Here is a 40,955-nt window from a genome sequence, read left to right as displayed (position 1 = left end):
ACCGAGGTGGCGCGGCGCCCGCACGGACACCGCACCACCGTGATCGCCCACGTGGACGTCGAGCAGAAGAGCGCCTCGTTGCATCTGGGTCCGGTGCTGACCGACGCCGATCGCCAATTCCTGCTGTGTGACGCCACGTTCGAGGTGTGGTTGGAGCGTCACGGGCAGGTCATCGGCTCCGGGCGCGATACCCGTCAGATCAGCCGCCGGTTGCGTCGGGCGCTCGAACACCGGGACCGCTGCTGCGTGGTGCCGGGGTGTGGGGCCACCCGCGGATTGCATGCCCACACGTGCGGCACTGGGAGGACGGCGGCGCCACCGAACTCGACAACCTCGTCCTGGTCTGCCCGTACCACCACCGGATGCATCACCGAGGCGGCATCACCATCACCGGACCCGCCGACCGCCTGATCGTCACCGACAGGGATGGACGCCAATTGAGTTCGGCGTCACTGGCCCGACCCCCGACAAAACCCCGACCCGATGTACCACCCTGTCCCGGGCCCACCGGCGAACGGGCCGACTGGTGGTGGTACGAGCCGTTTCAACCGCAGCCACCACCGGACAATTAGCGGCTACTTCGGCTGCGGGTGACCAGATTACGTGTAGCGGCCCAGCGCCCAGGCCCGGACTCCCGGCGGCTCGAGCACGTCAACCGGCTCCCCGTCCTTGAATATCTCCGTCTGCGAGACGGCGCCCGCCTCGATGGCTTCTCGCCACGCCTGATGCGGGCCCTTGCCCCAGGAATGCCATGGCGTCAGGTCGTCCATGATCACCGCGGTGTCAGGTGAGCACAGGGCGCGCATGTTGTCGATGTCGGCCTTGGCCGCCTCGTACTCGTGGCCGCCGTCGATGAATGCCACATCGAGGCGGACGTCCGGATTCTCCGCTGCGAAACTGGGGACCGTTTCGCTTGAGTCGCCACAGATCAGTGTGTGCCGGCCGGGGAACTTCCGGTCCATCAGCCGCTTCGCGGCGCGCGATACCGCGTGCTCGCAGAGATCGAACGACACCACGTTCGCCTGTGGACACGACGCGAGTACCGCATAACTGGAGAACCCGGCGTTGAACCCGATCTCGCCGACGAGCCGCGCGTTCGTGCGCCGCACCGTCTGCACGAGATAGAGCAACTCGGAAGCGGAGCTGGATCCCTCGAGCGGAAGTCCGCCGCTGCGCAGGAGTTCCCATCTCGCCCGCCGCTTCAACCGCGTCATCTCCCGCACCGTTTGCGTCATGGCGGTGCAGAGTAACCCCACTCATGCCAACTCGGAAGCCTGCCTCGACCCGGTGGCGCGTCAGCGAGTGGACGAAAGATGTGCTGTCGGAGAGGTCGGCGAAGAACGATCGTGATCGCCCGTGCTCGAGCGCTGATCTGACGGATGCGGTTGGGTTACCGGAGCAACTGCCGCAGGTCATTGCGTCGAACGCCGACAGCCAGATCCGTCACACTGACCAAATCCACCAAAAGCCGCTACTTCGGTGCGGCCTGCAACTCCGGCGCAGCCGCAGCCAGCAGCGCGGTACGGTCACCATCGAGCGGTGGGTAGATCCGTTCGCCGTTGATCACCCGCTTGGTGGCTTTCGCCTCGGCGCCGCGCTTGACGACCCGCCGGTCCCAGCCCTCGGTGTACACCGCCCCGGCCGGTCCGAGATCGAGAACGGTGACATACCAAGGGATCCGCAACGTCAGCATCGGGGCGCCCAGCAGATCGCCGACCACGTTGTAACCGGCATATCGGCCCATCGGCCGACCATGCTGACACGACATCACCGACAGGTGCTCGTCGTCCATCCGCGCCGCCGCCACATCGCCCGCGGCGAACACTCCGCTCACACCCTGCACCCTCAGGAAGTCGTCGACGGGCAGCCGGCCCAGCCGGTCGCACGGCACGCCAAACTGCGCGGTCAATGGATTGGCCCGCATCCCGGCACACCACACCACGGTCGCGGCGTGCACCTCCTCACCCGACGACAGCGTCACGCTCCGCTCGCCGACACCGGTCACCCGAACGCCGGTGACCGTGTCCACGCCGTTCCCGGCCAGCGCCTCCTCGATGACGGGGCGCGCCGAATCGCCCATGTCCGAACCGACGTGCGGATTGTGGTCGACGAGGACCACCCGCGGCGTGACGCCGAGCGCGCCGGCGAGCATCTGCGGTAGCTCGCAGGCGATTTCGATGCCGGTGAGACCCGCGCCGACGACCACCGCGGTCGCAGACACCGGATCGCCCGGGTTCAGCGAACGGACATGGGCCTGCAGCCGCATCGCCCCGTCATACGTGTCGACGTCGAACCTGAACTCCGCGAGTCCGGGAAGATCCGGCCGCACCAGCCGGCTGCCCACCGCGAGCACCAGGCGGTCGTAGCCCAGCGTGGCGCCATCCGTGGTGCGGACGGTTCGCGCCGACGGGTCGACCTCGGCCACGTCGGCGGCGACATGCCGGATATCGACCGGATCGAGCAACTGCGGCAACGAGATTCGGCACGGTGTGAGGTCCGCCTCGTAATTGCGGACGCGGATGTCGTGATACGGCTGGGAACTGACCACCGTCACGTCGACCGCGTCGCGGGGCACGCCGAGTTCGTCGAGCCGCCGGGCGGCGCCCAGCGCCGCCCACAGCCCGGCGAACCCCGACCCGAGAACGAGGATGCGTGCGGTGTCCGGCATCGCCATATCGTCCACGTCCCCGCGACCCGGGCACAAGGGCACGCAACTAGGGGAGCGACCGCGGCAGGCCGAACGACGGGAGTACGGAGTTGTCGAACCGCGTCATCGCGCTGATGTGATCGGCGGCGAGGGTGAGCACGTACACGCCGGTGCCGTGCCGGACGCCGCCGGGTGCGCGCAGGTAGGCGCCGAACGCCGGCTGCCCGTTGGCCCGCGTCGGCACCAGATCGAAGCGTCGTCCGGCGCCGAAGATGTCGGCACAGAATCCGGCCACGAGGTCACGCCCGACGTACTCGAACGGCATCGGCGGCATCGACACGAAGACGTCGTCGGTCAGCAGGGTCACCAGTGCGCCGACGTCCGCGGACTCCCACGCGTCGACGAACCGGGCCACCACCGCGCCGGTCGAGGCGGACGGCGGACCGGCGTTCACCGGCCGGCGCTGTTCGACGCCGGCCCGCGCCCGCTTGAGTGCGCTCTTCACCGAGTCGACGGTCGAGTCGAGCATGCCGGCAACCTCGTCGGCGCGGAACCCGAGCACGTCGCGCAGCACGAGCACCGCGACCTGGCGGGGCGGCAGGAGCTGGAGCGCCGTGACGAACGCCAGCGAGATGGCCTCGGTCTGCGCGTAGCGGACCTCGGGCCCGGGCTGCGCGTCGACGACACCCTCGAGCAGGGCGTCGGGGAACGGCTGGAGCCAGACCACCTCAGTGAGCCGGCTCGGTTCCCGCGGTTCGACGCCGGGCACATTCCACTCCGAGGCCGGGCGCCGACCGGCCGCCCGCCGCGCGTTGAGGCACCGGTTGGTGGCGATCCGGTAGAGCCAGGTGCGCAGCGAGGCCCGCCCCTCGAAGGACGCGAATCCCCGCCAGGCCGCCAGCAGCGTCTCCTGCAGGGTGTCCTCCGCGTCCTGGAACGACCCGAGCATCCGGTAGCAGTGCACCAGCAGTTCGCGCTGATACGGCTCCGTCAGCTGGCGGAACGCGTCACCGTCCCCGGTCCGCGCCCGCGCCGCCAGGTCGTCGGCCATCACTTGCGTCTCTTCCTCCCACACCTCTGTACGGACACCGGCCGCGGGGCAGAGGGGGCGCCCGGCCGGACGCCCCCTTCGCCGACGTCGAGGTGTCAGTACACGGGACAGCCAACACCGATCGAGGAGCATTCATGGGACGAATCGTCGTCAGCGAGAACATCACGCTCGACGGAGTCGTCGAGGACCCCACCGGCGAGGAGGGCTCCGAGCGCGGCGGCTGGATCTCGGCGGCCGGTGACGAGGACCGCGCCGCGTGGGCGACGCTCATGCTCGACGAGGCGCGCGCGGCGCAGGTCCTGCTGCTCGGCCGGCGAAGCGACGAGTGGTTCGCGGCGCGCTGGCCTGCCCGCAGCGGCGAGTGGGCGGACAGATTGAACAGCATGCCGAAATACGTGGTCTCCGCCGGCCACCGGCAGCCGAGGTGGAACAACGCGACGGTCCTCGACGGCGACGTCGCGACCGCGGTGGCCGAGCTCAAGCGGACGGTCGACGGCGACATCGTCGTCTACGGCAGCGCCCGACTGGTGCACGCACTGATCGACAGCGAGCTCGTCGACGAACTGAGGCTCACGGTCTACCCCGTCGTGCTCGGCGCGGGCCGGCGCCTGTTCGGCGCGACGGCCGGTACGACACCCCTGGGACTGGTCGAGAGCCGCACGCTCGGTCGCAACCTCGTGTTCCTGCGGTACGTCCGGTGACGTGGTTGACAGGTGTTCATCGCGCGAGTCGTGATAGACCACCGGCATGGCCGAACGCGTCACCTTCTCCAGTTCCACCGGGCCGACACTCGCGGGCATCATCGAGCGGCCCGCGGGAGAGCCGCGCGGCTGGGGCGTCTTCTCGCACGGGTTCACGCTCGGCAAGGACTCGCCGGCGGCGGCGCGCATCTGCAAGCAGCTGGCGAAGGACGGCATCGGCATGCTGCGGTTCGACGCGCTCGGCCTCGGCGACTCCGAGGGGGACTGGGGTGACGGGTCGTTCACCCACAAGGTCGCCGACATCGTGCGCGCCTGCGAATTCATGGCCGACAGCGGCACTCCGGCCGATATCTTGATCGGACACTCCTTCGGCGGGGCGGCCGTGATCGCCGCGGCCAGGCAGTGCCCCGGCGTGCGGGCCGTCGTCACCGTCTGCGCACCGTTCGACCCCGCACACGCCGAGAAGCAGTACGACGCCGTGGTGGAGCGGGTGCTGGCCGAGGGCAGCGCCGAGTGGATGGCCGGGCGCCGGTCGCTGACGCTCAAGCGGGCGTTCGTCGAGGACGTCCGGGCGGCCGACCTGCGCGACAAGATCCGGGAGCTGCGGATGCCGCTGCTGATCCTGCACTCGCCGACCGACAACACCGTCGGCATCGCGAACGCCAGCGAGATCTTCCGCACCGCGCGACACCCGCGCAGCTTCGTCTCACTCGAGGGCGCCGAGCATCTGCTCACCGGCCCCGGGCAGGCCCACCGTGCCGGCCGCATCATCGGCGCGTGGGCCGACCCCTACCTCGGGGACTGACGGACGCCTCAGTAGTCCGGGATGGGCAGCGGCGAGTTGTTCGAGTCGATGCCGCCGTCGACGTGGAACGTCGCGTTCGTGGCGTAGCAGTCCTTGGTGCACAGGTAGACGGTCAGCCTGCCGAGGTCGGCGACATCGCCCAGCCGGTGCAGCGGAGTGAGCGCCTGCATCCGCTCCAGTGAGCCGGGCATCATGTCCAGGCTGCCCTGCAACCCCGCGGTGGCGAACGATCCCAGAGCGATGGCGTTCACCCGGATCTTCGGGGCGAGCTCCTGCGCCATCGCGCGCGTCAGTGCTTCGAGGCCGCCCTTGGCCACGCAGTAGGCGGCCAGCGCGCGGATCCCGAAACGCGCTGAGCCCGAGGAGATGTTGACGATGGAGCCGTGGCCGGCCTCGAGCATGTGCGGGGCCACCAACTGACTCATGATGAATGCCGAGGTGACACACCAGTCGAAGGTGTGCCGGAAGTCCTCGTCGGTGATGTCGAGGAATCGCCCGTAGGTGGAGCCGCCGACGTTGTTGACCAGGATGTCCACCCGGCCGAACGTCTCCATCGCGGTGCCGACGACACGTTCGCCGTCCTCCCGGCTGATCGCATCGGCCACCAGGGCCAGGCCGGTTCCGCCTTCGGCTTCGATCTCACCGATCGTGCCGACGATCTCGGACTCCGTGCGCGCCGTGCCCACCACCGTGCACCCGGCCTCGGCGAGCACCTTCGCGATTCCCGCGCCGACGCCGCGTCCGGCGCCGGTGACGATCGCCACCTGACCATCCAGATTGAACTGCTCGAGTGCCATGTTCGCTGCTCCTGGGACGTCCGACGGGAATGTGGACCACCCTATAGTCGGTGACTCAAGTCAGTCAGCAGAATGCCGGATCCGGCTCCGAAGGGTGACGCCGAGATGTGCACGGCTGACACGCCGGTCCACATGCCTCGCAGCCGCCCGGAGTCGGAGCGCGGAGACGCTAGTGTCGAAGGTTCACAGCAGGTGCGAACCCGGCTGACCAGGTCGGAACACGGCAGAACGGTAGGGCGGTGGCGAACGGTCTATCCGCGCGCGAAGCGAAGCGGTTGCAGACGAGGGAACGACTGATGGGTGCTGCCATCGCCGAGTTCAAGAGGTCGGGCATGGCCGACGCCGACGTCGGCGCGATCGTGGCCGCCGCAGGCGTCGCCCACGGCACCTTCTTCTTTCACTTCCCGACCAAGGAACACGTTCTCCTCGAACTCGAACGGCGAGAAGAGGACCGCATCGCCAAACAGCTCGGCCAGTTCCTCAAGTCGAAGTCCGATCTGCCCTCGGCGTTGGACGAAGCGGCCCGGCTGATCATCGGACTGGAGCGGCGCCTGGGCGGGTCGCTGTTCAAAGACTTCTTGGCGCTGCACTTCTCGCAGACCCGTCCGCCCGCCGAGGACGGCGACGACCACCCCATCATCGTGCTCGTCGCCGAGCAGATCGAGAAGGCCCGCGAGCGGGGCGACATCGATTCCGACGTGAACTCGATGAACAGTGCGGTGTTCTTCCTCCTCGGCCTGTATGCGCTGCTGGTCACCACCAACGACTGGCCGACACGCCGGGCGCTGCTCGACGACTACATGACCCGCACCCTGCGCAGCCTGCGGGTGGCACCTCCGCGCTGATCGCTCAGCTCTGACCGTCCCCCAAGGGACGCGAGCCTTTCGCCGTCCGCACTTCGATGACTATAGTCAGCCAGGAGTTCGACGGCCGGTGCCTGTTCGCCGGGTGCGAGGAGCCCGTCGGCGATCGTTAGGAGGGGTCGTGAATCTGCCAACGGTGAAGCTGCGGGGCGGCGGGCGCAGGGGTAAGTCTTCTGAGATCCCGGCGACGCCGAACGGCGGGCTGACGTTCGAGGACCACCACGAACGGTCGCAGCAGGCGCAGCGCCAGGCCGACAAGTGGCTGATCTCGGGTTCTCTGCTGATCGGCACCGCGGCCCTCGGCGTCTTCGGTCTGCCGCTGTTCCTGCGCGGGGTCTGGCTGCTGCGCAAGGCTGCGCGCGACGGACTCTCGGTGCGCCCGATGATCGTCACCCTGATCGGCTACCTGGTGATCATCGACGCCGCGATCAACACGGTCGGCTGGGCGCTCGACCTGGTGGCGAACCACACGCTGCTGGCACGCGTGCTGCTCAACGGCTGGGGCAACATGTTCGACGCCGGCTACTTCTGGCACTACAACGAACTGTTGCTCGGCGGCGCGGCAGGGCCGGGGGAGAAGGCGATGGAAGTGGGGATGATCCTCACCGTCTTCACGATGCGGATCGCCGCCGCGATCGGGTTCCTGCAGATGAAGCGCTGGGGTCACCAGTGGATGATCATCACCTGCTGGATGGGCGTGGTCATCTGGACCGTCTATGTCTTCAACATGACGATGTTCGCCGACGTCCGGTACGCCGGCGTGGTGTTCCCGGTGATCGGCTGGTGGCTCTACGACATCTTCTACATCACCCCGTTCCTCGCGATCCCGTACCTGCACACCGTGAACCGCGAGATCTTCTCCGACTGACGCACGCAGCCGCGGGGCCGGACGCCGGTCCGGCTCGCCGAAACAAGTCAGTGACCGGTATCGGCGAACTGACCCGCTATTTCGACGCAGTGCAGGTGAGACCTCCGTCTGGCACGCGCTTCTGACAAGTTCGGGGGCATGAAATGTCGGCAAGTCATTGACTTGAATCAGTAACAGCGATAGAACTGAGCTCACCATGACGCCACACCTCAAGCCGACCACGCGCGAGACGCGCAGGCGGCAGACGCGGGAGCGGATCCTGGGTGCGGCGGTCGCCGAGTTCAAGCGGTCGGGCATGGCCGGCGCCGAGGTGTCCACCATCGTGGCCGCGGCGGGTGTCGCACACGGGACGTTCTACTTCCACTTCCCGACCAAGGAACACGTGCTGCTCGAACTGGAACGCCGCGAGGAGTCGCGTGTCGCGGCCGAACTCACCCGGTTCCTGACCACCCCCCACGATCTGTCGGCCACGCTGACCGAGGTCGCCCGGCTGGTCACTGGTCTTCAGCAACGGCTCGGTGAGAGCCTCTTCAAAGACATTCTGGCGTCCCACTTCTCGCCGTCTCGACCGCTTGCGGACGGCTGGACTGACCATCCCGTCATCGTGCTGCTGGTCCGGGAGATCGAACGGGTGCGGGGCGAGGGTGCGCTGCACCCGCAGGTCGACGCCTTCTACAGTGCCGTGTTCTACCTGCTCGGGATCTACGGGGTGCTCACCGCGACCGACGACCGCGCGAACAGGGACGCCGTGTTGACCGGGCTGGTCGCCTCCGCGGTGCGTGGTCTGGAGGTCCGGTGACACCTTCCCGCCCCTGCGATCCGCCATCGACCTCTGAACCCACAACGAGGGAGCCGCACAATGGGTTACATCTGGGAGATTCTCCGCTACGTCGCCGCGTGGGGCGGAACGGGTCTCATCATCTGGTTCTGGTATTGGATGTTCTCCAACATCGGCACCTTCTGACCGCGTCCCGCCCGGCGCCGGCCGTCGGAGGTGGCCGGCGGTGACCGAACTCGCCGACATGGCGGCCATGGAGATGGAGCGGAGCTGCTCGCTCACGGCGGTGGCACTGAGCGACGAGCGCCGCGAAGGCGCGCGACTCGTGACGGGCACGCACCGCGCCTTCAGCCTGAGCGCGGGCCGGACCTTCGTGCACGTCCCGTATCCGCCGACGGTGCGGAACTGGTCGCGGCGCACCCTGACCTGCGGTGTCGCGCTGCAGTGTGCGCCGTCGAAGGATCGGCTGGCGGCCTACCGGCTCAACGAGCTGTCCGCACGGGAACTGCACGCGCTGACGCTCGTCGAGGCGGGAGTCGCACTCGGCTGGGTCACTTCCCGGTGGCCTGGCCTGATTCCGGAGTTCCGCCGTGTCGTGCCCGCGCTGGACGCGGGTGACGTCGACATGGACGCCCGCTCCATGATCGAGCGGGCCGTCGAGATGGCGCAGCGGCGCACCGAGCTCATCGACGATCCGCTGCTGGGGCGGCTGCCGTCGGCGTACACGGTGCCCGACGGACTGATCGACAAGTTCCGCAGGCAGTTCGGCAGACTGCCGTGGACCACCACGCAGAAGCGGATGCCGCAGCCGCACTCGGTGCCGGTGGGAGGCGACGGCGGTGTCCGCAATCCGAACCTGCCACCGCCGAGCCGGCCCGACGAGAGCGACCTCGACGTCACCCCGGAACACCGCCCGGGGATCCCGTATCCCGAGTGGAACGCCTGGACCAAGAGCTTCCTGCCGGATCATGTCGCCGTACTGGAGCGGGCGCGCGACGCACACGTCGGTGAGTCGAGAATCGAGTCGGCCGACCTGCGGAAGTGGTTCGAGGAGCACACCCACCGCGCCATGACCGGTCGCCTGGAGGACGGTTCGGACCTCGACGTCGACCAGTACGTCCGGCACTACATGGACCGCAGGACAGGCGAAGCGGGAGAACCGCGGGTGTTCCGCGAACTGCTGCCGCGTCACCGCGACGTCAGCACCGCGCTGCTGCTGGACGGCAGTTCGTCGCTGGGTGTGCACGGTGGCCGCATCTTCCGGCTGGAACTGGCCTGCGCCGACGCGCTGTCGCGAGCCATGACCAACGCCCGCGAGCGGCACGGCATCTTCGTCTTCACCGGCAACACCCGGCACCGGGTCGAGGTGCGCTGCCTCAAGGAATTCGAGGAGGCCCGCTTCGTCCCGCCGGGCAGCCTCGGGCTGACCACCGGCGGATACACCCGGCTCGGCGCCCCGTTGCGCCACCTCACCAACCGCCTGCTGGCGCAGCCGTCCGAACGGAGACTGCTGATCGTCATCGGCGACGGGCTCATCTCCGACGAGGGCTACGAGGGCCGTTACGCCTGGGCCGATGCCGCGCACGCGGTCGAGGAGGCCAACGACGCGGGCGTCTCGGTGTACTACGTCGGGGTCGGGCCCACCCGGGTCGATCCGCTACCCGAGGTCTTCGGACCGCGCCGCTCGCAACGTATCCGGCGCGTCGAGGAGTTGCCGAGGGTGCTGGCACACGTCCACCGCGAACTGGTCAGCGCATGACCGCCGACGATCCGAGGGAGAGATGACGCCAGTCACGTACTACGCGAACGGCAACGAGGTCCAGCTGTTCGAACAGGCCTACACGCGCAGGATCCCGGTCATGCTCACCGGACCGACCGGGTGCGGGAAGACCCGGTTCGTCGAACACATGGGGTCGCTGCTCAACCGGCCCGTGGTCACCATCAGTTGCCACGACGACCTGACGAGCTCCGATCTCGTCGGACGGTTCATGGTGACCGGCGGCGACGTCGTCTGGACCGACGGGCCCCTGACCCGGGCGGTGAAGACCGGCGCCATCTGCTACCTCGACGAGGTGGTGGAGGCCCGCCACGACTCGCTGGCGATCCTGCACTCGCTGACCGATCACCGCCGCGCGCTGTACCTCGACCGGGCCGGTGAGGTGGTGCACGCCCCCGAGGAGTTCATGCTGGTCTGTTCGTACAACCCGGCCTACCGCAGCTCGCTCAAGGAGCTAAAACCCTCGTTCCGGCAGCGGTTCGTCACCCTGCCGATGACCTATCTGCCCGCGGAACGCGAAGCCGAGGTGATCGTCGCGGAGACCGGAATCGACTCCGCGGTGGCGCGGCGACTGGTGCACTGCGCGACCGCTATCCGCACCGCCGATCAGGCCTTCCACTTCGAGCCGCCGTCCACCCGGGTGCTGGTCACCGCCGGGCAGCTGATCGCCGCGGGCGCAGGCGAACTCGAAGCGGCCGAAGCCAGCATCCTGGCACCACTGAGCACCGACGGCGCGATCAACGACGGCCTGCGGGAGGTCGCGGCCGCCAGCCTGATGAGCGATACCTCCAGCGCGCAACCACTCTAGAAGGGAATTCCGATGGTCGACCAGAGAGAGAAGAAGCGGAAGCGGGCACTCATCGTCTTCCAGATCGCCATCTACGGCTACCTGTTGGTGATGTTCCTGATCCAGCTGTACATGTCGTTCAGCCGCGGGTGGTGGGACCTGTGAACCTGCCGCTGCTCGGCCGGCGTTCGGCGGCTGGGGCGGCGGTGGCGGGCGCGCCGCCGGGCGGGTCGGTGTCGTTCGATGAGCACCACGACGAATCGCGCCTCGCGCAACGGCGGGCCGACAAGTGGATGATCGTCGGCGCCGCACTGATGGGAATGTGGGCGCCCGGCCTGATCGGATTCCCGATCTTCATGCGCGGAGTATGGCTGCAGCGCCAGGCGTTACGGGCCGGGCTGTCCGTGCGCCCGATGATCGTCACCCTGATCGGCTACCTGGTCCTCATCGACGGAATGCTCAACAGCCTGGGTTGGGCACTGGATCTCGTCGCCAATCACACCCTGATCAACCGGGTGCTGATGGTCGGGTGGGGCCACATGTTCGACGCCGGATACTTCTGGCACTACAACGAACTGTGGGTCGGCGGTGCCGCGGGCCCCGGCGAGAAGGCGATGGTGATGGGCATGATCATCACCGTCTTCGCGATGCGGTGCGCTGCGGCGATCGGATTCCTGCAGATGAAGCGGTGGGGCCACCAGTGGATGATCATCACCTGCTGGATGGGCGTGGTCATCTGGACCGTCTATGTCTTCAACATGACGATGTTCGCCGACGTCCGGTACGCCGGCGTGGTGTTCCCGGTGATCGGCTGGTGGCTCTACGACATCTTCTACATCACCCCGTTCCTCGCGATCCCGTACCTGCACACCGTGAACCGCGAGATCTTCTCCGACTGAGCGCAAGGAGCAACGACTGTGACCACACCGTCACCCACCGAGGAACAGACCACGGCCGAGGACCTGCCGCCCGGCACCACGCCCTACTACGCACGCATGCACAAATGGATCAAACGTGCGGTGCTGGTGTGCCTCGTCGCGCTGGTGATCGAGGGCGCCTTCACCCTGCCGTTCATGGCCGTCTACTACGGCTACCCCACCTTGAGCCTCACCCAGATCTGCAGTGAGCTGCTCAAGGTCCGCTACTCCGACGACACCCTCGAGTGCAAGTACCCCTATCCGCCACTGGGCCCGCCGGAAGGCGCAGAGGGCAAGGACACCGCGAAGGACGAGTGGGGGATCCAACCGATCCCGAAATACGACAGGCTCGGCTTCCGCGAGCTCGTCGACCGCTACGAGGCACGCCAGGCCCGCGAGGCCGCCGGACAGACTCCCGGACAACAACCGTGACGAAGAAGCTGCGGGTGATCCAGTGGGCCACCGGCAACGTCGGCAGCCACGCCGTCGCGGCGGTACACGAACACCCCGATCTGGAACTGGTCGGCGCCCGAGTCTACAACGCGGACAAGGCAGGCCGCGACGTCGGCGACATCTGCGGCATCGGCCCGATCGGCGTCACGGCCACCGACGACGCCGACGAGATCATCGCCCTGGACGCCGACTGCGTGCTGTACATGGCCGAGGGGGAGTGGAACCCGCCGGTCGCCCTCGACGACGTCTGCCGGCTGCTGGCCTCGGGCAAGAACGTGGTCTCGACGGCGGTGACCGCCTGGATCTACCCGCACAGCGTCGGTGACGAGGTGGTCGCACGGCTGCAGGCCGCATGCGATGAAGGGGGAACGTCGTTCCACGGCACCGGTATCCAGCCCGGCTGGGCCGCCGAGGTGCTGCCGCTGACCATGTCCGGACTGTTCCGCCGGGTCGACTCGCTGCTGGTGCAGGAACTCATGGACTACAGCACCTACGGCGTTCCGTTCGTGCTGTTCGACGTCATGGGCTTCGGCAAGCCGCCCGACGAGAAGGTGCCGATGGACGAGGAGGCCGTCGGCGGCTTGTCGTTCAAGGCCCCGCTGATGTTGCTGGCCGACGGTCTCGGCGCGACCATCGACGATTACGTCTGGGAACGGCACGTCGCCGTCACCGACAAGCCGATCGAGGTCAAGGCCGGCCGGATCGAGGCGGGAACCGTTGCCGCGCAGCGCTTCAGTTATACCGCGATCATCGAGGGGCGCCGGGCGCTCACCGTCGAGCACATCACCCGCCTCGGCGCCGAGCAGGCGCCGGACTGGCCGAACGGCCGGGGCTGGAAGGTCACCGTCGAGGGTCTGCCGTCGATGGTGCTCGAATCCCGGATCGCCACCCACGGTGAGGACGACACCGACCAGGGTTGCCTGGGCACCGCCATGCACGCCGTGCACGCGATCGCTCCCGTCTGCGCGGCGGAACCGGGAATCCGCACATTCCTCGATCTGCCGACGATCGTGGGCCGCGGCGTGCTGTCGAGGAAGCCCGCCGGCGGGTGACCCACCGCGTCGTCCAGTGGACCACCGGCAACGTCGGCACGAAGTCCGTGCAGGCGATCGCGGCGAACCCGCTGCTGGAACTGGTGGGCTGCTACGCCTGGTCGGCGGACAAGGTCGGCCGCGACGCCGGTGAGCTCGCCGGTATCCCCGCCCTGGGGATACCGGCCACCGACGACGTCGACGCCCTGCTCGCACTGCGGCCGGACTGCGTCGTCTACAACCCGATGTTCGCCGACGTCGAGGAACTCATCCGAATCCTCGAATCTGGGGTCAACGTGGTGACGACCTCGGAGTTCATCACCGGCCACGGACTGGGCGCGGACAGGGAGCGCATCGTCGAGGCGTGTCTGCGCGGAGACGCGACGATCTTCGGCAGTGGCATCAACCCCGGATTCATGCAGATGCTGTCGATCGTCACGGCCGGGCTGTCGGACCGGGTGGACCGCATCTCGATCCTGGAGTCCTTCGACACCACCATCTACAACTCGCCTGCGACCGAAAAGCCAATGGGTTTCGGGTATCCCATCGATCAGCCGGATCTCCCCGCGATCACCGAGAAGGGGTCGTGGATCTTCCGGGAGGCCGTGCTCCTGGTCGCCGACGCCCTCGGCGCCCGCCTCGACGAGGTGCGGTGCGGCGTCGACTACGCCCAGACCACAGAGGATCTCGAACTCCCCGGCGGCTGGACCATCGGCAAGGGCTGCGTCGCGGGGGTCGATGTGCGCTGGCAGGGCGTCATCGGCGGACGCGAGGTGATCGAGGTGCGCGGCCGGTGGCGCAAGGGCCAGTCGCTGCAACCGGACTGGCCGATGGACTTCGGCTACACCGTCGAAGTCGAGGGCCGGCCGACGATCAGGACCACCCTGAGTTTCGAGCCGCCGCCGGACTTCCGGGCCGAGACACTCGACGACTTCGTGATGCTCGGCCTGACCATCACGGCCATGCCGGCGATCACCGCCATCCCCGCCGTGGTCGCGGCGCCGCCCGGCATCGCCACCTACACCAGTCTCCCGCTCATGCTGCCCCGCGGCGTTCTGGCCGCCCGGTGAAAGGTCGAAGCTCGATGTCTGACAACCCTTCGAGGACATATCGGGTCATCCAGTGGATGACGGGAGACGTCGGGCAGGTCGGGGTCCGGCACTTCACCGGCAACCCGACCTTCGAACTGGTCGGTGTGCTGGTGCACACGCCCGAGAAGGTCGGCAAGGACGCCGGAGAGATCGCCGGGACCGCACCGAACGGCGTCCTGGCGACCGACGACATCGACGCGATCGTCGCACTGGACGCCGACTGCGTCTTCTACACACCGGTCATCATGGACGTCGACACCGTCTGCCGCCTGCTGCGATCGGGGAAGAACGTCGTCACCACGAGTGGCTTCTTCTATCCGAGCGCCGATTTCGCCGAGTACGGCGACCAGATCCGCGCCGCGTGCGCCGAGGGGGGTGTGTCGTTCCACGGCGGCGGGATACACCCGGGCTACGCCGGCGACATCCTGCCCCTCACCCTCGCCCGGGTGATCGACAGGATCGAGCGCATCGAGGTCTACGAAGTGGTGAACGTGCTCACCGACGCACCCGTCGACCACATCGACTGGCTCGGCTTCGGCAAGCCGAAGGAGGAGTTCCTCTCCACGCCGACCATTCTCGGTCTCGGGGTGCCCTTCTTCGCGCAGTCGATGCACATGATCGCCGACGGACTCGGTGTCGACATCAGCGAGGTGACCGCGGACCTGCGGGCCGCCACCGCCACGCGCGACATCCCGCACGACGAGGGCACCATCGCGCGCGGGACGGTCGCCGCCCAGCACCACGAGTGGACGGCGTGGGTCGACGGCCGGCCCCTGATCGTGTTCCACGCGATCTACCTGACCACCGGACCGGACGGACTCGACCCCGCATGGGACTGGGGAAAAACGCGGTACCGCATCGTGATCGACGGTGACCCACCGACTGAGCTGACGCTGCAGGGCGTCGAGCAGCCGGACGGCGCCTTCTCCCACCCCGGTTACGCGTGGACCGCGATGGGCGCGATCAACGCGATCCCCGACGTGTGCGACGCCGCGCCCGGCTGGATCACCCATCTGGACCTCGGTCTCGTCCGGCCGCGCGGGCTGGTGCGGCCGTGACCGAGGGACCGGCGGCGACCCAGCTGCACCACGTCGTGTTCGCCGTCGCGCCCGAACGCCACGCCGAGGCGGCGCGGATGTTCACCGAGATCGGGTTCGCACTGCAGGACCTGCAGCTGACCGAGCTCGGCCTGCAGGTCCACCTCGACTGGGAACGGGGGATCGAACTGATCAGTCCGCTCACCGGATCCACGGCCACGGTCGCCGCGTCGGTTCGGGACTTTCTCGCCGGGCACGGCGACGGGGTGTACACGGTCGTCATCCGGGTCCCCGGGGCCGAGGCAGCCGAATCCGTCGCCGGGCGTTACGGCGGGACGACGCGCTTCCGGCAGCACTTCGACGGGGACGGAACCTATCTCGACGAGGTCGACCTCTCGGTGCTCGGCCTGCCGCTGACCTTCCTCGCGACCAATGTGCCGTGACGGTCACCGGCGACACCGACAGGGCGGATGACATGGCCACGCCCGACGAGCGGACCGCACTGCCGCACATCCTGTACGACGGTCTGCCCATGGCAGGCGACCGCGGCGCCGGGTGGGCGGCGTTGCGCGACCTCGGACCCGTGGTGACCGGAGACGGGTGGTACTACCTCACCCGGCGCGAGGATGTGCTCGCTGCACTGCGCGACTCCGAGGCCTTCTCGTCATCGAGGGCGTTCGACACCATGGTCAGCCCCGTGCCGCTCATTCCACTCGCCTGCGATCCCCCGGATCACACCCGCTACCGCCGGCAGCTGCACTCGTTCTTCAGTCCCCAGACGCTCGGACGCATGCTCCCGTCGATGCAGGCGCAGGCCGCCGAGATCATCGAACGGATCGCGGCCGGCGGTGACGGGTGTGAGGTGATGGCCGATCTCGCCACCCCGTATCCCTCGCAGGTGTTCCTCACCCTGCTCGGTCTGCCGCTCACCGACCGGCAGCGGCTGATCGCCTGGAAGGACGGCGTCATCGGCATCAGCCTCGACAGTGACCCCGACCCCGCCGCTCTGGTGCCCGCCGTCGAGCTGTTCCAGTACCTCAGCGAGGCGGTCACCTCCCATCGTGACGACCCTGGCGACGACATCCTGTCGCGACTCCTCACCGGGGACGACGCACTCACCGATCAGGAGGCGCTCGGACTCGCCTTCGTCCTCGTCCTCGCCGGATTGGACACCGTCACCTCGGCGATCGGCGCGGCGATGCTCGAGTTGGCCAGGCGTCCCGGCCTGCGTCGCGAGCTGTGCGACAACACCGCTGCGATACCAGGATTCGTCGAGGAGATCCTCCGACTCGAACCTCCGGCCCCGGTCGTCGGACGGGTGACGACGCGGCCGGTGACCGTGTCGGGCCACACGATCCCCGCCGGAGCGCAGGTCCGACTCTGCCTGGGTGCGATCAACCGCGACGGCAGCGATCCGACCTCCGGTGACGACATCGTCCTCGACGGCAAGCTGCACAGACACTGGGGTTTCGGCGGCGGTGCGCACCGCTGCCTGGGCTCGCACCTGGCACGCATGGAGCTGAATCTCGTGATCGCCGAATGGCTCCGCCGCATCCCCGATTTCGAGCTCGTCTCCGACTACACACCGGAGATCGCCTGGCCCGCCGCCACCTGCACCCTGCCGCGACTGCCCGTCAGATTCCTCGCCGCCAAGGAGGCACCATGAACGTCGAAACCGCGGCGCCGAGCGTGTTCGAATCGGATCTCCCGGTGTTGCACTACGAGGCCACGGAGACGCCGCGCGAGGTGCTGCCGAGAATCCGGGAAGCCCAGGCGCAGGCGCCGGTCGCCATCGGCCCGCTCGGTCCGGAAGTGCTGTCCTACGAACTCTCCCGGACGATCCTGCGTGACAGCCGGTTCGTGATTCCGCCCGGCATACATCTGACGGCGCAGGGCGTGACCTCGGGGCCGCTCTGGGACCGGGTGGTCGGCAGCATCATGTGCGCAGAAGGCGCCCATCACCATCGGCTGCGCAGCCTGGTGTCGAAGGCGTTCACGCCGCGCGCGACCGCCCGCCTGCACGGCACTATCGTCGCCGTGGTCAACGAGCTGGCCGACGCTGTCGCCGAGACGAAGCGATGCGATGTCGTCACCGACATCGCCCGGCACTACCCGATCCCGGTCATCTGCGCCCTGGTCGGCGCGCCACGTGAGGACTGGCAGATGTTCTCGCGCTGGGCGGAGGAGATCTTCAAGATGGTCAGCTTCGACGTCGATCTCATCGCCGAGATCCCCGCCGTCTTGGGCGCATGGGCCGAACTCGACGCCTACGTCGACACGATGATCGCGCAGCGGCGCCGCGATCTCACCGACGATCTCCTCTCCGAACTCATCCGCGCCGAGGACGACGGCGACCGGCTGAGCGCCGACGAACTGCGCATGACGGTCGCCAGCCTGTTGGTGGCCGGGACCGACACCACCCGGAACCAGTTGTCCGCCTCTGTTCAGGTGTTGTGCGACCACCCCGACCAGTGGGCGATGCTGCGGACCGAGCCCGGCCTGGCGATGCGCGCGGTCGAGGAGAGCATGCGTCACTCGCCCGCGGTGTGCAGCACCCTGCGGACCGTGAACGCCGACGTCACCGTCGGCGGCTACATGTTTCCCGCCGGCACGTTCGTCCTCGTGAATACGTTCGCCGCCAACTGCGATCCGGCCGTCTACCGCGATCCGGATCGATTCGACATCACCCGCGAGGACCCGCCGGCGATCCTCACGTTCGGTGGCGGGGTGCACTACTGTCTCGGGGCGAACCTGGCGAGGCTCGAGCTCGCCGAAGCGCTGCGGATACTGGCGGGACGGCTGCCGAATCTGCGCCGGGCCGGTTCGGCCCCGTGGAAGCCGATGCTCGGCATGAGCGGCCCGACCAGCCTGCCGGTGGAATTCGACACACCGGTGGCCGTAGGGAGCTGAATCGGCGGCCGCCGCCAGGGTTCCGGTCGCGGGTACCCCGTGGCACGATCTGACCCGATGAGCAGAGGACTTCCCGCCGCCGACACCCATGACGTCATCCGTGTGCACGGGGCACGCGAGAACAACCTCAAGGGCATCGACATCGAACTGCCCAAACGCAGGCTCACCGTGTTCACCGGTGTCTCCGGCTCCGGCAAGAGTTCGCTGGTGTTCGGCACCATCGCCGCCGAGTCGCAACGGCTGATCAACGAGACCTACAGCGCCTTCGTCCAGGGCTTCATGCCGACACTGGGCCGGCCCGAGGTGGATGTGCTCGAGGGCCTGACCACCGCGATCATCGTCGACCAGCAGCGGATGGGCAGCGATCCGCGGTCCACCGTCGGCACGGCCACCGACACGGGCGCGATGCTGCGCATCCTGTTCAGCCGCCTGGGCGAACCGCACATCGGATCGCCGCAGGCGTTCTCGTTCAACGTCGCCTCGATCAGCGGAGCCGGTGCGGTCACCATCGAGCGCGGCGGACGAACGGTCAAGGAGCGCCGCGACTTCGCCATCGTCGGCGGAATGTGCCCGCGGTGCGAAGGCCGCGGTGCGGTCAACGACATCGACCTGACCGCACTGTACGACGACAGCAAGTCGCTCAACGGCGGTGCGCTCACCATCCCCGGGTTCAGCATGGAGGGCTGGTACGGCCGGATCTTCAACGGCTGCGGCTTCTTCGACCCGGACAAGCCGATCCGGGACTTCACGGCCAAGGAACTCGACGCCCTGCTGTACAAGGAGGCCACCAAGCTCAAGATCGACGGCGTCAACCTGACCTACCTGGGACTGATCCCGCAGATCCAGAAGTCCTACCTGGCCAAGGACGTCGAGGCGATGCAACCGCACATCCGTGCCTTCGTCGAGCGCGCCGTCACGTTCACCACGTGTCCCGACTGCGACGGGACGCGGCTGTCCGAGACCGCCCGGTCGTCGAAGATCAACGGCCGCAACATCGCCGAGCTGTGCGCGATGCAGATCAGCGACCTCGCCGAGTGGGTGCGCGACCTGGGTGACGCCGCAGCGAAGGTGGGTCCGCTGGTCGCGGCGCTGCGCCAGGGTCTGGACGCGTTCGTCGAGATCGGGCTGGGCTACCTCTCACTGGACCGGTCGTCGGGCACGTTGTCGGGTGGTGAGGCGCAGCGCGTCAAGATGATCCGGCACCTCGGCTCGGCCCTCACCGACGTCACCTACGTGTTCGACGAGCCGACGGTCGGGCTGCATCCCCACGACATCGCCCGGATGAATGCGCTGTTGCTGCGGCTGCGCGACAAGGGCAACACCGTGCTCGTCGTCGAGCACAAGCCCGAGGTGATCGCCATCGCCGACCACGTGGTCGACCTCGGCCCCGGCGCGGGCGCCGCGGGCGGCGAGATCGTCTTCGAAGGGACGGTGGCCGGGCTGCGCGGAAGTGACACGCTGACCGGTCGCCACCTCGACGACCGGGCCTCGCTCAAAGGCGCGGTGCGCGAGCGTTCCGGTGTCCTGGAGGTCCGCGGCGCCGACACCCACAACCTGGCCGCCGTCGACGTCGACATCCCCCTCGGTGTGCTGGTGGTGATCACCGGCGTCGCGGGCTCGGGGAAGAGTTCGCTCATCCACGGTTCGGTGGCGCGCCGCGACGGCGTCGTCGTCGTCGACCAGACCCCGATCCGTGGCTCTCGGCGCAGCAACCCGGCGACCTACACCGGGCTGCTCGAACCGATCCGCAAGGCCTTCGCCAAGGCCAACGGCGTCAAGCCCGCGCTGTTCAGCGCCAACTCCGAAGGCGCATGCCCGAACTGCAACGGCGCGGGTGTGGTGTACACCGATCTGGGAATGATGGCCGGTGTGGCCGCCACGTGCGAGGTCTGCGAGGGCAGGCGTTTCGACGCGTCGGTGCTCGAGTACACGTTCGGCGGCAAGGACATCAGTGAGGTGCTCGGCCTTCCGGTGTCCGACGCGCTGGCGTTCTTCACCGACGGCGACGCCAAACTGCCTGCAGCCCAGCGCATCCTGACCAACCTCGAGGCGGTGGGACTGGGCTACCTCACCGTCGGCCAGCCGCTGACCACATTGTCCGGCGGCGAGCGGCAACGGCTCAAGCTGGCCACCCGGATGAGTGACAAGGCCGCGGAGAGCGGAGAGGTCTACGTCCTCGACGAACCCACCTCCGGCCTGCACCTCGCCGATGTGGAGCAGCTGCTGGCCCTGCTCGACCGGCTCGTGGAGTCCGGCAAGTCGGTGATCGTCATCGAGCACCACCAGGCAGTCATGGCGCACGCCGACTGGATCATCGACCTCGGCCCGGGAGCCGGACACGACGGCGGACGGATCGTCTTCGAGGGGACGCCGGCCGACCTGGTCGCGGGCCGCGCCACCCTGACCGGCGAGCACCTCGCCGCCTACGTCGGCGGCTGAGGATCGCCTAGCCGACCTTCTCGCGCAGCAGGTCGGTGAAGAACCGGCCCGCGGACGCCGGACGGAACGCCCGCGCCGCCGCGGTGAGCGCATCGCGGGACTCCAGGCTCAGCTCGATGTCGGCGGCGGCGACGTTGAACTCCAGTTGCTCGACGCTCGACGCGCCGGGAATCGCCACCACGCCGGGCAGGCTGATCAGCCATGCCAATGCCACCTGCGCGGGCTTGGCGCCGACCTCGGCCCCGACGTCGCGCAGGGTGTTCAGGAGCGGCTGGATGCGACGCAGGTTCTCGGTGCCGAACAACGGATTCATCGCGCGCACACCGCCGGGCCGGTTGTCCGGCCCGTACTTGCCGCCCAGCAGGCCCTGCGCCAGCGGGCTGTACGCCATCACCATGCGATTCTCGCGTTCGGCGAACGGCACCAGGTCGTCGAGCGCCTGCGGATGGGCGAGCGAGAAGTGCACCTGGTTGCTGACCACCGGCCGGCCCAGGGCGGCGTCGGCCTTGCGCCACCGCTCGAGCGAGTAGTTCGACACCCCGGCGGCACCGATCTCGCCGCGATCCAGCAGATCCCGCATCCCGGGCATGATCACTGAATCGGGCACCAGCGGATTGGACTGGTGGATCTGGTACAGCGGGATGCGGTCCACCCCGAGCCGCTGGGCACTGGCCCGCGCGCGCTGCCTGACCACGGCGGGAAACGGCGCGATCGGCATGATCTTGCTGGCCACCACCACATCGGCGCGCTCGTCGCCGAGTGCTTCACCGAGGATCCGTTCGCTCTTGCCGAAACCGTAGATCTCGGCGGTGTCGAACAGGGTCACCCCCAGCGCACGGGCGCGCTGCACGATGTCGCGAGCCGGGCCCGATGCGTACTGGTCGCCGTACCCCCATTCCCGCGAACCGAACTGCCACGTGCCGAGGCCGATGCGGCTCACCGGACCGATTCCTTCGACGTCGAGATGCTTCATCGTTCCGACGGTACCGACGCCTGCGATGAGTCCCGGGTCGCTGTCGAGTCTGATAGTCATAAGAGGATTCCGACTGCTCGGAAGGGAGCCTGTGATGACAGGGAACCAGACCACCACAACGGCCGCGAAGCCGCCGGTGGCCGACCACGACACGTGGCGCGCCGCACTCGACGACCTGCGGCGAAGGGAGAAGGCGGCGACCCGCGAGCTCGACGCGATCGCCGCGCAGCGCAGGCGGCTGCCGATGGTCGAACTGCCCGAGTACACGCTGATCGGCGCCGAGGGCCCGGTCCGGCTGGCCGACGTCTTCGGCGGCCGCTCGCAGCTGATCACCTATCACCACATGTGGAACGACGGCGCGGAGTGGCAGTGCGGCGGCTGCACCGGTTACACCAGCCAGTTCACCCGGCTGGAGTTCCTGGACAGCTACGACGCCCGATTCGTCGTCGTCACCAACGGCCCGATCGAGGAGGCGCTGGCCTACAGGGACAAGGTGGGCAACAGGATGGACTGGTACTCGTCGTCGGAGAGCTCGTTCGGCGCCGACGTCGACGCACCGCCAGGAGGCGGCTTCGCCGTCAACGTCTTCCTGCGCGACGGCGACACCGTCTACCGCACCTGGCACACCAACGGCCGTGGCACCGAGCAGCTCAGCCACAGCTTCCCGTTGATCGACATCCTCCCGTACGGCCGTCAGGAGGAGTGGCTCGATTCGCCGGAGGGCTGGCCGAGCAGACCGACCTATTCGGGCTGGCTGGACTCGCCGGACATCGCCCGGTTCTACGGGGAGGCCGGCAGGTGAGCGCGGAACGATTCGTCGCCACCCGGAAGATCGCGGCGCCGCCGTCGGCGGTGTTCGCCGTCCTCGCCGACCCCGCGCGGCACAAGGACACCGAGCCGGGGGACTGGGTGCGCGACGCGGTGGACCCGACGCCGATCAGCGGCACCGGACAGATCTTCACGGTGAACATGTACCTGGAGGCCGCGGGCGGACACTATGTGATGGACAACCTGGTCACCGACTTCGAGCCGGACCGGGTGATCGCCTGGCTACCAGGACAACGCGACGAGTCCGGCGCCCACGTTCCCGGTGGCTGGTCCTGGCGTTACGACCTCGCCCCCGACGGTGACGGAACGGCGGTCACGCTGACCTACGACTGGACGGCGACGCCGCAGAGCTTCCGCGATGAGATCGGCGGCATGCCACCGTTTTCCGAGGACTTCATCGCCGAATCACTCGGGGCGCTGGAGCGCTGTTTCCTGCGACCATCGACCAGTACCGGCGTTCGCGCTCGGTGAGGTCGTTGCCGGTGATCGCGCCGAATTCCGCGGCGTCCTGCGCGAAAACGGTTGCCGCGTCGGGCAGCGCGTCGGGACCCTCGAGCCGGAAACAGCTCGGTGCCAGTGGACCGAACAGCAATGCCCGGCGGAGTTCGGGCCATCGCGACAGTTCCGGTTCGACACCGGCGGCCCGCGCGAAAGTCAGTGCCGCCAGATTCATCGGGTCTTCTGCGACACACCGCGACGTGACCGGTATGCCGCGACCGACGCGCGCTGCTCTGCTTCGGTCACCGCAGGCAGGATGCCGCTCCACAGGTAGGCGATCCACCTCGCCTGCAGTTCCAGCGGCACGAAGTACCCGCCGGACTGGTCCCACATCCCCACGAAGGCCAAGCCGGGGAGGTCGGGATGGAACGTGTGACGGTCGGCGTCGAGGTGTGCCCCGTCGATGTCGAGTGTCGCGTGGACATCGCGGCCGAGAAACGGCAGGCTCAGCTCGAATCCGGTGCCGAACAGGATGGCATCGAATGTCTCGGCATGCCCGTCGGCGAACGTGACGGTGTCCCCTGCGACCGAATCGACCCACGGACGCACCGTGATCCGGCCCTCCGCCACGAGGGGAAGGTAGCTCTGGCCGAGGGTGACACCGGCGGCGAACAGTGACGGATCGGGTGCCGGTGCGCCGTACTGGTCCGGGCTGCCGCCGGCCTCGGTGACGATCTCCCGCAGCTGGCGGTCGATCTCGGCCGCGGGCAGGACCTCGTTCGACAGCGTGCCGTATCGGGTGAAGATCCGATGGTCCGACGGCACACCGGCGGCGAACTTGGGCAGCACATAACGCTGCCGCCGCTGTGTGACGACGACGCGGGACGCGCCGAGCTGGGCCAGTTCGGCCGCGATCTCGAGCGCACTGATGGCGCCGCCGGCGACGAGCACCCGTTTCCCCAGATACCGGTCGTGGTCGCGGAAGTCATACGTGGAACTGACGCCGGGGTCGCCGGCGAACGACTCGAGCCCCGGAACGGCCGGGATCACCGGTGAATGAAATCGCCCGGATGCCACCACCACCCGGTCGAAGATCTCGGTGCCGTGGGTGTGCCCGACCAGCCAGCGGGTGTCTTCCCGGTTCACCGAGTCGACCGCCGTGCCGAATCTGATGCGGGCGGTCAATCCGAATGATTCGGCGTAGCGGTGCAGGTACCGCAGCACGGCGGCGTACGGCGGGTGCACGAGGTGACCGCCGAAGGGGAGGTCGCTGAAGGCGGTCAGGATGCGGCTGGTGTTGGTGTGCATCGACGGCCACACGCCGCTGCGGCCCGGCAGTCCGGACCACTGTCCGCCGAGAACCGGATTCCGTTCGAAGATCGTCGGTTCGAAGCCGCACGATGACAGCCAGCGCGCGGCGACCAGGCCTCCCGGGCCTGCCCCGATGACGGCGACGCGTTCCGCCACGGGATTTTCAGCCCCCGGGCATGTCGATGTCGAGCAGTGCCATGGCGTCCCGGATGCTGGCGTCCGCCCGGTCGAGTGTCGCTTCGAGGCGGTCGATCTCGGCGCCGCTGCTGTTCGGCGTCAGGGTGACGCAGATGCCGGCGAACGACCGGTATTCGTCCACCGCGTTCTGCAACGCCTGGTTGACGTCTTCGTCCTCGCTGGGCAGTTGATCCTCGAGCAGGTCCGTGGCTTCCTCGAGATCGCGGCAGCCGCTGCGGACGGTCGAGTACTCGCTGTTGATCATCGCTTCTCCCGCGGTGCCCAGCGCCCTGCCGATGGCGGCGACCGCCGAGGTGACATCCCGCTTCCAGGCTTCGGTCACGGGGACGGGAGCGGTCAGTTCGGCGCCGGCGACAGGACGGCCCTGGATCGCGGTGCTGCACCCGGTGAGCAGTCCGGCGAGCAACACGATCGCGAGTAACGGCCTCATGCGGGCCGAGTCTATGGGACTGCGGAAGACCCGGACGGCTTCAGCGAAGGGATTCGGCGGGGGCTCAGCCGGTGGCGGCGGTCGCGATGGAGTGGCTCGCGGGCTGCACGGTCACCGCATCCATCGGCGGCCCGTTCAGGCCGGTGACGCGACGGTCGGCGACGGTGGTCGCGACGGGGGTGCCGTTCTGGACGATCGCGACGATCGCCACCTCGTCGTCGACGTCGAAGGTGGTCGCGGGACTCACGGTGTGGTTGCCCTGCTCGGTGAGCGCCGTGGTCTCGGGGGTGATGCGGTAGGTCTGCGTGACACCGTCTGCGCTGCGCGCGGTCACCGAATCCGGGGTGACGGCGATCAGGCGGCCCTCGTAGTTGAGCGCGGGCGCATCGGCGGTCACGGGCGCCGTGGACGCCGCAGGCGGGGCGGGGGACTCGGCGGGCGCCAGCAACTGGACGGCCGCGGCGGCCACCACTCCGGCACCGGCCACTGAGGCGGAGATGGCGCCGATCACCACGTTGGACCGAGAAGAGGTCCGCGTGACATTACGACCGGTCGCCGCAGGTATTCGGACCGGTGCTTCTTGCATTCGATGTCGACCCGTCATGGGGTTGAGGTTCCCCCGTGTACGGCGGAGGTAAACCGCTCCGGCGAACTCGTCACGAACGTGATCCGCCAGGCCGCCTCTCACCTGGGCATACGGCGACGTACCGTGATGCCGATGGCCCCCGCGATCCTGACCAGCGAGGAAGCGCGGCGTGCCGTGGCCGCCGAACTGGCCGGTGCGGTCGCACGCCCCGCCCGGCGGGTGCTGGCGGGTGTGACCGGGCCGCCGGGCGCCGGGAAGTCGACCTTCGCCCTCGCCGTCGTCGAAGAGCTCAACGAGCGGTGGTCGACGCCGTCGGCGTACCTGCCGATGGACGGCTTCCACCTCGCCAAGGCCCAGCTCGACCGTCTGGGTCTGCGCCGGCGCAGGGGAGCTCCGGACACCTTCGACGTCGGCGGTTACCGCGCCACCCTCACCCGCCTCGCGGACAGTCACGGCGTCGCCGATGTCTTCGTCCCCGACTTCGACCGGGCGCTCGACGATCCGGTCGCCGCGGCACGCGTGGTGCCCGCGCAGGCGTGCGTCGTGGTCACCGAGGGCAATTATCTGGCGCTGGCCTCCGACGGCTGGGCTGCGGTACGTCCACTGCTCGAGCGGCTGTACTACATCGACGCCGATGCGGAGGTGCGGCGTCGGCGGCTGATCGACCGGCATGTGACAGCCGGCCTCGGCGCGATCGACGCGCAGCACTGGGTCGACACCGTCGACGAACCGAACGCCCGGCTGATCGCCGCGACACGCGCGGCGTGCGACCGGGTGCTGCTGATCGAGGACGGGTAGTGGTCAGTGGTCGGCGTCGGACAGGATCAGCGCCAGCATCGTGTCGAGCCTGTCGGCCATCCGGTGACAACTGACGGACCGGGACCGCACCTGCAGCAGCGCGCCCCAGAACACGGTCTCGAGGGTGGCCTGCACCTCGGGCCATGCTCCGGCGCCGAGTGCCGCGGCGATGCGCCGCTGCACTTCTGCGCCGATCCGCGTGCGGACATCGGCCACCACGTCGTCGTCGTTGCGGAGCAGGGCGCGGCTGCACGCCTCGGACAGTCGCGGTTCGTCGGCCAGCACCATCGTGATGGCCCGGAGTTGGGCGCTCACCCGGGCCGCGGCGCCGAGCCCGGGATCGACGTTCAGCGGTAGGGCACAGATCCGGTGCAGATAGAGCTCGGCGAACATCGCGTCGAGGGAATCGAAGTGTGCGCGCAGCGCGGTCGGGGCGACCCGCGCCCGCGCGGCCAGTGCCGGCAGCGAGACATCGACGATCCCGGGTGCGTCGCTCGACTCGTCGAGCAGTTGGGCTGCCGCGGTGAAGACCCGTTGGCAGGTACGCCTGCGCCGGTGATGTGAGTCGCGCAGAGAAGTGACGTGCACCACATCTGCACTGGACATGTGTCCAGGTTAGTCGGTCCGACTGTGCATCGCAATCAACGTCGGATGATTCGCGCAGATGGCTGTTTTCGCGCGAGCTGTGAGCAATGCGGGACGTCGGCGGAGGTGGCTTCGTTTCATGAACCGATCAGATCGGACATGTGTCCAGTCCGATGCGACTCAGGACCGGGTCAGCCGCGCGTATCGCTTCAGGTGGTGGTCGGTCGACCCGAACTCGTACTGGACGGCCGTGAGCCGCTTGAAGTAGTGGCCGATCGCGAGTTCCTCGGTCATGCCCATTCCGCCGTGCAACTGGACGGCGTTCTGCCCCACGAACCGCGCTGCGCGCCCGACCGTGACTTTGGCCGCCGATAGCGCGCGGGCCCGCTCCGCCGGTTCGGCGCCCAGCTTGAGCACCGCGAGATACGTGGCGGCGACCGACTGCTCGAGCTCCATGTGCATGTCCACCATGCGGTGTTGCAGCGCCTGGAAGGAGCCGATGGGTTGTCCGAACTGCTGGCGTTGCCTGCAGTACTCGACGGTGTCGGCCACCACCTTGCGCATGCCGCCCACCGCCTCCGAGCAGACGGCGGCCGCACCCTCGTCGCGTGCCTGGGCCAGTGACGGCCCGGCCCCTCCCGCCGCGCCGAGCAGTGCGTCCGCGGACACCTGCACGCCGTCGAAGACCAGGTCCGCCGCGCGACGATCGTCGATCGTGCGGTAGCCGTGCGCGCGCAGGCCCGGCCGGTCTGGCTCGAGCAGGAACAGCGACACGCCCTCGTCCGGGGTGCGCGCGGTGACGAGCAGATGGGTGGCCAGCGGCGCGTTCATGACGACGATCTTCTCGCCGTGCAGCACCCATCCGGGCCCGTCGCGTCGGGCCTCGGTCGTCACCCCCTGCCAGTCATCGCCCGATTCCGCCTCGGTGGCGGCGAGCGCGACGATCGCCGAGCCGTCGGCGATCTTCTCCAGCAGCGCCGTGGCAGCTGGTCCGCCCGCCCGGAGAAGCAGTCCGGCGGCCACCACCGCGGTGTCGATGTAGGGCTCGATCACCAGGGCATGGCCGAGCGCCTCGGCGATCACCATCGTCTCGACAGGCCCACCGCCGATGCCGCCGACGTCCTCGGGCAGGCCCGCGCCGAGGATGCCGAGCTCCTCGGCGAACCCGCGCCAGATCTCGGGTTGCCAGCCGGCACCGGTCTTGGCCGCCGATCGGCTCTTCTCCAGGTCGTAGCGTGTCGAGAGGTACTTCGACAGCCCGTCGCGCAGGAGTTCCTGTTCGTTGGTGAGTGTGAAGTCCATCTAGAGCCCCAATGCGGCTTTGGCCAGGATGTTGCGCTGGATTTCGTTGCTGCCGGCGTAGATCGAGCCGGCCCGGTCGTTGAAGTAGCGCAGTGGCGCCACGGCCTGCCATGGTTCGCCGCTGACGTAGCCATCCGGAGGCGGCTCGTATTCGGCGATCGGTCCGCCGGGTTTGGTGGCATGCGGCTGGTAGACCCGCGCCCGCGGCCCCGCGGCCTCCATCGAGAGTTCGGTGAGCGTCTGGCTCAGCTCGGTGCCGAGCACCTTGAGCATCGACGACGCCGATCCGGGGTTCCTGCCCGCTGCGACGGCCGCCAGCACCCGGTACTCCAGGATCTCGAGCACCTCGGTCCGGATCCTCGCGTCGGCGAGCCGCAGGGCGAAGGCGGCGTCGTCGATCAGGAGACCGCCGTCCGGACCGGGCCGGCCCGCCGCGACGGTGGCGATCTCCTCGGCGAGCACCTGGAGCGCGGGCGACGAAGCCCCGCCGCCGCGTTCGAATTCCAGCAGGTACTTCGCCACCGTCCAGCCGTCGTCGATCCGGCCGATCACGTTGGACTTGGGCACCCGGACGTCGTCGAAGAACACCTGGTTCTGGACCTCCTCACCGGAGGTCATCACCAGTGGGCGGATCTCGATCCCGGGGCTGGTCATGTCGATCAGCACGAACGTGATGCCCTGCTGCTTCTTCGCCGCTCGGGTGGTCCGCACCAGGGCGAACATCCAGTTCGCCTCCTGTGCGTGGGTGGTCCAGATCTTGCTTCCGGTGCACACCAGGTGTTCGCCGTCGTCGACGGCCGCCATCGACAGCGCGGCGAGGTCGGAGCCGGCCTCGGGTTCGGAGTAGCCCTGACAGAAGAACACCTCGCCGGTGAGGATCCGCGGCAGGTAGTACTCCTTCTGCGCGTCGGTGCCGAACTTCACGATCGCGTGGGCGACCATCCGGATGCCCATCGGCGACAGTGACGGGGCGCCGGCCAGGGTGGCCTCGCGGCTGAAGATGTAGTGCTGCGTCAAAGTCCAGTCACAGCCGCCGTATTGGACAGGCCATGCGGGCGCCGCCCAGCCCCGCTCGTGCAGGATGCGTTGCCACTCCATGCTGGCGTCGTGGTCGGCGTACACGCTCGTCATCAGCCGCCCGGCCTGCCGCAGTTCGGGAGTGAGCCGGTCGTCGAGGAAGGCGCGCACCTCGTCACGGAAAGCCAGGTCCTCCGGTGACCAGTCCAGGTCCATCGGACCTCCCGTCTGTCGATGTGGTTACGCACAGAGTAAACCTAGTTAGTCAGGTGGAGGTGAAGGGCCCAGTGGCGGGCGGTCGGCGCAAGTTGGTCAAACGCCCGCCGCGGCGGGCCCGATCGGTGATGATGACGGCCGACTAGGCTTTGCTGCGCCAGGCGCAGCGTCGGGCCGGGAGGCATCCCGAACCGACACCACACGAGGACGGGACCCGCAACGTGGATCGGCGACGTAGTAGTCAGGCCAATCGGTCACCCATGGCGCTGCTCGAGCAGATGCCGGCGCTGGTGCTGCTCGAGCGGTTCCCGGTGCCTGTGCTCGCAGTTGCCGAGGGCGGCGCCATCCTGTTCGCCAACGGTGCGTTCGCCGCGATGCTCGGGCGCAACGCCGAGGACATCCAGCGGATGCAGTTCGCAGACATCTGCACAACGGTTCCCACCGACGGACCGGTGTTGTCGGTCGTGCACGAGCACGCCGACATGATCGTCGAGCTCGTGGACCGCGAGGGGTCGACAGTCCGTGCGCAGATGAGTCGTTCGGCGTTGTTACGCGGCGACGACCCGGTCGCGTTGGCCACGTTCCAGGACCTCACCGAGCGGCTGTGGGTCGAGGAACTCTGAAGACCGGCCGGTTCAGCCGTCGGACGGCGCTCGCAGTGCCTCGCGGGCGAGGAACTCTCGGAAGTACCCGAGTGACTCGTCGGCGACGACGGCAGGCAACAGCACCTGCCACATCCGGGTCAACCGGTTGCGGAGATCGTCGTCGACACCCGACAGCAGTTCGGCGCCGAGCATCGCGCCGACGATGATCTCGGCCACTGCGCGCGGTTCCAGCCCGGCCCGCAGATCCCCTTCGGCGGCGGCGCGCCGGACCTCGTCCGCCATCTCGTCGAGCCAGCCCGCATAGACCAGTCGCGACACTTCGCTGAATCCGCCGAACACCCGCAGCAGTTGCGCGGCCGTGCGGGTGAGCGGGTCGGTGGCGACCCGGTCGACCACCATGAACAACCCGTGAATGATGTTCTCCAGAGCCGGCGACGTGGATGCGCTGATGCTGCGGAACGTCGCCAGCAGGTTGGCCCCGCCCTCGGCGATGATGGCGATCGCCAGTGACTCCTTGGAGTCGAAGTGGTAGTAGAGCGCGCCCTTGGTCAGCGCGGCGCGCTCGATGATGTCTCCCAGACCGACTGCCGGATAACCGATCTCGCCGATGAGATCGACCGCTGCGTCGACGATCCGGCGCCGCGTCGCCTCAGAGCGGGCCTGCCGCGGCATACGCGATCACCTCCGGCGATGGCCTCGAGTTCTCCGGACTGCAGCCCGGAGGGCGATCATAAGTCATCGGTGGGCAGCGGGGTGGCCCGCTTGAGTGCCTGCGCTCCGCGCCGCCGGGCGAACTGGGTGAGATAGCTCAACCGTTCGGGCCGTGCGATGCCCGGCAGTACGACGTCCCAGGCGTCGACGAGCCGCGTCAGGAACGCGTGCGGCTCGTCGAGGTCGCTCGTCTGCCGGATACCCACGTACATCGCGACCAGTAACCCGGCGACGTCATCGGCGCCGCGACCCTCGAGAAGGTCGCCCTCGTCGATGGCGCGCTGCGCGATGCCTGCGAAGCCGGTGACCCACGAGCCGTGCACGCGGATGGCCAGTCCATCTGTGCGCCCGATGGATTCGAGAAGGTTCAGCCCGGCCCTGGCGAGGTGGTCGCCGATGTCCTCAACGGCGATCACGAACATCACGTCGATGAGTGTCTCCGTGGCGGGCAGTCGCCGGGCCAGCACCTCGGCAACCACGGCGCGGCTCTGTTCGGCCCGGTGGTCGACGATCGCCACCGCGAGCGCGTACTTGGACCGGAAGTGGAAGTACATCGCGCCCTTGGTCACCGCCGCGTCGGCCAGGATGTCGTCGAGGCTGACCATGCTGTAGGCGCGCCGGGAGAACTGCCGCGCTGCGGCCTGCAGGATCAGCAGGCGCGTGGCGTCTGCTTTCCGGTCGACCTGATCGCTCACGGGGCCACCTCGGCAACTGGACTGACAGTCGGTTCTCTCTGTGATGAGACGGACGGGCACGGCACCCGCTGGTTGGTTGATCGCCCGCCGGACCCCAGAGGGATAGCCGGTCGCTGGTGATTTAACGACACGTCAATACTCTAAGTCATGTCAGAGGGTGCAAAGCATGCCTAAAGTATGTAAAGTGCCCGATCGTGATGACTTCTGGTTCGCGACCGGCGGGACGCCCGGTAACGTCGCCGCGCCCGGTTCCGGGTCGGCGTACCAGCGGCCGGACTCTTTGTGCAGGTCGGCCGGGTGCTACGTTTGATGTTGTTGCCACCGCCCGCCCTGGCAAACCCCTCGAAGTTCAGTGCGGGCTGTGGTGACTCATATCACTCGATTCGTACGCGGTCGTGTCCGCGTGATGAAGCAGCCGGAAGATGCGTTAACTTTCGTCGTAGCAGCAGTGTTCGACCGAAACGGCTCGGCTGTCGTGAATCAGAGCCCGTCGACCGTGTTCACGAGTCCGCGTCCACCAGCAACGTTGAGGTAATTAACAATGTGGGACGAAGAAGTTGATGTCGTCTGTGTCGGAGGAGCCGTCGGAGGCCTGGCGAGCGCCATGATCGCCGTGGACGCCGGCGCCGAGGTGTTCGTCGCCACGGCGCCGCCACCGGTGGACGACGACGTCGTGGCGCCACCACCCTCGTATCTTGAGCGCGGCTGGCTCACCCACGCACCCGAGGACGACGAGACGGGCGAGTACTTCGGGGAGCTCTCGGAGGACCTCGCCACGCTCGACCCCGTTGCGGGCGACATGGAACTGCCGACCCGCGTCGTGCGGGCTCAGACTCGCGACGAATGCGACGGCCGATGGGTCGAACCCTTCTACGGCGGTCGTCTCAGGAAGTGGGCCACTCAGTGCCTGCGGTCGCCCTACGGCCTACTGCACTCACGGGTGGCGGACTGGCAGACCACCACGATGCGGACACCGGCCGGGCGGGCGATCGAGGTCAAGCCGCTGGGCCCGGTGGGAACGGCTGGGACACCGGGGCTCTCGCTGGCCGCTTGGCTCGGGGGACAGGCGCATGACCGGCAGATCAGCATCCACACCGGTGTCGCGCTGCAGCGGGTCGTGTTCGAGGACGGGGAGGTCGCCGGCGTGGTCGTCGACGGCGTGGACGGTCCGCATGCGGTCCGGGCCCGGCACGGTGTGACGATCGCGCCTGCCGACAGTCACGCGGTGGCCATCGGCCGGCGGTCCCTGCAGGGCTACGAGGGATACCAGCAGCTGTGCCTGGTCAGCGAGTCGGCCAGCCGGTTCGCCCGCCTCGAGTTGCTGAACATGGGGGCGACGATCCCGGAACGCGCGCTGAGCTGCCACTCGATGAGCCGGCAGCTCCATCAGCCGCCCCGCGATGGACGGGCACTGCGTTCAGAAGCTGGGCGTGCGCGAAAACTGCACCGGTACCCGCCCGCCGGCCAGTAGCGCCTCCATCGCGTCGCTGGGCAGCGGTCGGGACAGCAGGAAGCCTGCGCCCGGTGGCAGCCGTGTCGCAGCAGGGCGACGGCTGCAGCCTCGGTCTCCACGCCCTCGGCCACCGGCTCGAGACCGAACGCCTCGGCAAGGGCGCGACGCGGCCGAAGTCCGCGTCCGTGTCGAACGGCACGCTGTACGGGTCGGCCGCGGCGGCGTCGCGGCATCGACCGCCATCAACTCAGTCGCGACCGCCGCGACGAGATCGTCGAGGCTGCCCCGGCCGACGCCGGCGGCCATCACGTGGTCACGGCGGCCGCCGCCGGCTCTACGGATCCGGTCAGGGCAGCGATCTTCTGCAGCTCGGAGAAGAAGGTGGACACCTGGTGGGCGTCCGCGCGGTTGGCGAAGGTGCGCCGGTCCCACCACATCATCTTGGTCTGATAGCGCTCGTCGGGATACGGCGTCGCCGGGATCCTGGCCGCCAGCACACCACCCGATGATAGCCAGCGGTTGAGGACGTAGGCCGCTGCCGTCGCGACGGCGAACTGGATATCGAGCAATACCATCGAATGCAGGGGCATACGTGCCAACACATTTGTCAGCTTTCGGCTCTGTTCGGGGTCATCGGACACCCACGCCGATTTGATCTCCACGACGCCGAACGGTAGTCGATCACTGACCATTTTTCGCACCGCGTGCAATCCCGGCTGACCGTTCCATTCAACAACGGCATGGCAATCGTCGACATTCAGGTATGGACCCTTTGCCCGCACTCCGCCGACGACGCGGCCGTCGGTATTGATTCCCGCGCAAAACAAAGCCGTGTCATTTCCGCTACGCAATGCCGGCACATCGAGGGCTGCTTCTACGCCGTGCTTTCGATAGCTGAGTTCGGCGCCGCGAACATACTCGGACCACAGCTCGGGTTCGGCCGCCGGTTGTGCCACCACAATGGTGCATTCGCTGTCGGGGTCCCACCAGCTGGGGCTCGTCTGCAGGCGCAGGTCGACCGAGCCGGAGGTGTCTAGCTGGGGAGCGGTCATGTGAGTCCATCCTTCGGGCAGCCGACCACCGGGGTCGAAGCGGCTGATTCTGGCGCGCATCACGCGGGGTTACGAATACGCGTTGATGAGTATCCCGCTCACTGCGACTTCAATTCCAGCTAGCGAGGGAGACTTGTCCAGCATTGCGCTTAATGGTTACGACTGTGCATCGGAGTTCGCACCCGGCCTGCGAAAGATGGCAATCTCGGCTAATCATTGTCACCGCTGGTCGTATTGCATCAGCGTCGTGCGCTGGCGAACTTTGCAATAGTTCCGGCGGACCAAAAGGTCGTCGTGAGAGGCCGCATCGCAATTTTTCGTGTTTGCCGCAGAGGTGAGCCGGGATGTCGATTTTCTCGCCATTGGACAGTGGCGAAGAGCGTCCCCGCGCGTCCGGCGGGATTCGTCGGGAACGGTGGCCGGCCGCATTCCGTCACCCCCGATGGCCTCTCCGGTCGCAGGTCGGACGTGGGGCGCCCAGGTGGGTGGGACCACGGGATGACCCTGCTCGCTCGTCTTGCCGGCCGCCAGACCGGCCGGACGGCGGGCGTCGCGGTGTTTGCCCGCCGGTCGTCGATCCTTGAACGTTCACGCGGTTCACAGAAGACGGGGCCGATCCCGTCGCTGCGGGGAAATCCCCGGTCGCCGCGCCGGTTTCGCCGGTGTGGTCCGGCGTCGAACGATGCGGTGCGGCCTCGGCGCCGGGTCGCACGGCCATGCCTTCCGGCGCACGCGCCGATACACGCGCCGCTCGCCGTGGTCGTCGTCCGGTGCGATGGCGGCTGCCGCCTTCCGGCGGTCGACCATTCATGATCAGAAACGCTTGCGTGCAGGAAACGGGGCCGGCCCGGTACGTTGACAGTCTTCGTGTTTTGCCGTCGCAGCGACGGCAATATCGTTCGCCAACGTAGTGAAAGCGCAGATCACGCATCCGGTAGGGGTACCAATCGCAGTGGCGTTGGTCACACCGGGCCAATGAACTGTTACTGCCGTCCAATTGTCTGCTGCGTCAAACCACACATCGGGTCGCTGCGGGGCGGAATTGACAATTAACGCAATGAAAAAAATGGCGTGGCCGTAAATCGCCGATCGATGGTCGAAAACGACAAGCGGTCGATCCGATGGGCGGTGAGCCGGCTGACGCCGCGACTGTTCGAGTACGACGCTGGCAGACGCGGCAGCACACGACTCGAGGGGCGGAGCGGGGCAGACCTCGGCCGGCGGCTCACGGGCCTCGATGCCCGTTCGTGTCCGCGAACGGTCAACGTGCCGTGGTGCACGATACTGCGGATCCGCCGTGCCGGGTGGTTCCTCGCGGTCCTCGAGCGGTTATCTTGTGGTCGAGTGCCGCCGCCGCGAGGACGGCGTCGAGAGGAGAAGTCATGAAGGTGTTCGCCGGTCTCGACGAGCTCGTCGCCGCGGAGGGCGTTCAGCTCGGTCCGACCGAATGGCTGGAGGTCAGCCAGGACCGCGTCAACCTGTTCGCCGACGCGACCGACGATCATCAGTGGATCCACATCGACCCGGCGCGTGCGGCGGAGGGTCCGTTCGGCGGCACCATCGCGCACGGTCTGCTGACCCTCTCGCTGCTTCCGCACTTCACTCATCAGCTCTACCGCGTCGAGAACGTGGCGATGGCCATCAACTACGGCTACAACAAGGTTCGGTTCATCACGCCCGTGCCGGTCGGTGCGAAACTGCGGGCACGTGCCGAGATCGCCGAGGTCAAACAGCTCGACGGCGCCGTGCAGGCGACCATGACCGTGACCGTGGAGGTCGACGGGTCGGACAAGCCGGCCGCGGTCGCGGAGTCGATCGTCCGCTTCATCGGCTGACCCCAACGGGCCTGCCCCGAGTCGCTACCGTATTGCTTACAGTCGACGTATCGTCACGGCAGTTCGCAGGTGGCGGGACTGGAGGCACGGTGTCCGAATTCTCAGGCAGGCAGGCCATCGTCACCGGTGCCGGATCGGGTATCGGGGCGGCGCTGTGCCGCGCACTCGTGGCGGCGGGAGCCGAGGTGCTGTGCACCGACATCGACGAGGTCGCCGCGGCGGGCACGGCCGCCGGACTGGGCGCTGCGGCGCGATCGGCGCGTCTCGACGTCACCGACGCCGCCGCCGTGCAAGCCGCGGTCGACGGCGTCGTCGCACGTGCCGGGCGGCTCGACCTGATGTTCAACAACGCGGGCATCACGTGGGCCGGTGACACGGAGCTGCTGACTCTGGAGCACTGGAACGCGATCATCGACGTCAACATCCGGGGAGTCGTGCACGGCGTTGCGGCGGCCTACCCGCAGATGATCCGCCAGGGCGGCGGCCACATCGTCAACACCGCGTCGATGGCCGGACTGGCTGCAGCCGGCCAGATCACGAGCTACGTGATGACCAAGCACGCGGTGGTCGGGCTGTCTCTGGCGCTGCGCAGCGAGGCGGCCGCGCACGGGGTGGGGGTGCTCGCCGTGTGCCCGACGGCAGTGGAGACACCCATCCTGGACAAGGGCGCGGTGGGCCCCTTCGACGGCCGCGAATTCTACCGACGGGGCCAGGGCAGCAAGCACTTCCACGATCCCGACATACTGGCGCGCGACACCTTGCGCGCCGTGCGGCGCAACCGCGCGCTTCTGGTCACGCCCCGCCAGGCGTACGTGGGCTGGATGTTCGCCCGGTTCGCACCGGGGCTCATGCAGCGGATGGCGATCCGCTTCGTCGCTCGTCAGCGCGCCGCCGCGGCAACGGGGACCGCGACGTGAGCCCGCCGATTCCGCGTCCGCCCGAGATCACCGGCGCCTGGCTGGGGGCGGTGCTCAGCGCAGGCGGTCGCGATGTCCAGGTCGACGCCGTCGAGGTGACGCCGATCGGATCCGTTGACAACGGAGCGTTCCGGCTGAGACCGACGTATGCGGCTGCGCAGCCGGACCTGCCTCGCAGTTTCACCCTCGAGACACCCGGGGTCTTCGGACACGGCAGCGAGTGCGCGTTCTACGCATCGGTCCGCGATCGGGTGGAAGTGCCGGCGCCCGAGTGCATGCTCTGTGAGATCGACGCCCAGACTGGTGAATTCGTGTTACTGCTGGCCGATCCGGCGCCCGTGGTCGTGGTGGACCCGCTCGACGGCTGCGACGAGGAGCGCGCACGGGTGGCCGCCGCGGCAATCGCCGGGCTGCACGCACCGACCTGGTGTGCGCCGGACTGGTTGCGCTTTCCCGGCCTCACCGCACCGCTGCCGGACAGTGCCGCGGCCAGGGCGCTCGGCGACGCCGCCCGCGCGGGCGGGGAGCGGATCGTCGAGCGGTTCGGTGGGCGGCTCACCGTCGAGGACACCGCGACCCTTGCCGAGGCCATGGCCGCGGTCGGCTCGTGGGTGTCTGCCGTCCAGGGCCGATACAGCCTGCTGCACGGCGACTTCCGCCTCGAGCATCTGCTGTTCGCCCCCGGCGGTGTGGCGGTCCGGGTGACCGGCTGGCAGACACTCACGGTCGGACTGCCGGCCCGAGATCTCGCCTGTCTGGCAGGAACCGGCCTGGAGCCCGAGCTCAGGTCGACTGCAGACCATGATCTCGTGACGGCCTACCACTCCGCACTGGTCGAGCGTGGAGTGACCGGATACGACCTCGAAACCTGCTGGCACGACTACCGGTACGCCATGTTGCAGGCCGTGCTGAGCTGCGTGTCGGCGTTGACCGAGTCGACGTCCGGCGGGCGTGCTTTGGACCCGTTGCTCGCGATGCTGCACCGCGCCTGCGTGGCCGTCCGCGACCTGCGGACGCTCGAACTCGTCGCCGAGGTCCACTCCGCGGAGCAGGCGGCCGCGCAGTATCTGACACAAGTCAATGTTCATTGACGTGTGTCAGAAGCGCTGTTAGTGTCCTGGCTCACAGCAGGAGGTGGGCATGGCCACGCAGCATCCGCGGGTCGCAGTCATCGGTGCGGGGATCAGTGGCCTCACGGCAGGCAAGATGCTCAACGACTACGGGGTGCCGTACACCACGTTCGAGAGCTCGGACCGCATCGGCGGCAACTGGGCGTTCGGCAATCCCAACGGCCACAGCAGCGCCTACCGTTCGCTGCACATCGACACGTCCAGACAACGCCTGTCGTTCAAGGACTTCCCGATGCCGGAACACTTTCCGACCTTCCCGCACCATTCGGATGTGAAGGAGTACTTGGACGCCTACGCCGACACGTTCGGACTGCTCGACCACATCGAGTTCGGCAACGGCGTGGTCCGCGCGGATCGCGCCGACGGGGGCGGCTGGGAGCTCCTCGACCAGGGTGGGGCCCGGCGGCGGTTCGACCTGCTGGTGGTCGCCAACGGCCACCACTGGGACCCCCGGTTCCCGGAGTTCCCGGGCACCTTCACCGGTGAGTCGATCCACTCGCACCATTACGTCGACCCGACGGCGCCGCTCGCGCTCACCGGGAAGCGGATCCTCGTGGTCGGTCTGGGCAACAGCGCCGCCGACATCACCGTCGAACTGTCGTCCAAGGCGCTGCAGAACCGGGTCACCCTCTCCACCCGGTCGAGCGCCTGGATCGTGCCGAAGTACATCGCGGGCCGGCCCGGGGACACCATGTGGCGCACCACCCCGTACCTCCCGCTGTCGTGGCAGCGCAAGGCGCTGCAGATTGTGGCGCCGGCGATGGGCACCGACCCGACCCGGTACGGCCTGCCGCCGGCGAATCACAAACTGTTCGAGGCGCATCCGACGCAATCGGTCGAGCTGCCGCTGCGACTCGGATCGGGTGACGTGATCCCCAAGCCGAATGTCGCAAGGCTGGACGGCGCGAGGGTGCACTTCGAGGACGGCACGAGCGACGAGTTCGACGTGATCGTCTATGCCACCGGCTACAACATCACGTTCCCGTTCTTCGATCCGGACTTCATCAGCGCACCCGACAACACCATTCGGCTCTACAAGCGGATGTTCGTGCCCGGCATCGCCGATCTGGCGTTCATCGGATTCGCCCAGGCCGTCCCGACGCTCTTCCCGTTCGTCGAGTGCCAGTCCCGCCTGCTGGCCGCCTACGCGATCGGACGCTATGCGCTGCCGCCGTCCGGGGAGATGGACCGGGTGATCGACGCCGACCAGCAGCGTTACGTCGGGCACTGCGCGGATCGGCCACGGCACACGCAGCAGGTCGACTACTTCTACTACGAGCACGACATCCGGACCCGCGAGCTTCCCGCGGGCGCCAGGAGAGCCGCCGCCACATCGCCACTGGTGCAGGCGGCGTCGTGAGATCGGCGACCGACCGCCGACCGCCGAACCGCAGCGATGTGCGCCGCGAGGCGATCCTGTCCGCACTCGACCAGTGGTTGCGCGAGACCAGCCTCGACGACGTCAACATCGCCCACATCGCGCAGCAGGCCGGGGTGACGCGCTCGGCGTTCTACTTCTATTTCGAGAACAAGGCGGCCGCGGTCGCGGCGCTGATGGAGCGGATCGTCGACGAGACCTTCGTCGTCAACGATGCGTTCACCGCGACGCCGCAGCCACCCCCGGCCCGTGTGCGGGCGATGCTCGACGGGCTCTTCGACACCTGGGAGCGCCACCGGCACCTGTTCCAGGCGATGCTCGAGGCGCGGGGGTCCAGCGCGTCGGTGCGCGAGATCTGGGACCGCGCGCGTGAGGCTTTCGTCGACTCGATCGCGGCGATGATCCGTGCCGACCGCGCTGCGGGCCTCGCACCCGAGGGTACCGATGCAGAGGTGTTGGCGACGGTGCTGCTGGAATTCAACGACCGGATGCTGGAACGGCTGACCCTGGGCGGCACGCTGACCCCGCAGCAGCTGCTGGACGGCGCCGCCGCGGTCTGGCTGGGCACGATCTACGGAATCAACACGACGCTGGACCGATCGCAGGAGCTGGCATGACCCGCAACGAGACCTCCTTCGAATCGGATGGCGTCACGTGCAGCGCCTGGCACTTCCCGGCGCGGGCTGCGGACTTCGACTCACCGGGCGGGCGTCCGGTGGTGGTGATGGCGCACGGCTTCGGCGGTACCAAGGATTCGGGCCTGGCGCCGTTCGCCGAGCAGTTCAGCGCCGCAGGCCTCGATGTTCTGGCGTTCGACTACCGCGGCTTCGGCTCCTCGGAAGGTGAACCGCGCCAGAGCGTCTCCGTCGCCCGGCAGCTGGCGGACTACCGCGCCGCTTTGGCCGCCGCGCAGCGCCTACCCGGCGTGGACCGTCGTCGCATCGTGCTGTGGGGCTCGTCGTTCTCGGGCAGTCACGTGCTGCGGGTGGCCGCCGAGTGCCCGGAGGTCGCGGCGGTGATCGCCATGACCCCGTTGACCAGTGGACTTGCCGCGAGCCGTGCGGCGGTGGCGCACCGAGACCTCCTCGCCGCGCTGCGGTGGACCCTGGTGGGCGTGAAGAGCCGCGTGCAGGTGGCGCGGGGGCGGCGTCCGTCTCTGATGCCGTTGGCGGCGCCGCCGGGGGAGTCGGGTGCACTCGCCCTCGACGGCGCCTACGAGAGTTACCGCCGCATCGCCGGACCGACGTGGCGCAACGAGATCGACGCCGGAATCGGCTTCGAGCTGGCCAAGATCCGTACTGCTAAGGCCGCCAAGCAGATTCGCGCCCACGTCCTCGTGCAGATCGCCGACTTCGACCGGTTCGTGCCTGCGGACTCGGTCGCGCGCACCGCCGTGCAGGCCCGCGCGCAGGTGCACCACTACCCGTGCGACCACTTCGACGTGTGGCCGGGGAACGACTGGTTCATGACCGCCGCCGGACACCAGGTCGGCTTCCTGCGGCGCGCGCTCGCGCAGCAGGCCCCGCCGGTCAGAACTGGGTAGAG

General features: G+C 68.4%; 43 protein-coding genes and 2 pseudogenes (1 of these 45 only partly in view). 29 read left to right on the top strand and 16 right to left on the bottom strand.

Features of this window, described 5'->3' with window-relative positions:
• Positions 1–572 (top strand): annotated as a pseudogene (locus tag O6P37_RS17195) (DUF222 domain-containing protein); the annotation flags it as partial.
• 27 nt (positions 573–599) lie between these two features.
• Here O6P37_RS17195 and O6P37_RS17190 read toward each other — a convergent pair.
• From O6P37_RS17190 to O6P37_RS17180, 3 genes are all read right to left on the bottom strand, one after another.
• Entirely contained in the window at positions 600–1,235 is a 636-nt protein-coding gene (locus O6P37_RS17190) for a class I SAM-dependent methyltransferase (RefSeq protein ID WP_269895210.1), read from the bottom strand.
• Positions 1,236–1,471: 236 nt separating this feature from the next.
• Positions 1,472–2,668: an NAD(P)/FAD-dependent oxidoreductase gene (locus O6P37_RS17185; protein ID WP_269895209.1), complete on the bottom strand. Its 1,197-nt coding sequence runs from the start codon at positions 2,666–2,668 to the stop codon at positions 1,472–1,474.
• Between the two features lie 46 nt (positions 2,669–2,714).
• Complete coding sequence (locus O6P37_RS17180; RefSeq protein WP_269895208.1) at positions 2,715–3,701, bottom strand: sigma-70 family RNA polymerase sigma factor; 987 nt, start codon at positions 3,699–3,701, stop codon at positions 2,715–2,717.
• Positions 3,702–3,832: 131 nt separating this feature from the next.
• Here O6P37_RS17180 and O6P37_RS17175 point away from each other — a divergent pair, with 131 nt between their 5' ends.
• Both O6P37_RS17175 and O6P37_RS17170 read left to right on the top strand, forming a co-directional pair.
• Positions 3,833–4,399, top strand: a complete 567-nt coding sequence (locus O6P37_RS17175) for a dihydrofolate reductase family protein (RefSeq protein WP_269895207.1) — start codon at positions 3,833–3,835, stop codon at positions 4,397–4,399.
• Positions 4,400–4,445: 46 nt separating this feature from the next.
• Positions 4,446–5,204, top strand: a complete 759-nt coding sequence (locus O6P37_RS17170) for an alpha/beta hydrolase family protein (RefSeq protein WP_264012124.1) — start codon at positions 4,446–4,448, stop codon at positions 5,202–5,204.
• 8 nt (positions 5,205–5,212) lie between these two features.
• Here O6P37_RS17170 and O6P37_RS17165 read toward each other — a convergent pair whose 3' ends face one another.
• Complete coding sequence (locus tag O6P37_RS17165; protein WP_269895206.1) at positions 5,213–6,001, bottom strand: SDR family NAD(P)-dependent oxidoreductase; 789 nt, start codon at positions 5,999–6,001, stop codon at positions 5,213–5,215.
• Positions 6,002–6,297: 296 nt separating this feature from the next.
• On the opposite strand from O6P37_RS17165, the gene O6P37_RS17160 reads away from it, so the two are divergent.
• The 15 genes from O6P37_RS17160 to O6P37_RS17090 all read left to right on the top strand — a co-directional run bounded on the left by O6P37_RS17160 (position 6,298) and on the right by O6P37_RS17090 (position 20,952).
• Positions 6,298–6,846 (top strand): TetR family transcriptional regulator, encoded by a 549-nt coding sequence (locus tag O6P37_RS17160; protein WP_269895205.1) that lies wholly within the window; start codon positions 6,298–6,300, stop codon positions 6,844–6,846.
• Positions 6,847–7,042: 196 nt separating this feature from the next.
• On the top strand, positions 7,043–7,732 hold the full coding sequence (locus O6P37_RS17155; RefSeq protein ID WP_269895224.1) for a hypothetical protein: 690 nt from the start codon (positions 7,043–7,045) through the stop codon (positions 7,730–7,732).
• Positions 7,733–7,928: 196 nt separating this feature from the next.
• Positions 7,929–8,531 carry a TetR/AcrR family transcriptional regulator gene (locus tag O6P37_RS17150; protein WP_269895204.1) on the top strand — a complete coding sequence of 201 codons (603 nt, stop codon included), beginning with the start codon at positions 7,929–7,931 and terminating at the stop codon, positions 8,529–8,531.
• 205 nt (positions 8,532–8,736) lie between these two features.
• Positions 8,737–10,269 carry a nitric oxide reductase activation protein NorD gene (locus tag O6P37_RS17145; protein WP_269895203.1) on the top strand — a complete coding sequence of 511 codons (1,533 nt, stop codon included), beginning with the start codon at positions 8,737–8,739 and terminating at the stop codon, positions 10,267–10,269.
• A gap of 22 nt (positions 10,270–10,291) precedes the next feature.
• Complete coding sequence (locus O6P37_RS17140; RefSeq protein ID WP_269895202.1) at positions 10,292–11,095, top strand: CbbQ/NirQ/NorQ/GpvN family protein; 804 nt, start codon at positions 10,292–10,294, stop codon at positions 11,093–11,095.
• A 12-nt stretch (positions 11,096–11,107) separates the two neighbouring features.
• Positions 11,108–11,239 carry a hypothetical protein gene (locus tag O6P37_RS17135; protein WP_264012118.1) on the top strand — a complete coding sequence of 44 codons (132 nt, stop codon included), beginning with the start codon at positions 11,108–11,110 and terminating at the stop codon, positions 11,237–11,239.
• Entirely contained in the window at positions 11,236–11,973 is a 738-nt protein-coding gene (locus O6P37_RS17130; protein WP_269895201.1) for a hypothetical protein, read from the top strand. The genes O6P37_RS17135 and O6P37_RS17130 overlap by 4 nt, the downstream gene beginning before the upstream one ends.
• A gap of 96 nt (positions 11,974–12,069) precedes the next feature.
• On the top strand, positions 12,070–12,423 hold the full coding sequence (locus O6P37_RS17125) for a hypothetical protein (RefSeq protein ID WP_264012117.1): 354 nt from the start codon (positions 12,070–12,072) through the stop codon (positions 12,421–12,423).
• Positions 12,420–13,496 (top strand): NAD(P)H-dependent amine dehydrogenase family protein, encoded by a 1,077-nt coding sequence (locus O6P37_RS17120; protein WP_269895200.1) that lies wholly within the window; start codon positions 12,420–12,422, stop codon positions 13,494–13,496. The genes O6P37_RS17125 and O6P37_RS17120 overlap by 4 nt, the downstream gene beginning before the upstream one ends.
• Positions 13,493–14,545: an NAD(P)H-dependent amine dehydrogenase family protein gene (locus O6P37_RS17115; protein WP_269895199.1), complete on the top strand. Its 1,053-nt coding sequence runs from the start codon at positions 13,493–13,495 to the stop codon at positions 14,543–14,545. The genes O6P37_RS17120 and O6P37_RS17115 overlap by 4 nt, the downstream gene beginning before the upstream one ends.
• 14 nt (positions 14,546–14,559) lie before the next feature.
• On the top strand, positions 14,560–15,624 hold the full coding sequence (locus tag O6P37_RS17110; RefSeq protein ID WP_269895198.1) for an NAD(P)H-dependent amine dehydrogenase family protein: 1,065 nt from the start codon (positions 14,560–14,562) through the stop codon (positions 15,622–15,624).
• A gap of 35 nt (positions 15,625–15,659) precedes the next feature.
• A complete protein-coding gene (locus tag O6P37_RS17105; protein WP_269895223.1) occupies positions 15,660–16,046 on the top strand; it encodes a hypothetical protein in 387 nt (128 codons plus the stop codon).
• A gap of 32 nt (positions 16,047–16,078) precedes the next feature.
• Complete coding sequence (locus tag O6P37_RS17100; protein WP_269895222.1) at positions 16,079–17,269, top strand: cytochrome P450; 1,191 nt, start codon at positions 16,079–16,081, stop codon at positions 17,267–17,269.
• Complete coding sequence (locus O6P37_RS17095; protein WP_269895197.1) at positions 17,266–18,513, top strand: cytochrome P450; 1,248 nt, start codon at positions 17,266–17,268, stop codon at positions 18,511–18,513. Before O6P37_RS17100 ends, O6P37_RS17095 begins: the two co-directional genes overlap by 4 nt.
• A gap of 57 nt (positions 18,514–18,570) precedes the next feature.
• Entirely contained in the window at positions 18,571–20,952 is a 2,382-nt protein-coding gene (locus O6P37_RS17090) for an excinuclease ABC subunit UvrA (protein ID WP_269895196.1), read from the top strand.
• Between the two features lie 7 nt (positions 20,953–20,959).
• Here O6P37_RS17090 and O6P37_RS17085 read toward each other — a convergent pair whose 3' ends face one another.
• On the bottom strand, positions 20,960–21,925 hold the full coding sequence (locus tag O6P37_RS17085; protein ID WP_269895195.1) for an aldo/keto reductase: 966 nt from the start codon (positions 21,923–21,925) through the stop codon (positions 20,960–20,962).
• Between the two features lie 94 nt (positions 21,926–22,019).
• On the opposite strand from O6P37_RS17085, the gene O6P37_RS17080 reads away from it, so the two are divergent.
• Together O6P37_RS17080 and O6P37_RS17075 are read left to right on the top strand one after the other, a co-directional pair.
• Positions 22,020–22,727: a DUF899 domain-containing protein gene (locus O6P37_RS17080; RefSeq protein ID WP_269895194.1), complete on the top strand. Its 708-nt coding sequence runs from the start codon at positions 22,020–22,022 to the stop codon at positions 22,725–22,727.
• On the top strand, positions 22,724–23,224 hold the full coding sequence (locus O6P37_RS17075; RefSeq protein WP_269895193.1) for an SRPBCC family protein: 501 nt from the start codon (positions 22,724–22,726) through the stop codon (positions 23,222–23,224). Before O6P37_RS17080 ends, O6P37_RS17075 begins: the two co-directional genes overlap by 4 nt.
• Before the next feature lie 198 nt (positions 23,225–23,422).
• On the opposite strand, the gene O6P37_RS17070 is transcribed toward O6P37_RS17075, so the two are convergent.
• From O6P37_RS17070 to O6P37_RS17060, 3 genes are all read right to left on the bottom strand, one after another.
• Positions 23,423–24,658: a flavin-containing monooxygenase gene (locus O6P37_RS17070; RefSeq protein WP_269895192.1), complete on the bottom strand. Its 1,236-nt coding sequence runs from the start codon at positions 24,656–24,658 to the stop codon at positions 23,423–23,425.
• A gap of 7 nt (positions 24,659–24,665) precedes the next feature.
• Positions 24,666–25,130, bottom strand: coding sequence for a hypothetical protein (locus tag O6P37_RS17065; protein ID WP_269895191.1), 465 nt, complete (start codon positions 25,128–25,130; stop codon positions 24,666–24,668).
• 64 nt (positions 25,131–25,194) lie between these two features.
• Entirely contained in the window at positions 25,195–25,644 is a 450-nt protein-coding gene (locus O6P37_RS17060; RefSeq protein WP_269895190.1) for a hypothetical protein, read from the bottom strand.
• A gap of 204 nt (positions 25,645–25,848) precedes the next feature.
• Here O6P37_RS17060 and O6P37_RS17055 point away from each other — a divergent pair, with 204 nt between their 5' ends.
• Positions 25,849–26,514, top strand: a complete 666-nt coding sequence (locus O6P37_RS17055) for a nucleoside/nucleotide kinase family protein (protein ID WP_269895189.1) — start codon at positions 25,849–25,851, stop codon at positions 26,512–26,514.
• Between the two features lie 3 nt (positions 26,515–26,517).
• Here the strand turns inward: O6P37_RS17055 and O6P37_RS17050 are convergent, their stop codons facing one another.
• The 3 genes from O6P37_RS17050 to O6P37_RS17040 form a co-directional block, all read right to left on the bottom strand.
• On the bottom strand, positions 26,518–27,120 hold the full coding sequence (locus O6P37_RS17050; RefSeq protein WP_269895188.1) for a TetR family transcriptional regulator: 603 nt from the start codon (positions 27,118–27,120) through the stop codon (positions 26,518–26,520).
• Between the two features lie 159 nt (positions 27,121–27,279).
• Positions 27,280–28,401: an acyl-CoA dehydrogenase family protein gene (locus O6P37_RS17045; protein WP_269895187.1), complete on the bottom strand. Its 1,122-nt coding sequence runs from the start codon at positions 28,399–28,401 to the stop codon at positions 27,280–27,282.
• Positions 28,402–29,634 carry an acyl-CoA dehydrogenase family protein gene (locus O6P37_RS17040; protein ID WP_269895186.1) on the bottom strand — a complete coding sequence of 411 codons (1,233 nt, stop codon included), beginning with the start codon at positions 29,632–29,634 and terminating at the stop codon, positions 28,402–28,404. It abuts the gene before it with no gap.
• A 260-nt stretch (positions 29,635–29,894) separates the two neighbouring features.
• Here O6P37_RS17040 and O6P37_RS17035 point away from each other — a divergent pair, with 260 nt between their 5' ends.
• Positions 29,895–30,257, top strand: a complete 363-nt coding sequence (locus O6P37_RS17035) for a PAS domain-containing protein (protein ID WP_264012101.1) — start codon at positions 29,895–29,897, stop codon at positions 30,255–30,257.
• A gap of 12 nt (positions 30,258–30,269) precedes the next feature.
• Here the strand turns inward: O6P37_RS17035 and O6P37_RS17030 are convergent, their stop codons facing one another.
• Positions 30,270–30,911 (bottom strand): TetR family transcriptional regulator, encoded by a 642-nt coding sequence (locus O6P37_RS17030; RefSeq protein ID WP_269895185.1) that lies wholly within the window; start codon positions 30,909–30,911, stop codon positions 30,270–30,272.
• 56 nt (positions 30,912–30,967) lie between these two features.
• Positions 30,968–31,645: a TetR family transcriptional regulator gene (locus O6P37_RS17025; protein WP_269895184.1), complete on the bottom strand. Its 678-nt coding sequence runs from the start codon at positions 31,643–31,645 to the stop codon at positions 30,968–30,970.
• A 604-nt stretch (positions 31,646–32,249) separates the two neighbouring features.
• Between O6P37_RS17025 and O6P37_RS17020 the strand changes: the two genes are divergently transcribed.
• Positions 32,250–33,116 (top strand): hypothetical protein, encoded by an 867-nt coding sequence (locus tag O6P37_RS17020; protein ID WP_269895183.1) that lies wholly within the window; start codon positions 32,250–32,252, stop codon positions 33,114–33,116.
• Here the strand turns inward: O6P37_RS17020 and O6P37_RS17015 are convergent.
• Together O6P37_RS17015 and O6P37_RS17010 are read right to left on the bottom strand one after the other, a co-directional pair.
• A pseudogene (locus O6P37_RS17015) lies at positions 33,063–33,259 on the bottom strand (hypothetical protein); the annotation flags it as partial. The gene O6P37_RS17020 and the pseudogene O6P37_RS17015 sit on opposite strands and share 54 nt — an antisense overlap.
• A 144-nt stretch (positions 33,260–33,403) precedes the next feature.
• Positions 33,404–34,150: a hypothetical protein gene (locus O6P37_RS17010; protein ID WP_269895182.1), complete on the bottom strand. Its 747-nt coding sequence runs from the start codon at positions 34,148–34,150 to the stop codon at positions 33,404–33,406.
• A gap of 1,382 nt (positions 34,151–35,532) precedes the next feature.
• On the opposite strand from O6P37_RS17010, the gene O6P37_RS17005 reads away from it, so the two are divergent.
• The 6 genes from O6P37_RS17005 to O6P37_RS16980 all read left to right on the top strand — a co-directional run bounded on the left by O6P37_RS17005 (position 35,533) and on the right by O6P37_RS16980 (position 40,953).
• Positions 35,533–35,985, top strand: a complete 453-nt coding sequence (locus O6P37_RS17005) for a MaoC family dehydratase (RefSeq protein ID WP_264012095.1) — start codon at positions 35,533–35,535, stop codon at positions 35,983–35,985.
• A gap of 89 nt (positions 35,986–36,074) precedes the next feature.
• Positions 36,075–36,902, top strand: a complete 828-nt coding sequence (locus O6P37_RS17000) for an SDR family NAD(P)-dependent oxidoreductase (RefSeq protein WP_269895181.1) — start codon at positions 36,075–36,077, stop codon at positions 36,900–36,902.
• A complete protein-coding gene (locus O6P37_RS16995; protein ID WP_269895180.1) occupies positions 36,899–37,993 on the top strand; it encodes a phosphotransferase family protein in 1,095 nt (364 codons plus the stop codon). Before O6P37_RS17000 ends, O6P37_RS16995 begins: the two co-directional genes overlap by 4 nt.
• Positions 37,994–38,042: 49 nt before the next feature.
• Positions 38,043–39,392 (top strand): flavin-containing monooxygenase, encoded by a 1,350-nt coding sequence (locus O6P37_RS16990; protein ID WP_269895179.1) that lies wholly within the window; start codon positions 38,043–38,045, stop codon positions 39,390–39,392.
• Positions 39,389–40,027, top strand: coding sequence for a TetR/AcrR family transcriptional regulator (locus O6P37_RS16985; protein ID WP_269895178.1), 639 nt, complete (start codon positions 39,389–39,391; stop codon positions 40,025–40,027). The genes O6P37_RS16990 and O6P37_RS16985 overlap by 4 nt, the downstream gene beginning before the upstream one ends.
• Positions 40,024–40,953 carry an alpha/beta hydrolase gene (locus O6P37_RS16980; RefSeq protein ID WP_269895177.1) on the top strand — a complete coding sequence of 310 codons (930 nt, stop codon included), beginning with the start codon at positions 40,024–40,026 and terminating at the stop codon, positions 40,951–40,953. Before O6P37_RS16985 ends, O6P37_RS16980 begins: the two co-directional genes overlap by 4 nt.
• Here O6P37_RS16980 and O6P37_RS16975 read toward each other — a convergent pair.
• A protein-coding gene (locus O6P37_RS16975; RefSeq protein ID WP_269895176.1) for a mycofactocin-coupled SDR family oxidoreductase crosses the window boundary here: on the bottom strand, positions 40,940–40,955 show its 3' end. The gene runs 803 nt beyond the window's last position; the window shows 16 of its 819 coding nt (coding positions 804–819); its start codon lies off the right edge, out of view; its stop codon occupies positions 40,940–40,942. The two genes, O6P37_RS16980 and O6P37_RS16975, sit on opposite strands and share 14 nt — an antisense overlap.

The sequence above is a fragment of the Mycobacterium hippophais genome, assembly GCF_027529605.1.
In the GTDB taxonomy this organism is placed as follows: domain Bacteria; phylum Actinomycetota; class Actinomycetes; order Mycobacteriales; family Mycobacteriaceae; genus Mycobacterium; species Mycobacterium arseniciresistens.
This window is presented reverse-complemented; position numbering and strand designations above follow the sequence as displayed.

Coding starts and splice junctions, on each gene's coding strand:
- O6P37_RS17190 (WP_269895210.1), bottom strand. CDS start 1,235: ATGACGCAAACGGTGCGGGAGATGACGCGGTTGAAGCGGCGGGCGAGA.
- O6P37_RS17185 (WP_269895209.1), bottom strand. CDS start 2,668: ATGCCGGACACCGCACGCATCCTCGTTCTCGGGTCGGGGTTCGCCGGG.
- O6P37_RS17175 (WP_269895207.1), top strand. CDS start 3,833: ATGGGACGAATCGTCGTCAGCGAGAACATCACGCTCGACGGAGTCGTC.
- O6P37_RS17170 (WP_264012124.1), top strand. CDS start 4,446: ATGGCCGAACGCGTCACCTTCTCCAGTTCCACCGGGCCGACACTCGCG.
- O6P37_RS17165 (WP_269895206.1), bottom strand. CDS start 6,001: ATGGCACTCGAGCAGTTCAATCTGGATGGTCAGGTGGCGATCGTCACC.
- O6P37_RS17160 (WP_269895205.1), top strand. CDS start 6,298: ATGGGTGCTGCCATCGCCGAGTTCAAGAGGTCGGGCATGGCCGACGCC.
- O6P37_RS17150 (WP_269895204.1), top strand. CDS start 7,929: ATGACGCCACACCTCAAGCCGACCACGCGCGAGACGCGCAGGCGGCAG.
- O6P37_RS17140 (WP_269895202.1), top strand. CDS start 10,292: ATGACGCCAGTCACGTACTACGCGAACGGCAACGAGGTCCAGCTGTTC.
- O6P37_RS17135 (WP_264012118.1), top strand. CDS start 11,108: ATGGTCGACCAGAGAGAGAAGAAGCGGAAGCGGGCACTCATCGTCTTC.
- O6P37_RS17125 (WP_264012117.1), top strand. CDS start 12,070: ATGCACAAATGGATCAAACGTGCGGTGCTGGTGTGCCTCGTCGCGCTG.
- O6P37_RS17110 (WP_269895198.1), top strand. CDS start 14,560: ATGTCTGACAACCCTTCGAGGACATATCGGGTCATCCAGTGGATGACG.
- O6P37_RS17100 (WP_269895222.1), top strand. CDS start 16,079: ATGGCCACGCCCGACGAGCGGACCGCACTGCCGCACATCCTGTACGAC.
- O6P37_RS17095 (WP_269895197.1), top strand. CDS start 17,266: ATGAACGTCGAAACCGCGGCGCCGAGCGTGTTCGAATCGGATCTCCCG.
- O6P37_RS17090 (WP_269895196.1), top strand. CDS start 18,571: ATGAGCAGAGGACTTCCCGCCGCCGACACCCATGACGTCATCCGTGTG.
- O6P37_RS17085 (WP_269895195.1), bottom strand. CDS start 21,925: ATGAAGCATCTCGACGTCGAAGGAATCGGTCCGGTGAGCCGCATCGGC.
- O6P37_RS17080 (WP_269895194.1), top strand. CDS start 22,020: ATGACAGGGAACCAGACCACCACAACGGCCGCGAAGCCGCCGGTGGCC.
- O6P37_RS17065 (WP_269895191.1), bottom strand. CDS start 25,130: ATGAGGCCGTTACTCGCGATCGTGTTGCTCGCCGGACTGCTCACCGGG.
- O6P37_RS17055 (WP_269895189.1), top strand. CDS start 25,849: ATGGCCCCCGCGATCCTGACCAGCGAGGAAGCGCGGCGTGCCGTGGCC.
- O6P37_RS17050 (WP_269895188.1), bottom strand. CDS start 27,120: ATGTCCAGTGCAGATGTGGTGCACGTCACTTCTCTGCGCGACTCACAT.
- O6P37_RS17045 (WP_269895187.1), bottom strand. CDS start 28,401: ATGGACTTCACACTCACCAACGAACAGGAACTCCTGCGCGACGGGCTG.
- O6P37_RS17040 (WP_269895186.1), bottom strand. CDS start 29,634: ATGGACCTGGACTGGTCACCGGAGGACCTGGCTTTCCGTGACGAGGTG.
- O6P37_RS17035 (WP_264012101.1), top strand. CDS start 29,895: ATGGCGCTGCTCGAGCAGATGCCGGCGCTGGTGCTGCTCGAGCGGTTC.
- O6P37_RS17030 (WP_269895185.1), bottom strand. CDS start 30,911: ATGCCGCGGCAGGCCCGCTCTGAGGCGACGCGGCGCCGGATCGTCGAC.
- O6P37_RS17020 (WP_269895183.1), top strand. CDS start 32,250: ATGATCGCCGTGGACGCCGGCGCCGAGGTGTTCGTCGCCACGGCGCCG.
- O6P37_RS17010 (WP_269895182.1), bottom strand. CDS start 34,150: ATGACCGCTCCCCAGCTAGACACCTCCGGCTCGGTCGACCTGCGCCTG.
- O6P37_RS17005 (WP_264012095.1), top strand. CDS start 35,533: ATGAAGGTGTTCGCCGGTCTCGACGAGCTCGTCGCCGCGGAGGGCGTT.
- O6P37_RS16990 (WP_269895179.1), top strand. CDS start 38,043: ATGGCCACGCAGCATCCGCGGGTCGCAGTCATCGGTGCGGGGATCAGT.
- O6P37_RS16980 (WP_269895177.1), top strand. CDS start 40,024: ATGACCCGCAACGAGACCTCCTTCGAATCGGATGGCGTCACGTGCAGC.